The 57,671-nt window shown below is 45.5% G+C and carries 62 protein-coding genes and 3 tRNA genes (2 of these 65 cut by a window edge); 12 read left to right on the top strand and 53 right to left on the bottom strand.

The features are described from left to right. A protein-coding gene (locus ACFQ45_RS11765; RefSeq protein ID WP_377367901.1) for a GntR family transcriptional regulator crosses the window boundary here: on the top strand, positions 1-84 show its 3' portion. It extends 633 nt beyond the left edge of the window; the window shows 84 of its 717 coding nt (coding positions 634-717); its start codon lies off the left edge, out of view; it ends in the stop codon at positions 82-84. A 70-nt stretch (positions 85-154) separates the two neighbouring features. Here ACFQ45_RS11765 and ACFQ45_RS11760 read toward each other — a convergent pair. Both ACFQ45_RS11760 and ACFQ45_RS11755 read right to left on the bottom strand, forming a co-directional pair. After that, a tRNA-Ser gene (locus ACFQ45_RS11760) sits at positions 155-242 on the bottom strand. 71 nt (positions 243-313) lie between these two features. Beyond that, positions 314-880: a nitroreductase family protein gene (locus tag ACFQ45_RS11755; protein ID WP_377367899.1), complete on the bottom strand. Its 567-nt coding sequence runs from the start codon at positions 878-880 to the stop codon at positions 314-316. Positions 881-980: 100 nt separating this feature from the next. Here ACFQ45_RS11755 and ACFQ45_RS11750 point away from each other — a divergent pair, with 100 nt between their 5' ends. Next, positions 981-2,501, top strand: a complete 1,521-nt coding sequence (locus tag ACFQ45_RS11750) for a coiled-coil domain-containing protein (RefSeq protein WP_377367897.1) — start codon at positions 981-983, stop codon at positions 2,499-2,501. Positions 2,502-2,540: 39 nt separating this feature from the next. On the opposite strand, the gene queF is transcribed toward ACFQ45_RS11750, so the two are convergent. The 3 genes from queF to ACFQ45_RS11735 are packed head-to-tail and all read right to left on the bottom strand — an operon-like array spanning position 2,541 to position 5,053. Then, entirely contained in the window at positions 2,541-3,353 is an 813-nt protein-coding gene (gene queF, locus ACFQ45_RS11745) for an NADPH-dependent 7-cyano-7-deazaguanine reductase QueF (protein ID WP_377367895.1), read from the bottom strand. A 10-nt stretch (positions 3,354-3,363) separates the two neighbouring features. Then, positions 3,364-4,137: an ABC transporter permease gene (locus ACFQ45_RS11740; protein WP_377367893.1), complete on the bottom strand. Its 774-nt coding sequence runs from the start codon at positions 4,135-4,137 to the stop codon at positions 3,364-3,366. A 1-nt stretch (position 4,138) separates the two neighbouring features. Further along, a complete protein-coding gene (locus ACFQ45_RS11735; RefSeq protein ID WP_377367891.1) occupies positions 4,139-5,053 on the bottom strand; it encodes an ABC transporter ATP-binding protein in 915 nt (304 codons plus the stop codon). Between the two features lie 54 nt (positions 5,054-5,107). Between ACFQ45_RS11735 and ACFQ45_RS11730 the strand changes: the two genes are divergently transcribed. Continuing rightward, positions 5,108-5,524 carry a PA2817 family protein gene (locus ACFQ45_RS11730; RefSeq protein WP_377367889.1) on the top strand — a complete coding sequence of 139 codons (417 nt, stop codon included), beginning with the start codon at positions 5,108-5,110 and terminating at the stop codon, positions 5,522-5,524. A 53-nt stretch (positions 5,525-5,577) separates the two neighbouring features. Here ACFQ45_RS11730 and fabF read toward each other — a convergent pair whose 3' ends face one another. From fabF to ACFQ45_RS11695, 7 genes are all read right to left on the bottom strand, one after another. After that, positions 5,578-6,816, bottom strand: a complete 1,239-nt coding sequence (gene fabF / locus ACFQ45_RS11725; protein WP_377367887.1) for a beta-ketoacyl-ACP synthase II — start codon at positions 6,814-6,816, stop codon at positions 5,578-5,580. Positions 6,817-6,917: 101 nt separating this feature from the next. Further along, positions 6,918-7,151, bottom strand: coding sequence for an acyl carrier protein (gene acpP / locus ACFQ45_RS11720; RefSeq protein ID WP_055462884.1), 234 nt, complete (start codon positions 7,149-7,151; stop codon positions 6,918-6,920). Between the two features lie 136 nt (positions 7,152-7,287). Next, on the bottom strand, positions 7,288-8,013 hold the full coding sequence (gene fabG / locus ACFQ45_RS11715) for a 3-oxoacyl-ACP reductase FabG (protein ID WP_377367884.1): 726 nt from the start codon (positions 8,011-8,013) through the stop codon (positions 7,288-7,290). Between the two features lie 24 nt (positions 8,014-8,037). After that, a complete protein-coding gene (fabD, locus tag ACFQ45_RS11710) occupies positions 8,038-8,961 on the bottom strand; it encodes an ACP S-malonyltransferase (protein ID WP_377367882.1) in 924 nt (307 codons plus the stop codon). After that, the gene (locus ACFQ45_RS11705; RefSeq protein WP_377367880.1) at positions 8,958-9,908 is read right to left on the bottom strand and encodes a hypothetical protein; all 951 of its coding nucleotides are present in this window, start codon (positions 9,906-9,908) and stop codon (positions 8,958-8,960) included. Before ACFQ45_RS11705 ends, fabD begins: the two co-directional genes overlap by 4 nt. 14 nt (positions 9,909-9,922) lie before the next feature. Then, entirely contained in the window at positions 9,923-10,102 is a 180-nt protein-coding gene (gene rpmF / locus ACFQ45_RS11700) for a 50S ribosomal protein L32 (RefSeq protein ID WP_377367878.1), read from the bottom strand. A 10-nt stretch (positions 10,103-10,112) separates the two neighbouring features. Next, positions 10,113-10,664 carry a YceD family protein gene (locus ACFQ45_RS11695; RefSeq protein WP_377367876.1) on the bottom strand — a complete coding sequence of 184 codons (552 nt, stop codon included), beginning with the start codon at positions 10,662-10,664 and terminating at the stop codon, positions 10,113-10,115. 113 nt (positions 10,665-10,777) lie between these two features. On the opposite strand from ACFQ45_RS11695, the gene ACFQ45_RS11690 reads away from it, so the two are divergent. Beyond that, complete coding sequence (locus tag ACFQ45_RS11690) at positions 10,778-11,368, top strand: Maf family protein (RefSeq protein WP_377367874.1); 591 nt, start codon at positions 10,778-10,780, stop codon at positions 11,366-11,368. A gap of 71 nt (positions 11,369-11,439) precedes the next feature. Here ACFQ45_RS11690 and ACFQ45_RS11685 read toward each other — a convergent pair whose 3' ends face one another. Further along, complete coding sequence (locus ACFQ45_RS11685) at positions 11,440-12,447, bottom strand: S49 family peptidase (protein WP_377367872.1); 1,008 nt, start codon at positions 12,445-12,447, stop codon at positions 11,440-11,442. Between the two features lie 4 nt (positions 12,448-12,451). Next, a complete protein-coding gene (locus tag ACFQ45_RS11680; protein WP_377367870.1) occupies positions 12,452-13,096 on the bottom strand; it encodes an HAD family hydrolase in 645 nt (214 codons plus the stop codon). Positions 13,097-13,164: 68 nt separating this feature from the next. Between ACFQ45_RS11680 and ACFQ45_RS11675 the strand changes: the two genes are divergently transcribed. After that, complete coding sequence (locus ACFQ45_RS11675) at positions 13,165-13,572, top strand: MaoC family dehydratase (RefSeq protein WP_377367868.1); 408 nt, start codon at positions 13,165-13,167, stop codon at positions 13,570-13,572. A gap of 56 nt (positions 13,573-13,628) precedes the next feature. On the opposite strand, the gene rluC is transcribed toward ACFQ45_RS11675, so the two are convergent. After that, on the bottom strand, positions 13,629-14,597 hold the full coding sequence (gene rluC / locus ACFQ45_RS11670) for a 23S rRNA pseudouridine(955/2504/2580) synthase RluC (RefSeq protein WP_377367866.1): 969 nt from the start codon (positions 14,595-14,597) through the stop codon (positions 13,629-13,631). 436 nt (positions 14,598-15,033) lie between these two features. Here rluC and rne point away from each other — a divergent pair, with 436 nt between their 5' ends. Beyond that, a complete protein-coding gene (rne, locus tag ACFQ45_RS11665; protein WP_452600459.1) occupies positions 15,034-18,231 on the top strand; it encodes a ribonuclease E in 3,198 nt (1,065 codons plus the stop codon). Between the two features lie 119 nt (positions 18,232-18,350). Here the strand turns inward: rne and murI are convergent, their stop codons facing one another. The 8 genes from murI to ACFQ45_RS11625 are packed head-to-tail and all read right to left on the bottom strand — an operon-like array spanning position 18,351 to position 24,679. Then, positions 18,351-19,154, bottom strand: coding sequence for a glutamate racemase (gene murI / locus ACFQ45_RS11660; RefSeq protein WP_377367862.1), 804 nt, complete (start codon positions 19,152-19,154; stop codon positions 18,351-18,353). Next, positions 19,144-20,181 (bottom strand): UDP-N-acetylmuramate dehydrogenase, encoded by a 1,038-nt coding sequence (gene murB, locus ACFQ45_RS11655; protein WP_377367860.1) that lies wholly within the window; start codon positions 20,179-20,181, stop codon positions 19,144-19,146. The genes murI and murB overlap by 11 nt, the downstream gene beginning before the upstream one ends. Next, positions 20,178-20,636, bottom strand: coding sequence for a low molecular weight protein-tyrosine-phosphatase (locus ACFQ45_RS11650; RefSeq protein WP_377367858.1), 459 nt, complete (start codon positions 20,634-20,636; stop codon positions 20,178-20,180). The genes murB and ACFQ45_RS11650 overlap by 4 nt, the downstream gene beginning before the upstream one ends. Continuing rightward, entirely contained in the window at positions 20,636-20,830 is a 195-nt protein-coding gene (locus tag ACFQ45_RS11645) for a Trm112 family protein (RefSeq protein WP_377367856.1), read from the bottom strand. The genes ACFQ45_RS11650 and ACFQ45_RS11645 overlap by 1 nt, the downstream gene beginning before the upstream one ends. Further along, complete coding sequence (gene lpxK, locus ACFQ45_RS11640; RefSeq protein ID WP_377367854.1) at positions 20,823-21,848, bottom strand: tetraacyldisaccharide 4'-kinase; 1,026 nt, start codon at positions 21,846-21,848, stop codon at positions 20,823-20,825. Before lpxK ends, ACFQ45_RS11645 begins: the two co-directional genes overlap by 8 nt. Then, positions 21,845-22,267, bottom strand: a complete 423-nt coding sequence (locus ACFQ45_RS11635; protein WP_377367852.1) for an ExbD/TolR family protein — start codon at positions 22,265-22,267, stop codon at positions 21,845-21,847. Before ACFQ45_RS11635 ends, lpxK begins: the two co-directional genes overlap by 4 nt. Positions 22,268-22,279: 12 nt before the next feature. Then, positions 22,280-22,861, bottom strand: a complete 582-nt coding sequence (locus tag ACFQ45_RS11630; protein WP_377367850.1) for a MotA/TolQ/ExbB proton channel family protein — start codon at positions 22,859-22,861, stop codon at positions 22,280-22,282. Positions 22,862-22,918: 57 nt separating this feature from the next. Further along, entirely contained in the window at positions 22,919-24,679 is a 1,761-nt protein-coding gene (locus tag ACFQ45_RS11625; protein WP_377367848.1) for a ComEC/Rec2 family competence protein, read from the bottom strand. Positions 24,680-24,717: 38 nt separating this feature from the next. On the opposite strand from ACFQ45_RS11625, the gene ACFQ45_RS11620 reads away from it, so the two are divergent. Then, positions 24,718-25,224 carry a DUF2062 domain-containing protein gene (locus ACFQ45_RS11620; protein ID WP_377367846.1) on the top strand — a complete coding sequence of 169 codons (507 nt, stop codon included), beginning with the start codon at positions 24,718-24,720 and terminating at the stop codon, positions 25,222-25,224. Positions 25,225-25,254: 30 nt separating this feature from the next. Here ACFQ45_RS11620 and ACFQ45_RS11615 read toward each other — a convergent pair whose 3' ends face one another. The 5 genes from ACFQ45_RS11615 to dapA form a co-directional block, all read right to left on the bottom strand. Continuing rightward, positions 25,255-25,947 (bottom strand): ABC transporter ATP-binding protein, encoded by a 693-nt coding sequence (locus tag ACFQ45_RS11615; RefSeq protein WP_377367844.1) that lies wholly within the window; start codon positions 25,945-25,947, stop codon positions 25,255-25,257. After that, positions 25,940-27,181 (bottom strand): lipoprotein-releasing ABC transporter permease subunit, encoded by a 1,242-nt coding sequence (locus ACFQ45_RS11610; protein ID WP_377367842.1) that lies wholly within the window; start codon positions 27,179-27,181, stop codon positions 25,940-25,942. Before ACFQ45_RS11610 ends, ACFQ45_RS11615 begins: the two co-directional genes overlap by 8 nt. Positions 27,182-27,242: 61 nt before the next feature. Beyond that, entirely contained in the window at positions 27,243-27,959 is a 717-nt protein-coding gene (purC, locus tag ACFQ45_RS11605) for a phosphoribosylaminoimidazolesuccinocarboxamide synthase (RefSeq protein ID WP_377367840.1), read from the bottom strand. Between the two features lie 37 nt (positions 27,960-27,996). After that, positions 27,997-29,088, bottom strand: coding sequence for a hypothetical protein (locus ACFQ45_RS11600; protein WP_377367838.1), 1,092 nt, complete (start codon positions 29,086-29,088; stop codon positions 27,997-27,999). A 3-nt stretch (positions 29,089-29,091) separates the two neighbouring features. Then, on the bottom strand, positions 29,092-29,970 hold the full coding sequence (gene dapA, locus ACFQ45_RS11595; RefSeq protein WP_377367836.1) for a 4-hydroxy-tetrahydrodipicolinate synthase: 879 nt from the start codon (positions 29,968-29,970) through the stop codon (positions 29,092-29,094). Between the two features lie 180 nt (positions 29,971-30,150). On the opposite strand from dapA, the gene bcp reads away from it, so the two are divergent. Further along, on the top strand, positions 30,151-30,597 hold the full coding sequence (gene bcp, locus ACFQ45_RS11590; RefSeq protein WP_377367834.1) for a thioredoxin-dependent thiol peroxidase: 447 nt from the start codon (positions 30,151-30,153) through the stop codon (positions 30,595-30,597). 48 nt (positions 30,598-30,645) lie between these two features. Here bcp and ACFQ45_RS11585 read toward each other — a convergent pair whose 3' ends face one another. Together ACFQ45_RS11585 and ACFQ45_RS11580 are read right to left on the bottom strand one after the other, a co-directional pair. Next, positions 30,646-31,728, bottom strand: a complete 1,083-nt coding sequence (locus ACFQ45_RS11585) for an AI-2E family transporter (protein WP_377367832.1) — start codon at positions 31,726-31,728, stop codon at positions 30,646-30,648. Positions 31,729-31,731: 3 nt separating this feature from the next. Next, positions 31,732-31,977 carry a sulfurtransferase TusA family protein gene (locus tag ACFQ45_RS11580; protein ID WP_377367830.1) on the bottom strand — a complete coding sequence of 82 codons (246 nt, stop codon included), beginning with the start codon at positions 31,975-31,977 and terminating at the stop codon, positions 31,732-31,734. 30 nt (positions 31,978-32,007) lie between these two features. On the opposite strand from ACFQ45_RS11580, the gene ACFQ45_RS11575 reads away from it, so the two are divergent. Then, positions 32,008-33,414, top strand: coding sequence for a M48 family metallopeptidase (locus ACFQ45_RS11575; protein ID WP_377367828.1), 1,407 nt, complete (start codon positions 32,008-32,010; stop codon positions 33,412-33,414). A 46-nt stretch (positions 33,415-33,460) separates the two neighbouring features. Here ACFQ45_RS11575 and nadA read toward each other — a convergent pair whose 3' ends face one another. The 18 genes from nadA to ACFQ45_RS11485 form a co-directional block, all read right to left on the bottom strand. After that, entirely contained in the window at positions 33,461-34,507 is a 1,047-nt protein-coding gene (gene nadA / locus ACFQ45_RS11570) for a quinolinate synthase NadA (protein ID WP_377367826.1), read from the bottom strand. A gap of 36 nt (positions 34,508-34,543) precedes the next feature. Next, positions 34,544-34,619, bottom strand: a tRNA-Lys gene (locus ACFQ45_RS11565). 19 nt (positions 34,620-34,638) lie between these two features. Continuing rightward, positions 34,639-34,714 (bottom strand) — tRNA-Lys (locus tag ACFQ45_RS11560). A 43-nt stretch (positions 34,715-34,757) separates the two neighbouring features. Next, the gene (gene ybgF, locus ACFQ45_RS11555) at positions 34,758-35,519 is read right to left on the bottom strand and encodes a tol-pal system protein YbgF (RefSeq protein ID WP_377367824.1); all 762 of its coding nucleotides are present in this window, start codon (positions 35,517-35,519) and stop codon (positions 34,758-34,760) included. Further along, complete coding sequence (pal, locus tag ACFQ45_RS11550; RefSeq protein WP_377367822.1) at positions 35,519-36,103, bottom strand: peptidoglycan-associated lipoprotein Pal; 585 nt, start codon at positions 36,101-36,103, stop codon at positions 35,519-35,521. Before pal ends, ybgF begins: the two co-directional genes overlap by 1 nt. A gap of 20 nt (positions 36,104-36,123) precedes the next feature. Then, positions 36,124-37,425 (bottom strand): Tol-Pal system beta propeller repeat protein TolB, encoded by a 1,302-nt coding sequence (gene tolB / locus ACFQ45_RS11545; protein ID WP_377367820.1) that lies wholly within the window; start codon positions 37,423-37,425, stop codon positions 36,124-36,126. Continuing rightward, positions 37,425-38,396, bottom strand: coding sequence for a cell envelope integrity protein TolA (gene tolA, locus ACFQ45_RS11540; RefSeq protein ID WP_377367818.1), 972 nt, complete (start codon positions 38,394-38,396; stop codon positions 37,425-37,427). Before tolA ends, tolB begins: the two co-directional genes overlap by 1 nt. A 3-nt stretch (positions 38,397-38,399) precedes the next feature. Beyond that, on the bottom strand, positions 38,400-38,822 hold the full coding sequence (gene tolR / locus ACFQ45_RS11535) for a protein TolR (RefSeq protein ID WP_377367816.1): 423 nt from the start codon (positions 38,820-38,822) through the stop codon (positions 38,400-38,402). Positions 38,823-38,824: 2 nt separating this feature from the next. Next, positions 38,825-39,499 (bottom strand): protein TolQ, encoded by a 675-nt coding sequence (tolQ, locus tag ACFQ45_RS11530; RefSeq protein WP_377367814.1) that lies wholly within the window; start codon positions 39,497-39,499, stop codon positions 38,825-38,827. Positions 39,500-39,509: 10 nt separating this feature from the next. Further along, positions 39,510-40,520: a Holliday junction branch migration DNA helicase RuvB gene (ruvB, locus tag ACFQ45_RS11525; protein ID WP_452600458.1), complete on the bottom strand. Its 1,011-nt coding sequence runs from the start codon at positions 40,518-40,520 to the stop codon at positions 39,510-39,512. Positions 40,521-40,530: 10 nt separating this feature from the next. Continuing rightward, a complete protein-coding gene (ruvA, locus tag ACFQ45_RS11520) occupies positions 40,531-41,130 on the bottom strand; it encodes a Holliday junction branch migration protein RuvA (protein ID WP_377367810.1) in 600 nt (199 codons plus the stop codon). A 1-nt stretch (position 41,131) separates the two neighbouring features. Further along, positions 41,132-41,686, bottom strand: a complete 555-nt coding sequence (gene ruvC / locus ACFQ45_RS11515; protein WP_377367808.1) for a crossover junction endodeoxyribonuclease RuvC — start codon at positions 41,684-41,686, stop codon at positions 41,132-41,134. A 119-nt stretch (positions 41,687-41,805) separates the two neighbouring features. Continuing rightward, the gene (aspS, locus tag ACFQ45_RS11510) at positions 41,806-43,575 is read right to left on the bottom strand and encodes an aspartate--tRNA ligase (protein WP_377367806.1); all 1,770 of its coding nucleotides are present in this window, start codon (positions 43,573-43,575) and stop codon (positions 41,806-41,808) included. 165 nt (positions 43,576-43,740) lie between these two features. Beyond that, positions 43,741-44,226 carry a hypothetical protein gene (locus tag ACFQ45_RS11505; RefSeq protein WP_377367804.1) on the bottom strand — a complete coding sequence of 162 codons (486 nt, stop codon included), beginning with the start codon at positions 44,224-44,226 and terminating at the stop codon, positions 43,741-43,743. Positions 44,227-44,289: 63 nt separating this feature from the next. After that, a complete protein-coding gene (cysN, locus tag ACFQ45_RS11500) occupies positions 44,290-45,903 on the bottom strand; it encodes a sulfate adenylyltransferase subunit CysN (RefSeq protein ID WP_377367802.1) in 1,614 nt (537 codons plus the stop codon). Between the two features lie 17 nt (positions 45,904-45,920). Continuing rightward, entirely contained in the window at positions 45,921-46,916 is a 996-nt protein-coding gene (gene cysD, locus ACFQ45_RS11495; protein ID WP_377367800.1) for a sulfate adenylyltransferase subunit CysD, read from the bottom strand. Between the two features lie 75 nt (positions 46,917-46,991). Beyond that, positions 46,992-48,350: a prephenate-dependent tRNA uridine(34) hydroxylase TrhP gene (gene trhP, locus ACFQ45_RS11490; RefSeq protein ID WP_377367798.1), complete on the bottom strand. Its 1,359-nt coding sequence runs from the start codon at positions 48,348-48,350 to the stop codon at positions 46,992-46,994. A gap of 138 nt (positions 48,351-48,488) precedes the next feature. Then, entirely contained in the window at positions 48,489-49,439 is a 951-nt protein-coding gene (locus tag ACFQ45_RS11485) for a hypothetical protein (RefSeq protein ID WP_377367796.1), read from the bottom strand. A 159-nt stretch (positions 49,440-49,598) separates the two neighbouring features. Here ACFQ45_RS11485 and ACFQ45_RS11480 point away from each other — a divergent pair, with 159 nt between their 5' ends. The 3 genes from ACFQ45_RS11480 to fusA all read left to right on the top strand — a co-directional run bounded on the left by ACFQ45_RS11480 (position 49,599) and on the right by fusA (position 53,419). After that, complete coding sequence (locus tag ACFQ45_RS11480) at positions 49,599-50,183, top strand: superoxide dismutase (protein ID WP_377367794.1); 585 nt, start codon at positions 49,599-49,601, stop codon at positions 50,181-50,183. A gap of 168 nt (positions 50,184-50,351) precedes the next feature. Continuing rightward, entirely contained in the window at positions 50,352-51,017 is a 666-nt protein-coding gene (locus ACFQ45_RS11475; protein WP_377367792.1) for a TIGR04211 family SH3 domain-containing protein, read from the top strand. Positions 51,018-51,328: 311 nt separating this feature from the next. Continuing rightward, entirely contained in the window at positions 51,329-53,419 is a 2,091-nt protein-coding gene (fusA, locus tag ACFQ45_RS11470; protein ID WP_377367790.1) for an elongation factor G, read from the top strand. A gap of 72 nt (positions 53,420-53,491) precedes the next feature. Here fusA and ACFQ45_RS11465 read toward each other — a convergent pair whose 3' ends face one another. The 5 genes from ACFQ45_RS11465 to minC all read right to left on the bottom strand — a co-directional run. Further along, positions 53,492-54,544: an aldo/keto reductase gene (locus ACFQ45_RS11465; RefSeq protein ID WP_377367788.1), complete on the bottom strand. Its 1,053-nt coding sequence runs from the start codon at positions 54,542-54,544 to the stop codon at positions 53,492-53,494. 119 nt (positions 54,545-54,663) lie between these two features. Beyond that, on the bottom strand, positions 54,664-55,830 hold the full coding sequence (locus ACFQ45_RS11460) for a cytochrome-c peroxidase (RefSeq protein WP_377367786.1): 1,167 nt from the start codon (positions 55,828-55,830) through the stop codon (positions 54,664-54,666). A 128-nt stretch (positions 55,831-55,958) separates the two neighbouring features. Continuing rightward, entirely contained in the window at positions 55,959-56,216 is a 258-nt protein-coding gene (gene minE, locus ACFQ45_RS11455) for a cell division topological specificity factor MinE (protein ID WP_377367784.1), read from the bottom strand. A gap of 1 nt (position 56,217) precedes the next feature. Then, positions 56,218-57,027: a septum site-determining protein MinD gene (minD, locus tag ACFQ45_RS11450; RefSeq protein WP_377367782.1), complete on the bottom strand. Its 810-nt coding sequence runs from the start codon at positions 57,025-57,027 to the stop codon at positions 56,218-56,220. 42 nt (positions 57,028-57,069) lie between these two features. Then, positions 57,070-57,671 carry the 3' portion of a septum site-determining protein MinC gene (gene minC / locus ACFQ45_RS11445; RefSeq protein ID WP_377367780.1) on the bottom strand. It continues 124 nt past the right edge of the window, so only the last 602 of its 726 coding nucleotides appear in the window; the start codon falls outside the window, past its right edge; it ends in the stop codon at positions 57,070-57,072.

The following is a 57,671-nucleotide window of genomic DNA, read 5'->3' as shown; positions in this document are numbered from 1 at the left end:
CACCTAATTGAAATCCAGAAAAGCTTAAACATCGCGACAGAAGTAAAGCGTACGCCAGACTTCCACTCAATCTTCAAACAATAAACCGCTTGTTAGAGCTGTTTATAACAAACACAAAAAAGCCGCTACTTTTTCAAGTAGCGGCTTTTTAATATGGCGGTGAGCAAGAGATTCGAACTCTTGATGCCTTTCGACATACACGCTTTCCAGGCGTGCTCCTTCGGCCACTCGGACAGCTCACCAAAACTTTTTGATTGCTTCTCTGCAATTCGTGGCGCGTATATTAGTGGTGAAGTTATTGAATTGCAAGCATTTATTTATCAATAAAAGACAATCTTTCTGTTATGCCTGTATCTTGTACAGGTTGTGGCGTATTTGTAGGGGTTCCTGCATAAATTAAGCCCACAACATGGTGATTGGCTTGTAAACCTAATAATGCTTTTGCCTGATTAGTAAACACGGCAGGGCCAGTACGCCACATTGCACCATATCCCAGGGCATCTAAACCAAGCAATACCTGTTGTGCCGCCGCAGAGGCAGCCATAAGCTGTTCAAACTCTGGGACCTTTGGGTGATCAACAAGCTCAGCGTAAACCAACAATACTGCTGGAGCGCGGTACGCTTTCTTAATAAATGATTCTGCTTTTTCATCAGTTAAGCTATCGACTTCTTTTTTTGCGTGCTGCCAATACAACTCACCCAGTTGGCGACGCCCTTCTCCTTCATACACTCGAAAACGCCATGGCTTCAGAGCACCGTGATCTGCTGCCCTGCTGGCCGCATCCAATACCTCAAACCACTCATCATGGCTTGGCGCTGGCGCCTCAAGCTGATTTTTAGATACACGATTACGCATGAACTGCAAAAAATCTTTACTCATACAATCAATAATTCCGTTAATATCAAAAACATACCCACAACATAACGAAAGTGTTGTTCAATGTAAATTGAAATGAATCTCATTTAAGTGGAGTTTAATCATGGAAAAGTGGACAGTTTGGATACTTTTAGAAGCCACAACCGTATTTATCGCTACATTTCTTTTCCTAATGTGGCGAATCCATGCCTTAAAACGTACTCCCCTAACCTCCAGTAATCAAGAAGAGCAAATCGACAAAAACACGGACTCCCCTAGCACTAACGAAGACGAGCCAGAGACGATAAACCCCTATCGACTGTTTGCAAGCAAACTGGATGCCCAAGCCAATGACACAGCTGACCGACTTGCGATGCTGAGGGACAGCGACGACCTAAGAGCCGTTACCGAATTGAAACTGTGGGGAACACTCGTCAAAGCCGAGAGAGCCATTGTATTAAATGATGCATCCCAAAACCCCCAGATCATTCTTAATCGTTTTATGGCGACCATCATTCAAAGTTTAGAAGTTGTACAAGCCAAAAACCTAAACAAACACGCCATTTCAAAAAACCTAGAAGACCTAGACGCCGAATTCATTCAAGCGAGTGAGATATTGATAAGCAAAGAATCTCTATTAGAGAATCAAAAGGCATTACACGAACAACTACGCGAGAACATTGATCGAGCTGACAAAAAATTAAAGAAACTTGGTGTCAAAACGATTGAGTTAGAGCGCCTAATCCATGAGCTCGAAACACTGAAATCACACATCAAAACTCTTGAACAAAGCAGTGATCAAAGCTTTGAAATTACTGCGCCTTCAAAAGCTGAGATTGAACACCATAATCACCATGCTGCACGTCATCTACATAAATTACAGCGCCTATCAGAGCGCCAGCAAGCGATTATTGATCAATTACAAGCTCAACTCGTAGACAACCAAACCAACCCCACTGAACGGGAAGAAGTTAGCCATTTGGCCTTGAAACGGATGGAGCGAATGGCCGCAGAATCGAACTCTCTTATAGGACAACTGCAAGCAGAGCTTGAAAGTGCAAACCTATCCATTAACTCCCTAAAAGAAGAAATACATTCCAAAGATACTCAGCTCAAAGAGCTTGATGAGAAAATTAAAGCCGCAGAAGGCAATGGCGCTTTAGATGGTTTCCTAGCACTGCATTCTGATAAACAAACCACGCTGGAATCTATCATTGGTAATTTATCGAGCATTAAGAACACTTCACCAGAATCAGACTCCACCCTATCTAAACAAGAAAAAGAGGTCAAAAACCTCGAACACATGCTAAAAGAGTCTGAAACCTGTGTGCAGCTCCTCGCTCAAGAGCTAGACAGCGCAGAAAAAGCAAATGAAAACCTGCGCGAACAAGTCGAAACAAAAATGCGTGAAAAAGCCCTAGAATCTGACGAGCCAAATCCACTCAAAGAGCTTGAAAAACTTCGGGAAAACAACCGAGACCTAGTCTCCAAAGTAAGCAAGATAAAAGAGTCCCTTTTATCTCAGGTGTCAGAAAGCGCAGAAAAAGACCTTAGAAACACCTATAACAAAAAGAGCCTAGAATTAGACCGACTTCAACTTGCTTATTCGGATCTTGAAAGGAAATATTTAGGGACACTTCGCTGACGCGACCTAGGGCCGCGTCGGGAAGATTCTTATCTATAACTATTGTCGAATTAAGCGATCATTACCCAAGACGATATTGTCACTAGAGCGATATGGGTTAATATCCAAGCCTCCGCGACGCACATATCGAGCATATACGACTAAACTCTCTGGACGGCACTGGGTCATAATATCAATAAAGATACGCTCTACACATTGCTCATGAAAGTCAGTGTGTTCACGAAAGGACGCCACATATTTTAGTAGTCCTTCATGACTGATTTTGTCACCACGATAGTCAATGAACAAAGACCCCCAATCAGGCTGATTGGTCACAGGGCAATTTGACTTCAACAAATGACTTACCAAGCGCTCTTCAACCACACCTTCTGACTCACAAACCAACAAAGAAGCGTTAGGGTGGTACTCAGAAACCTCCACATCCAACTCATCAATGCAATAGTCGGGTGTCAAGACCACTAGAGATTCCATCGCGTCAACGCCACGAATAATGACCGTTACAGGAGCACCCGCCGCGCGGGATAAATCCTTTTCTAAAATCCCCTGAACTTCATATTCATCTTGATAACGCATCTGATTCAAAGAGTTTAGATACAGCTTAAAGGATTTTGATTCAATAATATTTGGTGAGTCGCACGGCAGTCGAAATTCCGCCGTAGCAACCACAGGCTTTCCTTTTTTATTGAGCCAAGATAACTCATAGGCATTCCAAATATCTTCTCCGTGAAATGGTAAGCGCTCTGACTCAATTCCCATCTCTTGCCATTTATCCACTCTGGCAATCGGGAATAATAACCCCGGATCATACTCAGAAACATACTCCGTTTTCTGACCTAAGGGCAATGCACCCATATCACACACCTCAACTTCTAATGCCTCTGCCGCGATTCAGCAGAGTAATACCTATAAATGATAACGCCACGATAAAGGCGACAATAATAACCAATGCCCACGTAACATCAATATCAGAAACACCCAAGATGCCATATCGAAACGCATTCACCATATAAAGCACAGGGTTTAGCATGGAGACACCCTGCCAAAGGTCTGGCAACAATGAGATCGAATAGAAAACCCCACCCAAGTATGTCAATGGCGTTAGAATAAATGTCGGCACTATGGAGACGTCATCAAAACTACGAGCAAACAAAGCGTTCACAAAGCCGCCCAAGGCAAACATGATGGCCGTTAACAGCACCACTAAGACCGTTAGAAGCAAGTTATGCAAATGTAACTTGGTAAAAAACAACGACAATATGGTTACCGTAACACCGACACATAATCCTCGAGCCACCCCTCCCAAAACATAGCCCGCCAACACCACCCAGTTTGGTGTAGGTGACACCAGCAATTCTTGAATGCTGTGCTGGAACTTTGCTGAAAAGAATGAAGATGCAACATTGGAGTAAGAGTTAGTGATGACAGACATCATAATCAAACCTGGCACAATGTATTGCATGTAAGTAAAGCCGCCCATTTCTCCAATTCTCGAACCAATAAGGTTACCGAAAATGGCAAAATAAAGGGTCATGGTAATGGCTGGTGGCAAAAGAGTTTGCGGCCAAATGCGCATAAAGCGACGAATTTCACGACGTAAAATAGTATAAAATGCGATCCAGATTTCACCTGAGGACATTTTAGTTTCCTTTGATTAATTTGACGAATAGCTCTTCTAAGCGGTTTGATTTATTACGCATACTGACAACTTTTGCGCCCTGAGCTTGCAAATAATTGAATACATCGTTTAGTGCTTGCCCCTTATTAATGGCAACCTCTAGTACAGATCCATCACCCACTAATTGCAGATCATAATCAGATAGATTCACTTCATTGAGAGGCTCAGCCAAATCTAGAATAAAGGTTTCACTACTTAGTGTTTTAAGCAAAGCTTTAACACTGGTGTTCTCAACAATTTCACCAGAATTAATAATGGCAATGTTACGACACAGCTGTTCAGCTTCTTCCAAGTAATGAGTTGTTAAAATGATAGTAGTACCACCTTCATTCAACCCCTTAATAAACTCCCACATAGAACGGCGTAATTCGATATCAACACCCGCGGTAGGCTCATCAAGTATTAACACTTTCGGCTCATGAATCAGTGCGCGAGCAATCATTAGTCGACGTTTCATACCGCCAGACAACATACGGGATTGAACATCTTTTTTATCCCATAGATCGAGCTGCTTCAGGTATTTCTCAGCACGCTCTTCTGCCACATCTGCAGGTATGCCGTAGAACCCAGCCTGAGTGACCACCACATTAAAAACGGTTTCAAAAACGTTGAAGTTGAATTCCTGTGGTACAACACCAAGGTATTTTTTTGCCCCTGCAAAATCCTTGTCGATATCCACACCAAAGATGCTCACTTTACCGGAGGACTTATTTACCAATGAGCAGAGAATCCCAATGGTAGTTGATTTACCGGCCCCATTAGGCCCCAGTAATGCAAAAAAATCGCCCTGCTCGACATTCAAATCCACACCTTTTAGCGCTTCAAATCCATTGTCATAACGCTTTTTAAGGTCCTTTATCTCGATAGCATATGCCATAATAATCTTCTTACCTTAAATATTAGAAACCCACTGAAAAAGGTTACATTACACGTGAGTTCAAGAATCAATTTCATCAAAGACCTGCTACAAACACTTGATCAGCGAATCAAAGAGCACGACCCTTTCGATCGCGATGTATTAGCTGAAGAGGAGCAAGACTTTATCGATAAGTGGAACACACTGATTGTGTCGGCTGATGCACCGACCTCTGAGTTTCTATTCGACACACAAGAACTCATTGGCAGATTTATTCGCTGTTATCCGAATTTAGTGCCGCTGATGCACAGGGAACTATTATACTTCGTTGGTGGCGAGTGCCTACATTACCTAGGTGATGAGGAGCTAGCACTGTATCAAAGCATCGATGAACAGCTATATGAGTTAGAAAGCGCCGGAGAAACTGCGGATATCGCGAAGCTTATCGAAATAAACAAACCAAGCGTACCGCAAAACGCACCATTGCAATAAGTTTTCTTAGTTAGAGAGCACTATCGTTAAAAAAAGCGGCTTAGCCGCTTTTTTTATACCTTCTTGAACACCAAGGTCCCGTTGGTCCCACCAAAACCGAAAGAGTTGTTTAGAACTAACTCAACTTTTCGCTTTTGAGGCGTCATGGGCACATAGTTCAAATCACACCCTTCACTTGGATCTTCCAAGTTAATCGTTGGAGGTGCCACTTGGTCACGGATTGCCAATACAGAAAATATAGACTCTACCGCTCCAGCAGCTCCTAACAAATGCCCCACCATAGATTTTGTGGAGCTAATGGCCACATCAGATGCCGCCTGCCCCATCAGAGCTTTCACTGCTTCCGTTTCAGCAAGGTCACCAATAGGCGTAGAAGTTCCGTGGGCGTTGATGTAGTCAATATCACTGGCTTCAACAGATGCGTCTTTAAGTGCTGCACTCATAGCAGACAAGGCACCCTCACCCGTTTCAGGAGGCGCGGTCATATGGTAAGCATCGTCGCTCATGCCAAAGCCCGCAAGCTCAGCATAAATAGTCGCTCCACGTGCAACCGCATGTTCGTACTCTTCAAGCACAAGAATGCCTGCACCGTCTCCCATCACAAACCCATCTCTGTCTTTGTCCCATGGACGACTTGCAGTTTTAGGATCATCATTTCGTGTAGATAATGCACGAGCAGCACCAAAACCACCAATACCAAGTGGCGTGATAGCCATTTCTGCACCACCAGCAATCATGACATCCGCATCACCGTATGCAATCATGCGCCCCGCCATACCAATATTATGTGTACCAGTAGTACAAGCGGTCACAATGGAAATATTTGGCCCTTTAAAACCAAAACGAATGGCAACATGCCCCGAAATCATATTAATGATGGCCCCAGGCACAAAAAATGGTGAAATACGCTTCGGGCCAGATTCATTTAATAAAGCGACATTTTTCTCAATCATCGGCAAACCACCAATGCCTGAGCCGATTGCACAACCGATACGATTAAAATCAGTGCTTTCGGAGCTTAATCCTGAATCTTCAATAGCTTGTACGGCCGCAGCAATGCCATATTGAATAAAAACATCCATCTTACGAGCTTCTTTAAAGCTCATATACTGCGTTGCATCGAAGTCTTTTACTTGTGCAGCAAAACGTGTTGAAAACTGAGAAGCATCGAAGTGCTCAATATTAGAAACACCACTTTTTCCCTCTAGGATATTATCCCAAGTGTCTTTTACGTTATTGCCAAGGGGTGTCACCATTCCCATTCCGGTGATTACGACCCGACGACGAGACATATGCGTCCTCCGAAAAACTCCCTGTCATTAGGGGGTAAAATAAGAAAAGCCGCTGTACCTAAAATACGAGCGGCTTTTCGGAAACTCAATACACCAGAGTATTACAAGTTAGCGTTGATGTAATCAATTGCTGCTTGTACAGTGGTGATTTTCTCAGCTTCTTCATCAGGAATCTCAGTGTCGAATTCCTCTTCAAGAGCCATTACAAGCTCAACAGTGTCTAGGGAATCTGCACCTAGGTCATCTACGAAAGATGCCGCTGGCACTACTTCTTCCTCTTTAACACCTAGTTGTTCGCAAACGATTTTTTTAACGCGTTCTTCAATGCTACTCATTAGAAGTTCCTACTCTACTCGTTAATAGCTCATTTTGAGCATATTATGAAATTTGTGACACCCGAAAAAAGGGCGTGATTCTCATCATGAACCGGAGACGTATTTTCGTTGAATTCATTACAAAATTCAACTCAAATTACGCCATATACATACCACCATTGACATGCAATGTTTCGCCGGTGATATAACCCGCTGCATCACTCGTCAAAAATGCGACTGCTGCTGCGATTTCTTCTGGCTCACCTAGACGTGCCGCTGGCACTTTTGACACTAGATTAGCCTTATGTTCTTCAGGAAGATCTTTTGTCATGTCCGTAGCAATAAAGCCCGGTGCCACACAGTTTACTGTGATGCCACGGGAACCGATTTCTGCTGCTAAGGAACGACTAAAGCCCTCCAAACCTGCTTTGGCTGCCGAATAATTCGCCTGCCCAGCATTACCCATGGAACCAACGACAGAGCTAATCGTCACTACACGACCAAACTTAGCCTTTGTCATGCCACGAAGACACGCTTTGGTTACACGGAAAACAGAGGTCAAGTTAGTGTTGATAACTTGGTCCCATTCATCGATCTTCATACGCATCATTAGGTTATCACGGGTAATACCAGCGTTATTAACCAAGATAGTTGGCGCACCAAACTCATCGTTGATCTGCTTGATCACATCATTAACAGAGTCGTCACTGGATACGTCCAATACTAGACCTTTACCGTTGTCACCAAGGTATTCACTAATGCTGGCTGCACCAGACTCACTTGTTGCCGTGCCAACCACTGTCACACCATTTGCAACCAAAGCCTGAGCGATCGCTTTACCGATTCCTCGTGTCGCACCTGTTACTAGCGCAATCTTGCTCATGAATAGTTCTCCAATATTTTATAGTTAGGCAATCGCAGCATCAAAGCTAGCAAGATCACCAATTGCTACCGCATCCAAGCCTTTCACAATACGCTTGTTGAGACCAGTCAATACTTTACCTGGCCCACACTCTACGGTTTTATTAACACCCAGTTCGCTCAGTAAATTAACAGATTGAGTCCACAATACTGGCTCACTTAACTGAGAAACAAGATTTGCTTTAATCTGCGCCGCATCAGACACCGCTTGCGCCGATACGTTCTGTACTAAAGTAATGGTCGGCTCACTAAACTCAATCGCATTGAGTTTTTCAGCCAATTTTTCACCCGCAGGCACCATCAATGAACAGTGAGACGGAACGCTCACCGGCAGCGGCAGTGCACGCTTAGCACCAGCTTCCTTGGCATTAGCCATGGCCAATTCAACTGCCGCCTTTTCACCTGCGATGACAACCTGACCAGGAGAGTTAAAGTTTACCGCGCTTACTACACCCTCGGAAACAGACTCACAAGCCGCAACCACTTGCTCATCAGACAAACCAATAATAGCCGCCATTGCTCCGGCACCCGCAGGTACCGCTTGCTGCATGTATTCACCACGCAACTTAACCAGCTCAACCGCCGCAGCAAAAGGAATAACGCCTGCACAAACCAGTGCTGAATATTCGCCAAGACTGTGACCCGCCACATAAGAAGGCTGCTCACCCCCTTGTTCTGACCATAAGCGCCACAACGCAACACTGCTAGTCAGCAAAGCAGGCTGGGTTTTGTCTGTTTGATTCAATGATTCCGCATCATTTTGCACTAATTCCCACAGGTCATAGCCTAATACATCTGATGCTTCTGCAAATGTTGCCTTGATCACGTCGTATTTCTCAGCCAAGTCTGCAAGCATACCGAGTTGCTGAGAGCCCTGCCCAGGAAAAACAAATGCTACCGAATTACTCATAACACCCCCTGTTGAATTAACTTTTGTTCGATTTTTTTGGATAAATTCGTGCGAGCTATATCAATACCGTACTCAATCGCACCTACCATGGCCTTTTCATCGGAACGACCATGACCTTTCACTAAATTACCTTTAACACCCACTAAGCACGCACCATGTCGATTCTCAGCGCGCACTAACTTTTCTACCGCTGTTGTATCCATGGAATGCTGAGACAACTGAGATAATAGAAAAGCAAACAAACCTTCGGACGCTTTTAAAACAGCGTTGCCGACCATGCCATCACACACAATGACATTTTTACCCCCATCAAATAACTCAAAGCCCTCAGCAAACCCAGAAAAAGCAGGCCAAGAGCGAGCACTTAACATTTGATAGCAATCTTTAATCACCGAACTGCCTTTGGAGGTTTCAACGCCAACATTTAGCAGAGCGACATTGGCCGCATCATCACTGCGAGCCTCTAAATAAGCCGAACCTAATAAAGCAAAACCCGTCAACATATCCGCAGGACAGTGAACATTAGCACCTAAGTCTACCAAACACTTTAACGGAGCGGGTCGCATTTCCCTAATCAAGGCGGGATATAGCTTAGGTCGAAGTAAGCCAACAATGTAACGGGTAAGCGCCACCATAGCGGCCGTGTTGCCAAAGGTCACTACCACATCCACTTGCTCGCCAGCCAAATCCGTCAAGGCACGAAAAATCGTGGCATCACAGCGCTTAAATAAAGCACGATCAACCGACTCAGTGCTAGCAACATGCTCGGAACAAGAAACAGAAGTAAAGCGATTTGACGAAGCCCCTTCAGGCACAGTGAAGTGCTGAGGGTCAAAATAGAAGCGCACCTCAACATCAGCAAAGGCGGCAAGAATCTTTTGCGTTGCCTGAAAAGCAATGCGGGGACCTAAGTCCCCGCCCATAGCGTCTATAGCTACCCTAATCATATTGGGGTATCTATTTACTCACCTTTAGGGGTGACTACTTGACGACCACGGTAAAAACCGTCTGCAGAAACGTGGTGACGACGGTGAAGTTCGCCAGTAGTTTGTTCTACAGAAAGTGCTGCGCTAGTCAAAGCATCGTGTGAACGGCGCTGGCCGCGACGTGAACGAGTCACTTTACTTTTTTGTACTGCCATTTTGGAGCTCCTAATTTTTCTTGGCTTTCAACGAAGCCAATATACTAAATGGATTCGGTTTATTTTCGTCATCCGGTGCGTCATCGGTAGACGATGCATACTTTAGAGCTACTGGGTTGCAACCACTTTCAGCGTGATAGGCAACAATGGGTAGCGCAAGAAGCAATTCCTGCTCAACCATCTCAGCGAGAACGACCTCACCATCGGTCATGACAACGGGATCATAGTCGCCAGGAAGATTTTTCGCATGATCTTCGTCATAGACAAAACCAATTGAAAGATCGACCTCCAGCTCAATTGGCGCAGGTTCTAAGCATCGTTGACACTCAAGTTGAACCGTTGACTTAATTGAACCAGTCGCAATGTAGCGCCTATCTTCATCCACTCTAAAGTCTAGATGAACGAACGCATCCCCCTCATCTGACGCTAAAGCAGCGCACAACTCAGGAAACTGTTTGAGCAGTAAACGCCCCTCTATCGATACCTCTTGGGCAGCGTATTTACGAGGGTCAAAGTATTTGGGTAATGTGTCATTCAACATGGCGGGGAATAATATTGCCAAGTCCCCATGTTGTCAAAGATTACTGAGGCGTAATTGGCATTTTTTACGTAATATTTCACTAGCAAACCACATTTACGGTTTTTTTCACCAAATCAAAGCACTAGACAGGCCATATGACACACAAATTAGTCCTAGCATCCTCATCAACTTACCGTGCCGCCTTACTCAAAAGACTGGGGTTAGAGTTTCAATGCACCGCCCCCAACATTGATGAGACCAGTCTGCACAATGAAGGCATAGACGATTACATTGAAAGACTCTCTGTCGCGAAAGCCAAAGCAGTCGCCGTGACACTGAAGGAGCCATCTATCATCATCGCCTCTGACCAAAGCGCAACGTTTGAAGAAAACATCATCGGCAAACCCCATACCCGACAAAATGCCATAGAGCAGCTAAGTGCATTTAGCGGCAAATCGGTCACATTTAAAACTGGCGTCTGTGTCTTTAACACCCTCACATCTGAATACGAATATGAGCGGGTAGATTACTCCGTTACGTTTAGAGACCTCACCCTTGAGGACATTGCTAATTACGTGGACAAAGACTCCCCTCTTGATTGCGCCGGCAGCTTCAAATCCGAAAAACTCGGCATCGCACTCTTCTCGTCCATGTCTGGTGATGACCCTACAGCACTAGAAGGCTTACCCTTAATCACCACATGTAAACTGTTAAGAAATCAAGGTATCGACCCCCTATCAATTTAAAATAACCACAAATAAAAAAGCGGCGCATAATTAGCGCCGCTTTCGGTTCGGTTGTTCGATTATTTATGCCATCAATACCAACGGGTTAATACACGCTCAAATGAAGCTGATAACTGCACGCCAAACTCTTTGGCTAGCTTTTCCCAAGGCTCCTGATAAGGCGAATAATAATGAGGCGTTAACCCCCTAAACTCTGAGCTCAATAATTGCTGAGCATAGCCAAAACGATCGGCGAGCCCCAAATTCACCGCCTGGGCACCCGTATAAACCATACCGGAAAAGATTTCAGGATCATCCGTCAATCGATCGCCACGCCCTGCTTTCACAGCAGCTATAAATTGGGCATGAGTTTCGTCTAGCACCGCTTGCCAGCTTTCTATTGCATGGTCACTCATAGGTGAAAAAGGATCTAAGAAAGCCTTATTTTCGCCAGCAGTAAAGATACGACGTTTTACACCAATCTTTTCAATCAATTCACTGGCTTCAAAACCTCCTGAAACCACACCGATAGAACCCACTAAACTGGCCTTATCAACAACAATTTGATCTGCCGCAGAAGCAATGTAATACCCACCGGACGCTGCCATATCTTCCACAACCACAATAACAGGAACATCAGGTCGAGCGGCCCGGTAAGACATGATGGCGTCATGCAGAATCCCCGCGTGAACAGGGCTGCCACCTGGACTGTTCATTTCAATGAGTACAGCCTGGGTAGTACTGTTTTCATAGGCATCATCCAGCAAAGCAACAAAGTCATTTGCGTCTACTTCCGCGCCGGCCCCAATAGCACCCTGCATAGGGATAACTGCCACTGAAGGCGCCACATCCACATCATCAAAATCCGCTGTATAAAAATAGGTACCAATAAGCCCAATAAACACAAATAAATAAACAAACCTAAAAAACAGCTTCCAGCGGCGAGCTCGGCGCTTTTCTGTGGTTTGAGATAATAAAACTTCTTTTAGTGCCCCTATCAACTGCTCGTTTTCAGAAGCATCCTTTGATCTGTCTTCCTTAACTTTAGGGGTTGTTGTCGTATCTTCTTGCTTTAGATCTTCATCTTCTGTCCATGCCATGAAATCACCAATCCAACTGTGTTTTAAGTGAAAGTAAATTTGAAACAACCATCAAGGGGTTGTGAGCCACTAAGCGTTCTGGATGATGAGCACCATAATCAACCCCCACAGAGGAAACACCCGCAAGGGAAGCCATTTCCAGATCGTATTCCGTGTCGCCAATCATTAGAGCATGCTCAGGCAAAACCTCTAACTCTGCCAATATTTCTTTGATCATAAGTGGATCGGGTTTAGATAAGGTTTCATCTGCACAACGTGTGGCACCAAAAAAACGTCCTGTATTAGTATGTCCCATTACTCGATCAAGCCCACGGCGGGTTTTACCCGTTGCGACCGCCATTTGCACACCTTGTTCTTTAAGCCATTCCAAAAACTCTATCGCACCCCCATAAGCTTCTGGAGGCGTTTGATCCGATGCAACATAATGACTCTTGTAGAACATCTGTATTTGCTGTTTTGTTTCTTGGGACTCATTCGGCCAGATAACGTCCACAGCCACATCCAGAGACAACCCTATGATATTTTTGACATCATCAGGGGCACGTGGTTCGGCACCCGCCTCTTGACCCGCACGCAACATGGCCTCACAAATACGAGTAAGGGAGTTATAAAGGGTGCCATCCCAATCAAAGATTACCAGCTTTATCATATTGAACTCTTAAGAAATTGTTACGCTGAGTGTACCATACGCAAAATTTTATAAATGAGGACGTAACTGTGAGCTACTCTTTTGAAGAACTTACTTTAGGGCTATCTGCCAGCATTGAGAAAACGGTAACGGAAGACGACGTACATACGTTTGCAGCCGTCACTGGAGACAACAATCCCGTTCACCTTGATGCAGAATTTGCTGCCACAACCAGTTTTGAGAAACCCATTGCCCACGGCATGCTAACTGCGGGATTCATCTCTGCCGCAATCGGCACCAAACTACCAGGACCTGGCTGCATTTATCTAGAGCAGTCGTTGAAATTCCGCGCACCGGTTTACATTGGCGCCACAGTCACAACCACAGTGATCGTGACTGAGTTAAACGAACGTCGCCGCCGAGCCACCATCGAAACCATCTGTACGGTAGAAGGCAAAAAAGTCGTCACTGGCGAAGCAACCATCATGCTTCCATAAACTATCTGCAATATACAAAAAAGGGGCCTAGGCCCCTTTTTAATAATTCAAAAAACTTAATACTTAGTCGGCAAGGCGTCCATCGCCTCTTTCCAGCCCTCTTCTAAAGGGGCTTCAAGAACCAGTTTTTTACCTTCGTGCATTAGCTCCAATTTAGCCGCATGCAAACATAAGCGCTTGAAACCTAGTTGCTTTGCAATTTGATTGGCATCATTTGGTGTGTACTTATCATCTCCAACAATCGGGTACCCAGCAAACTGAGTATGCACCCGGATTTGATGAGTTCGCCCAGTCACTGGCTCACACTCTATCAAGGTGTATCCATCAAAAGGACGCAGCACTTTAAAACGCGTTAAAGACTCCTTGCCATCCGTATGAACCTTTACAACCCGTTCGCCAGATTTGAGTTCGTTTTTAAGTAATGGAGCATTAACCTGTAACTTACGCTTTGGCCAACTACCAACAACAAGCGCTTGGTAAGTTTTCTGCACACCCTCTTTTTCTCTTAACGCCTCATGTAAAGCCCTAAGCACACTACGCTTCTTTGCAATCATTATTAGGCCTGACGTATCTCTATCAAGTCGATGAACAAGCTCAACGAGCTTCTCATCAGGCCTCATTTGCCTAACAACTTCAACCAACCCAAAGCTCAAGCCACTTCCGCCATGGACTGCAAGGCCAGAAGGTTTATCGACCACTAACAACCCTTTGTCTTCAAAAACAATGCGGCGCTCGATTTCCTTTTTTAGGCCATCTGGTACTGTCGGCTTATCCGAAACAGGCGCTAACACAATTGGCGCAATACGTATGACGTCCCCCACCGACAATCGATAATCAGGCTTGATACGCTTCTTATTGGCACGAATCTCGCCCTTACGAAGCAAATTATAGATCTTCCCTTTTGGCACCCCTTTTAACAGAGTCATTAAATAATTATCGACCCGTTGACCATCATGACTTTCATCAATGGTTTCAAATCGTACTTGGGGACGCTCTATAGAAGCTTTATTTTCGCTTACAGCCAAAAGAATGGTTTCCTATGTAATTGAAGCACTTAGATTTTACTGTTATATTCAAATCCGCAGAGGGTAAGAGGCAACAAAACGCCTCGAAGAATCAATTGTAACGAATGAGAAGCCATTACCAAAGCGACACTTTGGATCTTTCTTACCTCTAGCAACAAGATATTTTTTTATAATAAACCGCATGAGCCAGTCAGTCTGTTCATGGGTGTAATAGTTTATCAATGAATGCGCTTTCAAGATCCTCACCATTTATGTTGATCGGTATTTGAAAACACAAGTTCAATACAGAAACGCTCTCCTGTAATTCCAACTTATCGGTTAGGTTTAGAGCTTATATATGTGCTTGATTTTTGTTCGCGCAATCAGAAAAATCTTTATACCTCATGAGGTTAGAACACACTGACTCATATAGAAGAGTCACACTATAATGATTAGAATGCTAATTAACGCAACTCAACAAGAAGAGTTGCGCGTTGCACTGGTAGACGGGCAGCGTCTTTACGATCTTGATATCGAATCAGGTTCTCGCGAACAGAAAAAAGCCAATATCTATAAAGGCAAAATCACTCGCATCGAACCCAGCCTAGAAGCAGCCTTCGTCGACTACGGCGCTGAGCGACACGGCTTCCTCCCTCTTAAAGAAATCTCCAAGACCTACTTCTCTAAAAAAACCAACTCTGACGGCCGCATCAACATCAAAGACGTGTTGACTGAAGGCCAAGAGGTCATTGTTCAAGTTGATAAAGAAGAACGTGGTAACAAGGGTGCCGCCCTAACCACTTTTGTCAGCTTAGCGGGTCGTTACCTTGTATTAATGCCAAACAATCCTCGTGCCGGTGGCATCTCCCGCCGTATTGATGGTGATGACCGCACACAACTTAAAGAAGCTATGTCTGGTCTAGAAGTTCCAGACAACGGCGGTTTAATCGTACGCACAGCAGGTGTCGGTCGTTCCACAGAAGAATTACAGTGGGACCTTGATTACCTGCAAACTCTATGGAGCTCCATTACTAAAGCTGCTGCAGAACGCCCTGCGCCCTTCTTGATTTATCAAGAGAGTAATATCGTTATCCGTGCAATTCGTGATTATCTTCGTGAAGACATTGGCGAAGTACTGATCGATGAAAAGAGTGTCTACCAAGATGCGATGAACTTCGTCATGCAGGTGATGCCACACTTCAAAAACCGCATCAAGCTATACACTGACTCCACACCGTTGTTTAACCGCTTCCAGATCGAAACACAGATCGAAACAGCATTCCAACGTGAAGTTCGCCTACCATCTGGTGGCTCCATCGTTATCGACCCTACGGAAGCATTGGTTTCCATCGACATCAACTCCGCTCGCGCAACAAAAGGCGGTGATATCGAAGAAACTGCACTACAAACAAACCTAGAAGCAGCGGATGAAATCGCACGCCAACTTCGCCTCCGTGACATTGGCGGCCTTGTGGTGATCGACTTCATCGACATGACGCCGGTTCGCAACCAAAAAGAGGTTGAGAACCGCATGAAAAATGCACTCGAAGCTGATCGCGCCCGAGTACAAATCGGCCGCATTTCTCGTTTCGGCTTATTAGAAATGTCTCGTCAGCGCCTGCGCCCTTCTCTTGGAGAAACAAGCGGCATTGTATGTCCACGCTGTAACGGCCAAGGCTTTATCCGAGACGTTGAATCCCTAGCCCTTTCTGTTCTTCGTTTAATCGAAGAAGAATGTGCTAAAGAGCGCACTGCTCAAATCCGCGCAATCTTGCCAGTATCTGTAGCGACCTTCCTACTAAATGAGAAGCGCGCCAACATTGCCAAAATTGAAAAACGCAACGATGTTCAAGTGATCCTAGTGCCTAACCCACACATGGAAACACCTCACTTCCACGTTGAGCGTATTCGCGATGACAACTCTGTGATCTCTCAAGATGACAGCAGCTACACCTTAGTCGAAACACCAGAGCAGCCAGATTACGAGCCTCGCCAAGCCCATGAGCATGCTCGCCCTCAAGCGGCTGTAACAAGCATTGCTCCAGCTTCTCCTGCACCAGCTCCAACGGCGCCTGCAGCCAAAAAAGAGCCAGCTAAAGCAGGACTCTTTAGTCGAATTATCAAAGCATTGTTTGGTTCTTCAGAAGAAACAACCCCAAGCAAAGCTACAGCACAAACTAAGACAAGCTCAGGCAAGTCTGATAAGAAACCTCATTCTGAAACCAAAAAACCGTCTCAGAATAACCGTAATCGTCGTAATGCTAAGCATCAAAACAAAGATAACGAGCAAAATAACGACCAACAAAAGCCTAAGTCCACACGTCAATCTCGTCGTGCGCAAGCTGAAGCAAAGAACACCCCAAGCGAAAACAAAGGCAACAGCCGCAACAATAATCGCAATAAGGACAACCGCGAAGAGCAAAAGGCCAATAAGGACAACACTCCTGCGGTGAAACAACGCCGTTCAGAGCCAGAATTGCAAGAGCGTAAGCGTGAGCGCAACGACAACAAACGTCGTAATGGTAAACTCAAAGAAGAAGTTGAACTGAATCAAGCGCAACAGCAACAAGCTGAAACTCAGGCAAAAGCAGCTGAGGAAGCCAGCAAACAAGCCACGTCAGAGCAATCTAAAGAAGCAAATAATGACGGCGCGCCTGCAGAACGCAAACCACGTCGCTCTCGTCGTTCACGCCGCCCACAAAAAGACGAATCAAATACGTCTCAGGTAGAGGTGAAAGAAGAGAACACAACTCAAGAATCGGAAGGCAAGGTTAACGCCCAGCAACAAAACAGCGAATCATCTGATAAGCCAACCTCTTCTAAACCTGAAGTGAAAGCTGAAAAAACGGATGCACAAGCCAAAGCTGAGCAACCAGCTCAAGAAACTGAGGCCAACAAAGCATCCGAAAATGCTTCAAAAGAGTCTTCTGACAAGCCTGCAAAACCGAAAATGACCGCCAAAGCAGGTATGAGCAAAGCTGAGATCAAAGCAGAAGAACAGACCGAAGCAGTCACTTCTGTAGCTGAAGAACCTAAAGTCGAAGAGCCTAAAGCTGAAGAACCTAAAGCTGAAGAACCTAAAGCTGAAGAACCTAAAGCTGAAGAACCTAAAGCCGAAGAGCCTAAAGTCGAAGAACCTAAAGCTGAAGAACCCAAAGCTGAAGAGCCTAAAGCTGAAGAACCTAAAGCTGAAGAACCTAAAGCTGAAGAACCTAAAGCTGAAGAACCTAAAGCTGAAGAGCCTAAGGCTGAAGAACCTAAGGCTGAAGAACCTAAGGCTGAAGAACCTAAAGCCGAAGAGCCAAAAGCTGAAGCACCTAAGGCTGAAGAACCTAAAGTCGAAGAGCCTAAAGCTGAAGAAACGAAAGCCGAAGAAACTAAGGCTGACGAAAGTAAAGCCACCCAATCAGGCAAGAAGATTCGTCAACCTCGTCAAGTACGCGGTCGCTCAAAAGCTAAGCCTGCAGCAGACGACAAGGCTCCTATCGAACTGCCTCAAGCACTTCTTGAGCAGCAAGAAAAAGCCAAGCAAGAGCTTCAAGCTAAACGAGAACAAGCTGCTCAAGAGCGCCGTAAGCGCCGAAGCGGACGCGTTCAAAATGATCCACGCATCAGTCGCGATGACTCTGCAGCGGAAACTGAATCAGCTGAATAACTATCAGCTCCATAAAAAACCGCCTAATGGCGGTTTTTTTATGGGTAGATTTTTAATCGAGTATTTAGCAAAGAATCTCGACCATCAATCAAAGACCCGCTAGAACACTAGAACTTAACTTAGATGACCTGACTCTTAACCTGAGCGGCCAGCCCTAGCTCCTCCAGCCAGTGAGATAAAGCTTCCAATTGCGCTTGGTTACCATTGCTTTGCACCATCAGACCACTGTTTTCAGCCTGACTTACGAGTAAATTATTCGCCTCATTATAAGACGTCACTCGGACAACCTGAGCCGCAACCCCTACACTAGGCTCTAAAATACTGACCGCTTCACCCAGATACTGCTCAAAATACGCTCTAACCAAAGGGTAATGAGTGCAAGCAAGCACCAAGGTATCAGAACGATGATCTAATACCTGAGCACAAATACGCTGCACCTCAAGATTCACTTCAACTTGAGAAGTTGGCATATGATCAATTAAAAAGGCTAAAGTCGCGCTGGAAAGAATTTCTACGTCAGCATCTTGTCGCCAGGCATTAATTAAGTCATTGAGTCTTGAACTGGCTGCTGTAACAGGGGTAGAGAGCACACTCACGCTTTTCTTACGTGTATAAGAGCAGGCAGGCTTTACCGCAGGCTCAACCCCCACTACAGGGATCTGAATACTGGAACGCAAATGATGAATACTGACCACAGTAGCTGTATTACAGGCCACTACCATGGCATGACAGCCTTGCTGGAGGAAATACTCACCAATTCTGACAAGTCGCTCCGCGATTTCAGGGGCAGTTAAATTACCATAGGGTGCATATTTCTGATCGGCAAAATAAAGAATTTCAGCCGAGGGCATGGCACCGGTAATGGCCTTAAGTATCGTTAAGCCCCCCACACCAGAGTCCATAACCCCCACTTTAATCGTCACGCCTTTCTCCAAGCAATACTGGCTCACGCTCTAAGATCACACCAAAGCACTCATAAATAGAGTGTTTAATATTCTGCTCAAGCAACAACAAGCCGTCAGCCACCACATCAGAATAATTCACCAGCACTAACGCTTGCTTATCATAAACCCCAACACCACCTTGGCGAACCCCCTTCCAACCCGCCTTATCATTCATCCAGCCAGCCGCAAGCTTCCATTGCTCACCAAAAGGAAAAGAAACCAAATCGGGGAATTTCTGCTTTAATGCACTGTGCTTTACATCATTAACGACAGGATTTTTGAAAAAGCTACCCGCATTACCTAGCGAATTCGGGTCTGGGAGCTTTTCACTGCGCACCTTACATACTTGGTTAAAAACATCCCTAATGGAGGAATCACTGGTAAGCACCGCATTTAACCCACCATAGTTCAGGATTAATTTAGGAACACGAGTGAGGTTGAGAGTGACAGAAACAATGACGTAGCGATCCTGCCAATCATGCTTAAAGTGTGACTCACGATAACCAAAACCACACTCAGCCGCCGGCAATTGCTTGATTTCAAGCACTTCTCGATCAAGCACCGTAACCTGTTTAATGACATCTTTAATCTCTACCCCATAAGCACCAATATTCTGCACGGGGGCTGCACCCGCGGTACCAGGAATCAAAGCAAGATTTTCAATGCCACCGTAGCCATTTTCCACAGCCCATTGAACGCACTCGTGCCAAATTTCACCGGCCCCAAACGAGACTTCTACCCTCTCATTTGAAGCACAAACCTCCTCAATACCACTGATACGATTGACGATAACCAAGCCTTGGAGGTTTCCTTGGAGTAAGATATTACTACCACCACCTAAAATCTGAACAGCATATTGCTTAGCTTTTGCCCAAACTAATACAGATTTGAGGTGATCAATGGTGTTCACCTCTACCAGATAGTCGGCGTAGTAATCAAAACCAAATGTGTTATAAGCCTTGAGGCTGATTTTCGCTTTTATGTCGAAAGGTAGATCTTGGCTCATTGGGCGCTCAAGTGTTCAACAAAATCCTTTGATATTTCCAGCAGATGCTCACGCATACGCTGAAACCCTTCATCACCATCATAGTAAGGGTCATCCACTTCCCCGTAATGGCGATCTGCAGCGAAACTGCCAAACATGACCACCTTAGCTGTATGATTCTTAGGGGCAAGCCGTTTCAGATTGGCATAATTCTGAGCATCCATAGCAAGAATCCAATCAAACTCATCGAAATCGGATTTGGTGACTTGTCGGGCACGTTGACTAGAGATATCGATACCAATATCACTTAATGCGCGTTGGGAGCGAGGATCAGGGGCTTTACCAATATGGTAAGCAGCAGTGCCCGCGGATGCCACTGATAAGGTAAGCCCTCGCTGTGAGGCCATAGCTTCAAGAATGCCTTGAGCGGCAGGGGAACGGCATATATTGCCCAAACAGACTGTTAAAACTTTCACTAGTTTTTGCCGTTTTCCAGACGCTCGTCTGCATTCAAGGTGCGAGCTTCTGACTCCAGCAACACAGGGATACCATCTCGAACTGGATAAGCCATACCCCCTACTTTACTAATCAACTCGTCGCCCTCTGGACTCAATGTCAAAGGCGCCTTAGTAACAGGACACACAAGTACGTCTAACAAGGCCTTATTCATAACTTTTCTCACTTAATATGTGTTCGATCTTTTTCGTAAATTCTGTAGTAAATGACTCAGGAAGCTCAAGGTCCACAGTCACATACCACCAATCGTCTAACGACGTTGCAAACGGCTCAATCTTCACCGCATCTTTTTCCGTCATTATTATTTTACGATCCTTAGGAAGGTCGTCTAACTGATATTCATGGTGATCTGGAAAAAACAAGGTTTGCGTTCCGCGGGCTAAGCCACACGCTTCAAGAGAAGAAACAAAACGCTCCGGATTGCCAATCCCTGCCAAAACCAGCCAATCTAGGTCCTTTTGCAAGGCATCTAAAGGCATAGTGTGCCCCTGATTGAGGGATACTAAGGAAGCAATTTCAAGCTTTCCTTCATGGACAACACCTAGTCCATTGTTAGCCCCAGAAATAGCACCAATAGAAAAACAAAAATCCACACTGGCCAGTCGGCTGGACGGCTCACGCAAGGGTCCCACTGGCAAAAGAGCACCATTTCCCAATTGACGCTTAGCATCAATCATGGCAATTTCCACATCACGACCCATTTGGTAATGCTGTAGACCATCATCGCTAATGATCACATCAACCTGACGAGATGACTCCAAAGCTTTCACTGCCTCGACCCGATTAGCACATACGGCAACTGGGCATTGGGCACGGCGGTGAAGCATTAAAGGCTCATCTCCCACCTCTTTTGCGGCAGAATTAGCCGTTACCAATACAACACCCTGACCTTCTCGCTTATGACCTCGGCTAACAATACCTGGCCGCAAGCCCATATTTTTAATATGTTGAGCCAAAGCGATTACCATGGGGGACTTTCCCGTCCCCCCGACAGTAATATTTCCAACGATGACTACCGGGATACTGGCTTGGTAACTGGCCTCTGGATGGCGAAGAAATTTGCGTCGTTTACCATAAATAACAGGAGCAGAAATCAACAATAATGGCGCTAGCGCCCAAGTCCACCCCAGTTTTTTATACCAAGAACGAGTAATGTGTGTCTCTAAACTCACTGAACAGGCTCTTTTTGTGCTGTGTGAGCAAGCTTGGTGATTCCGAGCTGAGCCGCTGCATCATATACCCGCATAACCAGCTCATAAGGCGCATTAGCATCTGCTGTAATAATAAGAGGACGCTCCAACTGGCCTCCAAAGGTTTCCGTTAAACCTTGAACTAATGTGGTCACACGCTCATTAATCAGGGTTTGACCATTAATTGTAAACTGACCATCCTGAGTAATCACAACCTCTACAGGCTGCTGTGACTGCAGTGAAGGGGCATCCGTAGATGCGGTTGGCAGGTCAATGGTTAATTCTGTTGTTTGCTTAAAAGTGGTACTCACCATGAAGAAGATCAGCAATAAAAACACCACATCAATAAGAGGAGTTAAATTGATCTGAACATCTTCTAATTTCTGTCGACGAAATTTCACACTACCACCCCGTTAGTCGTTGCCACCATCAGCATTCAATACATCGATAAGTTTGGTAGATTGTTGTTCCATGTTAACCACCAACTCATCGATGCGACGACTAAAATAACGATGAAAAACTAACGCTGGAATGGCGACAGCTAAGCCTGCTGCGGTAGTCAATAACGCTTCAGAAATACCTCCCGCCAACAGCTGAGTATTTCCTGCACCTTCCTCCATGAGCACATTAAAGACCTTGATCATGCCTACAACGGTACCCAGCAAACCAAGTAATGGTGCTATGGCTGCTATCGTACCCAAAGTACTCATAAAGCGCTCAAGCTCGTGAATAACGTGATTGGCCGCTTCTTGGATACTCTCTTTCATCGCACGACGCCCGTGTTTAGAATTCAGCAAACCTGAGGCAAAAATAAAACTCAATCCAGATTGAGCCTGCATAGTGCGAATATAATCCAAAGTCATTCGATCATCTCGAAGACGGGCCATAACATCGGACAACAGGGCCTTGGGGGCGACCCGTTTACTGCGTAAGGTCCAAAAACGTTCAAGAATAATGGCTAAAGCCAAAATTGAGCATAAGAGAAGTGGCCACATAAAAATGCCGCCTGATTTAAAAAACTCTAACACCGGGACCTCCTGTTCAAACTGAGCTTAATTTAACACACTCTCCAAAGTTTCTGCATGCTCACAACCATCAGTTTTCAAAAGATTTAATACCTGAAAGCAGCTTGCCGCCTGTACGGTATATTTTGCGTCACTATAACGTATCGTAAAACGCTCATTCGTGGGTATTTCAAGAGTTTTAACAGATAAAGCTTGCAGTAATGTGATCGAGTCTTGTCCTTGTGGCACCACCACAAGGCGCCACTGGTCCGAAATAATTTGTTGAGCGGATTCAATTGATTGAATAGCCAACACATTAGGGGCTATCACCATCACCTCCCCTCGCTCCATAATAGCCCGATTTGGCCATAGAGCTGTTAGCGCACCCCGGTCAGTACCGATAACCAAGGACACATCATCCTCTCCAACCCGCCAAAACAACAACACAAATGCGCCAATCAATAACACACCGCCGCGTAGTAAAGGCAGGTAGAACACCCCCAGAAAGGCTACCAACACAACCAGTAATTTCTGTAGACCATCTACTGGTTGTGTAATCTGGATATCAGGGGACCAAGCCAATCCCCCATAACTCCATTGAAACGCACTGACTAGCAAACTATCTAACCATGGATAGACAAAACTCTTCCCCCAAAGACTGTATTCACCATAGGACAACAAGGCCGCCGGAAACCAAACAGCCGCGACAAAGGGAATCATCACAAGATTCGCCAGCACAGTGATACTACTTATGCTGTTTTGCCAACCCCAAGTTAACAGCACAGCAAACAGCGACAGTAAGCACTGAACAATTAAAAACTTACCCTTTTCAGGCGTTCTGCCAGCCAACCAAATTAATAACAGCACAAAACCAAATGACAACCAAAAAGAGGCATCTAAAGCTCTTCCAGGCCACTGCAACAACATCAACCATGCACACATCGCTAATACAAGAGCAGAAGGAAATGCTCTATATGTGGCACGAATCCCCAGAAACACAAACGCCATTAAAGACGCTCTAATCGCCGGCTCCCCTGAGCCACTCCATAAGGTATAGGCGAGACATGCAGGAACAGCCAAGACAAACTCTAACCATCGCCGACCAACAGGAAAACGCTTCCAGCCACTGGGTAAAAACAGCAATCCATACCAAAGCAACTTCACCGCCCAAATGGCTAGGAAACACACGAATCCCACATGCAAACCGGAAACTACAAATAAATGCGTCAACCCCAAGTAGTTGATTAACCACTTGTCACGCTCTGACCAAAAAGTTCTGTCCCCTTTTATTAAAGAGAGACTAAAGGCCCAAGAAGAAAACTGAGAGAAATATTGATTAGATTCAGAAAGACTCGGCGAATGGGTAACAGGCGCAAAAGCTATTGCCCCAACATGTTTACCGTAACCATATTGCCCTGCCCACTGGCCAAATCGATCAGGCAACCTAAGGACAATGGATTGCCCATGACCGTTGACCTCTTCTTTTGCACAAGGCTTTGCGTAAAAGCGTTCTTGCCCTTGGAGAATATATACTCGCTCAAGAGCCAGAGGTTGCTCACTGACATAGCAACGGGCATCAGCATACAAAATCCCGGGCACATCATTTGGCTTTGATGAGACAAACCAATCTCGCCAAACATCAGCATGGGTTAAAGCAATTAAGGAAAAACCGATAAAGGTCAGTGTAGACCAATTACCCATTCGCAATTGGTAGAGACATAGCAAAGCGATGTGCGTAGAATACAGCCACCAGAGCGATGGCGGCGTCAAAATTGCGCCGACTAGCACACAAATATTTATAAGCAGCATAGGACCTCCGTGTCCGTGCGCAGCCTAAGTAGTTGTTTATGCCGAAGCGTTTTCTACAAAAATTTATTCCTCATCCTGAGAAACTTAAGCAAAATAAAGCATTAGCCGTGCTTGGCTCTCAGATCTATGAGGCAGAGTTATGGCACCTGACCAGACGGTCCGTTGCTAAGGCATTTTTAAACGGCTTATTTTGGGCAGCTTTACCCATGCCATTTCAAATGGTGGCCGCGGCCCTGCTTGCCATTCCTCTAAGGGCAAATATCCCCTTATCTATCGCTTTAGTATGGGTCACCAACCCACTGACAATGCCAATCGTCTTCTACGCAAACTACCGCGTAGGTAAATGGATCACCGGTGCCGGCATCGATTCAGACTTCCACCTATCTGTAGAATGGATCTGGATGCAGATGGAACACATTTGGCTACCACTGTATGTTGGCTCTATTGTTTCCGGTCTAGCCCTGGGTTTGGCTTCTTATTGCACAGTGCTTATTCTGTGGCGTATGCACGTCATCAAGCGCTGGAAAGAGCGAAAAAAGCGCTAACATAATCATTAGCGCCCTTTCTCTTTTAACTTACTCGCCTAACGCAATACTATTTAACGTCTTTTGACTCAATCGGTATGCTCGATCCATCCATGTAAGCATTTTCTCATCGTGGGTTACGATCAAGAACGCCATCTGCTTTTCGTGCTTCAACTTAACAATTAATTGTTGAATATCTTTAGACGTTGTTTCATCTAGATTACCTGTAGGCTCATCCATCAGCACGCAGACAGGATCGTTTGCCAAGGCTCTAGCAATTGCCACCCGCTGGCGCTCGCCACCAGACAACTGAGCTGGACGGTGCTGCGCCCTATCTGTTAATCCAACATCCGCCAACAAACCAAGAGCCTTTTGCTGCGCCTTAGCGTTCGACACCCCCGCAATAAGCTGAGGCATCATGACATTCTCAAGCGCGGAAAACTCTGGCAACAAATGATGAAACTGATACACGAAACCAACAGTGGAGTTCCGCAGCTTGGACCGCTTAGCATCCTTCATAGACAGCCAATCTTGACCATCAATTTCGACCTTGCCACTTGAAGATCGATCTAAGCCTGCTAATAAATTTAACAAGGTGGTTTTGCCAGAGCCGGAGCTACCAACTATGGCAACGGCTTCCGAGGTATGCAGCTCGAAATTAATATCGTCAAATACAACAATGTCTTTTTTGCCATCACGATAGGTTTTAGAAAGTCCTCGACTCACTAATACTGGATTACTCATAACGTAGCGCCTCCGCTGGCTCGACTTTGGACGCACGCCACGCTGGATAAAGTGTTGCGAGAACCGTCATTACAAACGCACAGCCCACAATGAACCGAACATCACTCCATTCCAATTGGGACGGCAAGTAACTGATAAAATACACATCACCACTCAAAAACTGTATGCCAAGCAACTGTTCAATCCAGGCAATGACATCACTAACGTTTAACGCAGCCGTCACCCCTAAAACCAAACCAATTAAAGTCCCTAATAATCCGATAAAGATTCCTTGCACGACAAACACCGCCATGACCTGACTAGAGGTTAAGCCCATGGTACGAAGAATGGCAATATCAGTCCGCTTATCCGTCACAACCATCACAAGCGTAGAGACAATATTAAATGCAGCCACGGCCACAATCAGCAGCAGCAATAAGCCAATCATGGTTTTTTCCATCTTGATAGCTTGGAATAAATTACCGTGGGTACGCGTCCAGTCACTGACTTTATTTTGACCTGGAACGGCTCTAGCGATGTCCCAAATCAAATCAGGCGCTTTGAACAGATCATCAAATGAGATGCGTAGGGCTTCCACATCATCTTGATCGTAGCGCTTCAGTCGAGCCGCATCCTGTATGTTTATATAGGCAAAACTACTGTCTAATTCCGCTCCCACTTTAAACGTCCCCACTAGAGTAAAACGCTTTAAAGTTGGAGTAATTCCAGCAATCGAAACATTGGCTTTGGGTAGCAAAGCGGTAACTTTATCCCCCATTCGCACGCCTAGCATGCGGGCCAACTGCTCCCCCAAAACAATACCGAACTCCCCTGAACGAAGATCCTCCAAAGAACCACTCGTCATGTGATTTGAGATAATCGACACCTTGTTTTCCAGATCCGGCTGCACCCCATTTAACAAGGCCCCATGAACTCCTCTTGCGGACTGGAACATCACTTGTGCCTGAATATGAGGCGCCACAGCTTTCACCCCAGGCATCTCTGACACCTGATCGACCGTCTCTCGCCAATCAACCAAGGTAGGATTACCCCACAAGGTCGCATGTGGCACCATCCCTAAAATACGCTCACGTAATTCTCGATCAAACCCGTTCATTACAGATAACACTGTAATTAAAACGGCCACACCTAAAGCTATACCTGCAATCGAAGAAAAACTGATAAAAGAAATGAAATGATTTGCCCGCTTCGCCCTAGCGTAACGTAAGCCTATTTTTACGGGTAGTAGATTCATACTCTCTCTTGTTCCTAAAGCAAAAGAAGGGGCCTAAGCCCCTTCTATAAAACAACTTACATTAGGCATCAAAATCGATGCCAATGCGTCGACCTACATCCTCGTAGGCCTCAATCACTCCACCAAGACCTTGGCGGAAGCGATCTTTGTCTAATTTTTCTTTGGTTTGGGCATCCCAAAGACGACAACCATCGGGGGAGAACTCATCACCAAGGAGCACTTCTCCGTTGAACAAGCCGAATTCTAGCTTGTAGTCCACCAAAGTCATGCCACCTTCTGCAAACAAAGCTTTTAGAACATCATTGACTTTGTAGGTCAGCTCTTTTGCTTTGGCCAGATGCGCAGGATCAGCCCAACCGAACGATTCAACGTGAGATTCGTTGATCATAGGATCACCTAAGGCATCGTTTTTAAGGAATAGTTCAAAGGTTGGTGGATTTAGTTCCAAACCTTCTTCAACACCTAGACGACGACATAAACTGCCTGCTGCGACGTTACGCACAACACACTCAATTGGCATCATGTCTAAACGCTTAACAAGAGACTCGTTGTCGCTTAGCAATGCTTCAAAATGTGTTGGGATACCAGCTTCTTGAAGCTTAGTCATGATAAAAGCGTTGAACTTGTTGTTCACCATGCCTTTACGATCCAATTGCTCCACTTTTTTACCATCAAAAGCAGACGTATCATCACGAAACACGAGAACCATTTTATCAGGGTCATCGGTACGAAATACCGATTTTGCCTTACCTGCATATAGCTCTTGTCGTTTTTCCATTGGAGGGTCTCCGGTTAGTACTGTAAGGGGAAAATTATTACTCGAACATTGAAAGTATTCGATATGAAACCAAACGAGGAAATTCAACAGCCGATGTATCGACTTTCAAGAAGTAACCTTCTTGCTGTTTTATAACCTGATATGGGTATGTACGATGGGTCCATTCCACATCATCTAGGTCACGTCGGTACACGTTGAACAACTTCATCTCTTTTGTTGTGCCATCCTGATCACGCATAGGGACGGTTAAAGGAACCACATCACCAACACGGGGCACTTCATCTGAAGGGATCATGGAAAGACTTTTAACACCAGCGTCATCTTCTACTACATAGAAATCCATTTGGGCTGATACAAAGTTGTCTACGGTAGCAGGGTCAAAATTCTTACCTAAGAAGTAAGCATACTCGCCTCTCTGGTTGACCCAAACTGTCGAGCGCGTCAGATCATCTCGACCTTGATCCGAAAGCAATACACTGTCTTCACTGATCTTTTTAGCAACATGATACCATGAGTTCAGAGCCATAGATGTAGGCGCCTGATCATCATTAAGCTCAGCAACTGTTTGTTCACCATCTTTGTGTACCAGTACCTGAAATGCGACATCAGTACCGTTACCTGTTTCAGAAAAGGATGCTTTATATTGATACTTTTCAGGATATAGACGGGTGATAGAAGACCATGTACGGGCCCAGAACCCCTGCTTCTCAAGCTGAATAGGTTTGCTGATTAAAACATCACCCTCGTCAGTCTCGATGGTTTCAGGCTCTTCCTCGGTCGCTAATGTCGCTAAGTAACTCTTAAATAGCGCCTTAGTTCGATTGATGTCTGTGGGAACCGTCATGGTTGCCTGATCCCCTAGCAAGGAGAATGACACATCAGCTAGAGGTTGATACAAGAATGGAGCCCTAGGTGCTTCAAATTCGCCAGAGGCCTCTAAGTCTGCCACATTAGACTCATTAGGAATAACTAAACGGTCTTTAACTGGCTCTGCACCTTCAGGTACAACTAAAGTCTTTTCATTTGACTCTGCGGTTTGATAGTCCAAACCATGATCTTTCACGACACTGGAACAACCTGCTAACACTAAAGCAGAGCAAACAGTGGTCATTACAAATAATTTATTCATGAGTTAGTCCTTAACTCCAGCGTTTTTTAAAGCATCTAGTACACGGGCATGATATTCAGGGGAAAGTTCTGTTAGCGGCAAACGTATGCTTTGCTCACAAAGCCCCATCTTTGCAGCCGCCCACTTCACTGGAATTGGATTTGGTTCAACAAATAGATCTTTATGCAACGGAGAAATCTTAGCATCAATCTCTCGTGCAGCTTCCGCATCACCCTGCAATGCCAGCTCAGCTACTTTTGCCACTTGTTGTGGCGCAATGTTTGCTGTAACTGAGATATTCCCCTTGCCACCCAATAGCATTAAGCCAAGTGCCGTTGGATCATCACCGGAATACACGGCAAATTCAGCGGGTGTTGACTCGATTAACTCTTTTGCCCGAGCCAAGTCACCTGTGGCGTCTTTGATACCAACAATATTAGGAAGTTCAGCTAAACGGATTACCGTTGCGTTAAGCATGTCACAGGCCGTACGACCAGGAACATTATAAAGAATCTGTGGAATGTCAACGGCCTCAGAAATGGCTTTAAAATGTTGATACAAACCCTCTTGGGTTGGACGATTGTAATAAGGAACCACTAAGAGACATGCATCAGCGCCCGCTTCTTTAGCTCGCTGAGTTAGATCAATCGCTTCGTGGGTGGAGTTTGCCCCTGTGCCAGCGATAACGGGCACACGCCCATTGACCTTTTCTACTACCTGACGAATAACATCCGCATGTTCATCATAAGTTAACGTTGCGGATTCACCGGTTGTACCAACCGCGACGATGCCATGGGTGCCAGCCGAAATATGGAACTCGACAAGCTCATCTAGCTTTTGCTTATCAATAGTTCCGTCCAGCTTCATTGGGGTGATAAGCGCGACTAGGCTTCCAGTGATCATTCTTGAATCTCCACATTCATTTAAGCGTGCATATACTACCGCTCACGCTTACCCTATACAACACGACAACAGCCTTAGAATGGAATATTTAGGTTAGTTTACAGATCCAGTAAACTAACACCTTCGTAAATGAATTAGTCTTACTAAAAGTTGAACAATGACACCTGAATGGAGATCACTATGAGCCTTAAGATTGGCGACCAAGCACCAGACTTTGAGTCAAAAGATCAAAACGGTGAAGCCATAAAATTAAGCGACTACCGAGGCAAAAAAATTGTCTTGTATTTCTACCCAAAGGATTCTACACCCGGCTGTACCGCCCAAGCTTGCAACCTGAGGGATAACATAGATCATCTAACTAACGCTGGATACGTAATCCTTGGCATCAGCCCAGACTCAGAAAAGCGCCATCAAAACTTCATCAACAAATACGAACTTCCATTTACCCTCATCTCAGATGAAGACAAGAGCGTTCACGAATTATATGGCACATGGCAGCTTAAAAAGTTCATGGGCAAAGAGTACATGGGAACGGTACGCACCACTTTTATCATTGATGAAGAAGGTAAAATCCAAGACATCATAACAAAAGTCAAAACCAAAGAGCACGCAGCACAGATACTCTAAAACGAAAAAGCCCAGCTGGACCAAGCTGGGCATTTAGGCAAAATCAAATTACTTATCAGCATTTTGTAATAATGGCGGCTCCACATGAGCCCTAGGCCAAGCGTTGATAATCGCTTTCACCAAGGTGGCAAGCGGAATAGCGAAAAACACACCCCAAAACCCCCAAACCCCACCAAAAAACAACACAGCCACAATGATTGCGACAGGATGCAGGTTTACCGCCTCAGAAAATAACAGTGGCACCAGGACATTACCGTCCAAAGCCTGAACCACCACGTATGCTACAAAGACATACCAAAACTCATTAGAACTACCGAACTGATAAAAAGCCACTAAGACCACAGGAATGGTCACTGCTGCCGCACCAATATATGGGATCAGCACAGACAAACCAACCAGAAGTGCAAGCAACGCGGAGTAGCGCAAATCAAAGAACCAAAATACCAGGAAGGAAACAACCCCCACCACCAACATCTCAATGACTTTGCCACGTATATAGTTAGCGATTTGATCATTCATTTCATGGGAAATATTACGAATCATTTTACGCTCTTTTGGCAACCAAGAAGTCATGTAAGCAATGATGCTTTCTTGATCCTTTAATAAAAAGAACATCACCAAAGGCACCAACACCAGATACAGAGCCAAAGAAAACACGGAAGGAATGCTAGAAAGCGAATACGTTACCAGCCATTGTCCCGCACTCCCCAATTCAGCCGCCAACAAATTGACCACTTCATCAACAGCAGCCTGACTCACATAAGCAGAATGCTCAGCGCTCAAAGATTGGACAAAAACCTGAAAATCCCCAAACATGCGCGGCAAATCGTTAACAAAACGAACAGCTTGCTTCCAGATGATCGGCACCATTATGCCAATAAAAGCACCGCAGGCCGTAACAAAGGCTATAAAAACTACCGTGACACTAAGGTTGTGGGACAAGCCAATGCTTTTAAGAAAATTAATAAGCCCCTGCAACAAAAAAGCCAAAACCACGGCAATAAACACAGGTGCTAAAACGCCCCCCCATAGAGCAACGACACCCAACACAAACACCAACAAAAGGATAAAAATCACAACTTCTTCGTTGGACAAGTAACGCTTTAAAAGGTTATCTACAACACGAAACATTTATCATTCACCCTTTCTTACCACAAAATAGAACCCGGAATCATCGGTTTCCCCCGTATCTACCAAGCTCATCCCAACCATTTCAAGGTAATGGGGAATATCTTTCTTTGAGCCCTCATCTGTCGCGAAGACACACACACATTCGCCAACAGTCATTTTAGCAAGAGCAAGTTTCATTTTGAGGAGCGGCATAGGACAACGCTCTTCTCTTGCATCAACGATTACGTCATACTCATTTACATCAGACATAGTTTATTCCGATAGTTTACCCAGGTCAGTATGAGACATTTTTTTTTGAAAATCAGCAAGCTACTCATAGGGATAATATTTTTCAGCTCTCCCCTAACCGTAGCCAACACCTTACCCGATTTCGCCAACAATCAAGATGAAAGAGCCCTATCTAATCCTGGATATATTCTAGGTCAATACTGGTTTAGACAACTGAGCGGCAGCTCTGGACTCATAGAATTCCCCCCTGCTTACCAATACTTGCAGGATGCCATGTCCCGGCTAGTTCCCAACACCGACTTATACAACAAAACCATAGACATCGGTTTGCTAAACAGTTCCCAAAGCAACGCTTTTGTTATCCCTGGGAACCACCTTTTTATTTACTCAGACATTATGCGCATTATCACTGATGAAGCGGCATTTTTAGGATTACTTGCTCATGAGATCGCCCACCTTGAACTAAATCACTATGAGCGAACCCTTGAATCCCAGCGCAATGAACAAAACAAAACCCTCATGATGTTACTGGCGGGGATTGCTGCGGCATCCGCCGGCAATGGTGAAGCCACCTCTGCACTTTGGCTAGGTGGAATCGCCAACCAGCAGGAAAACTATCTAAGACACTCACGAGCACAAGAACAAGAAGCCGATAGACGCGGCAGAGAGCTGCTTCTAGCATCAGGGCTCCCTGTTTATGGAATGGCTCACTTATTGGGCGCATTGCAGCGCCAATCTCTAGGCTCCAATCGCATTGAATTTTTATCGACCCATCCGCTTCCGCAAACACGGGTTAGCGATACGCTAACCGCCGATCCAGAGGACTCCATAGTATTTGAGCCCTCTTCAAATGAATTTCAATATTTTCGCGCAACCCTTATTGCGTATCGGGCGGCCATTGAAGGCAATCAATACTCTAATTTCATTGCTCGTCATGTCACCAACAGAGATCAGCAACACTTTGCCAACGCCTTAGCCGCACTGCTTATTCACCACATCAAGGACGCTGAATCTCATATCAATCAAGTCAACGAGGTCACTCAATTTACTAAATATCTTGAAGGCTTAATTTCATTGGCTAAGAATGACTTAAGCGGACTCAAACAAACAGTTAATGAAAGGCTTCTTTTATCACCTAATGACAGGACCTTTCAGTACCTTTTATCCCAAGCAAATCAAACTGACCAATACCTAAGGACCAGAGATGACGCTCTAGGTTATGAGAAGCGCATGACCTACCGCAACAACATTGCCGTCGCACGTAAGCAAAACAACCATGAGGCAGCACTCTATTACCAAGGATTACTCGACTTCAGCCGCGGCTGGGAATTAGCAGCACTAAATCTTATTAACAGGGCTCTTAGGACTGCAGAACCCCCTCTAAAACAAGAAATCGAGCGAAGCAAACAGCACCTTGAGCGAATTAGAGAGGCACAGAAACAGCAGGATATTAGATAATAAAAAAGCAGCCAGAGGCTGCTTTTTTTTGTAGATCCGAGGGTTGTTAGGACTTTTTAAAATCCAACATTCGCTGCAAAGGCTTCAATGCATCCACACGAACACTTTCATCCACATGAATCTCATCGGTCCCATCGCGCAAAGCATTTCTTAGAAGCTCAAGGGAATTCAACGCCATCCAAGGACAATGAGCACAACTACGGCAAGTGGCCCCAGAACCAGCTGTAGGCGCCTCCACAAAACGCTTACCAGGAGAGGCCTGTTTCATCTTGTAAAAAATGCCGCGATCTGTGGCAACAATGAAAGTCTCATTCTCAAGGGTTTGTGATGCTTTTAGCAACTGAGAAGTTGAACCCACCACATCCGCTATTTCTACCACTGACTGTGGAGATTCAGGATGAACAAGAACAGCGGCATCTGGGTAGATGGCTTTAAGATCTAGGATCCCTTTTGCTTTAAACTCTTCATGAACAATGCAAGCACCGTCCCAAAGAAGTACATCCGCACCCGTTTGAGTCTGAACATATCGCCCTAAATGCTGATCAGGAGCCCAGATGATTTTTTCGCCCTGATCTGATAAATGCTGAACAACATCCAATGCAATGGCTGACGTCACAACCCAATCCGCTCTAGCTTTTACCGCTGCGGACGTATTAGCGTACACAACCACGGTTCGATCCGGGTGCGCATCGCAAAATTTTGCAAATTCATCCGCAGGGCAACCGATATCCAAAGAACAGGTTGCCTCAAGCGTTGGCATAAGGACAGTTTTCTCTGGGCTTAAAATTTTGGAGGTTTCCCCCATAAACTTAACGCCAGCCACAACCAGTGTCTCAGCTGGGTGCTCTGCACCAAAGCGCGCCATCTCAAGGGAGTCAGCTATGACACCACCCGTTTCTTCCGCCAATTCTTGTATGGCATCCTCGGTGTAATAGTGCGCCACCAATACGGCATTTTTGGCTTTAAGTAAGGCTTTGATTTCGTCACGTAGGGCTTGGTTATCCACCACAGGCTTTTTAAGTGACTCTTCGGCTTCGGATAAGTATTTTTGAACGGTATCTCGTAGCGCTACTTTATCGACTAATTCTGACATTGAGTAACCCCTTGGACTGGGCTGTTACAGATGTGATGGTGGGTCGTACTGGATTCGAACCAGTGACCAATTGATTAAAAGTCAACTGCTCTACCAACTGAGCTAACGACCCATCACAAGAAAAGAAGAGTTGGTGGGTCGTACTGGATTCGAACCAGTGACCAATTGATTAAAAGTCAACTGCTCTACCAACTGAGCTAACGACCCAACGGGCGCGTATACTACAGCAGCTGACGCAGAAAACAAGTAATTATTTCATATTATTCAAATAATTAGTGGAAAGCTTCGCAGCATTAGAATCACCATATTGGTTAATCACTTGCTGCAGGTATTCTTTAGCTAACGCTTGGTTACCCATTTGATCGTTAACAATGCCCAGTTTATAAACCGCATCCGGCACTTTCGCATGACCAGCAAACTCGTCTACAACTTTTTTAAATTCTACTAAAGCAATACCTTGATCACCCAATACTAGAGCCAACTCACCCAACCAATAATGGCCATTACCGGTAAGCTGATTATTAGGGTAATCCATCACAAACTTATTGAAAGCATCTCGAGCTGACTCGAAGTTTCTGTTTTTAATAAGCTCATAAGCAGCCTGATAGGCCTGTTTCGCCTCATCACTGGCTGGTGATAATTCTGCAGGGCGAACCGCTGCAGTGGGAAGTGCTGAAGTAACACCAGCAGAAGACACAGATGTGCTAGACTGAGGTACAGGCGCACTCGTCTCAGGGACCGCTTGGCGCTGTGTAATAGCATTAGAAATACGTCTATCAAGATCAATATAGCGATCTTTCTGTAGCGCTTTCATTTTATTTATTTCATGTTGTTGCTCTTCAACTTTCCCACGAAGTTGTGATACTTCGTATTGTAAATTCTCAAGCTGATATAACAGATCCGCAGCAACACTTGCAGAAATTCCGCGATTTTCTTGATCCGCAGCCATTGCGATTGGTGCTGACAATGTCAGCACCAATGCAACGGAGCTCATCGTGAGTCGATTACTCATTACTCGTAACGAACCTCAACACGACGGTTTAGCTGCCAAGAATCATCATCATGGCCGAAAGAAACTGGCACTTCTTCACCAAAGCTCACAGTTTCGATCTGAGAAGCAGCAACACCTTGAATAGTTAGGTAGCGTAACACTGCTTTCGCACGACGCTCACCCAATGCCATGTTGTACTCGCGAGTACCACGCTCATCTGCGTGACCTTCTAGCACAATGCGCGCATCTGGGTTGTTAATTAGAAATTCAGCGTGCTTAGCAAGCGCTTCGCGAGCAGCTGGTCGTACAATTGACTTATCGAAGTCAAAGTAGAACACAGTTGCAACACCTTCTAGAGGATCTACGTCTTGCATGTCAGCAGCCATGGCTGCGTCATCTTCAACGATTACGCTAGATACACCACCGTTTTCGCCTGCACCGTAAGTAGCATCGTCAGATTCAGCCATAGTGTCGGCTGCTTCAGTACCAGTGCCTTCCTCTGCCATTGCAGCGTTATCAGATTCTGTAGCAGTTGTACTACAGCCAGCCAACCAAGCTGCTGACAGACCCACTACAGCGAACTTACCCAGTTTACTTACACTCATTGTTAGCTCCTTAAAGTGTGCTATTTAAAATACGGAGACCAAGCAGGCTCACGTACATCTCCGTCTGCCGATGGTAACCTATATTTAACAAGCCCATCAACGGAAACAACTGCCAAAATTCCTTTTCTATTCTCAGTAGTTGCGTACATTACCATGCTGCCATTTGGCGCAATACTTGGTGATTCATCAAGATAGGTTTCGGTTAAAACTTGCACCCGTCCAGTTTTCATATCCTGAAGTGCGATATGATAGTTACCGTCATTTTTCTGTACGGTCACTAAATAACGTCCGTCAGGCGTGATACGTGCGCGGGTATTTAATTCCCCTTCAAACGTTACTCGCTCAACGTCCTTGCTATTTACGTCTAGTCGATAAATCTGTGGATTGCCACCTCGATCAGACGTAAAAATAATACCCTTGCCATCGGGCTCCCAGCTTGGCTCCGTATCAATCGAGTAATGATTAGTCATACGTTCAAGCTTTTTGGTAGCGATATCAAGTGTGTAAATTTCTGGATTATTATCTTTGGACAATACCAGTGCTAATTTTTTACCATCCGGTGACCATGCCGGAGCACCATTTAACCCTCTAAACTGAGCCAATTGCTGCTGGCGACCTGTGGCAAGCTCTTGAATAAAGATATTAGGACGGCGATTTCTAAACATCACATAGGCGATGTAGCGCCCATCAGCACTCCAAGATGGGGATAAGATAGGCTCTTTTGACGACGCAACCACCTGAGGTCGATAACCATCCGCATCAGCAACCTGCAATTTGAATGTTGGAGCAGCTTTGTCACCTTCTGCAGTCACATACAAAATTCGAGTACTGAAAGCACCGCGAATACCTGTCAACTGCTCATAAACCTTATCACTTATGTAGTGAGCCGCATCACGAAAATTACTAGGTCGAACATCCAGGGCTTCTTTATTACCTACACGCTTTTGAGTTAAAACATTCACCAACTCATAGGCAACCCGATAAGTACCCCCTTCATTTGGGGTAACACTACCAACAATGACATAATCTGCCTTGAGTAAACGCCAATCCCGATAGGAGATGTCTTGGGAAGATGAAGGCAGACTCAGCATATTTTGACGCGGTATGGATTCAAACACACCACTTCGCTTTAAATCACTTTCCACGATCCCAGCAATATCTTCGGACAATGGGGTTGAACCAGTATAGCCAAATGGCACTACCGCGATAGGAAGAAGCTGATCAGCACCACTGGTGATCTCAATAACCAACTGGGCCCGCGCAGGCAAAGAAAACGCCATCACACAAGCCAAAATAACTGAAAATAAAACTTTGGTTTTCATCAATTTCTCAAATCTTGGGGGTTAAACAACAACTCAATCTGCCTGAAGTTACGTTCAAAGATCGCGTAATCAATATCCGCTAATTCTTCAACACGCCCCATTCGGCTGACCGCATCCTTAGCACGCTGGTCAAACAACGCATCACCACTTCCCTCTACCACATCAACACTTGCCACTTCACCATTTGGTAAAAAACCAATACGTAACTTAGTGGTCATGCCATTACGTGCGCTTGGGGGGCGAATCCAACCCGAAGCAATTCTATCCATAATCAAACTACTGATTGATTGAACGGCTTGACCTTCTTCAATGGCCCTTTGCCTTGCTTCTTCTTCCGCTATAGCCTTCTGAACTTCGGCTTCCGCCTGCTTACGTCGCGCTTCTTCAACAGCCTTACGCTCCGCTTCTCGCTGGCGAGCCAACTCTTCCGCCCGCTCTTGCTCTCGACGCTTGCGCTCTGCTTCCGCTTTACGCTGACGCTCAGCTTCTGCTTGCTTCTTACGCTCCGCCTCTTGTTCAGCTTTACGTTGCTCAGCAAGCTTACGCTCTTGTTCGGCCTTACGCGCACGCTCTTGTTCCGCTTCTTTGCGCTTAATGGCCGCCTGACGATCTGCTTCTGCCTTGCGCTCAGCTGCCTCTTTTCGCTCTTGGGCTGCTCTTGCTGCTTGACGCTGTTTTTCAATCGCCTGACGCTCAGCTTGCTGTCTAGCCGCCTCTTGGGCTTTACGTTTTGCCTCTTCAGCAGCTTTTGCAGCAGCGATCTCAGACTGACGTTTTTCAGCTTCTCGCTTACCTATGATGGTATCAGCCACATCCACTACCGTGGCATTAACAATAGGCGGACGCTTCGGGGCTGGCGGCGTATTATCGCCAAATGCCATAGCGACAACACCGGCCCCTAAAACGACCACATGAAGACCAACCGCCAGAACAACAGGTAGCGAATAACTTTCCTTATCAGTCCACTTCATGAACTATTCGGGCTCCGTTACTAAACCTACGTTGGGCGCCCCTGCCCCCTGTAGAGCCACCATCAAACCTACGACATCACCGTAGGGCACATTTTTGTCACCTCGAACCAAAATTGGTAACCGTGGATTCTGGGCTAGCACCTTTGTCACTTGGGACTTTAATTGTTCTAGGGAGACGGAAGACTGCTCACCCCCTAAATCAACATAATAATTCCCATCCTTATCTACGGAAGCAATCAGCACATCGGATTCATCGTTTTGCATCGGCGCCGCATTAGCATTGGGCAATTCCACATCCACCCCTTGGGTGAGCATGGGAGCAGTAATCATAAAGATAACCAGCAACACCAACATAACATCGATATAAGGGACGACGTTTATTTCTGCAACGGGCTTACGGCGCTTGATACGATTTCTCAAAGCCATAATTAATTTCCTTCGCGAGCATGCACTTTGCGGTGCAAGACACTGCTGAATTCGTTAGCAAAGTTTTCATAGCTAGAAGCAAGGGATTCCGCGTTAGCAGAAAAGCGGTTATAAGCCACAACTGCTGGAATGGCTGCCGCCAAACCAATGGCCGTAGCAATAAGTGCTTCGGCAATACCTGGAGCGACGGTTGCTAAGGTAGCCTGTTGCACTTCTGCTAAACCAATAAAGGAATGCATAATCCCCCACACAGTACCAAACAAGCCAACGTAAGGACTGATAGAGCCTACAGTTGCCAAGAAAGGCAAATGCGCATCTAACTTTTCTTCTTCACGATATAAGGCAACACGCATAGCACGCTCTACACCTTCCATCACCGCATCGGGATCAACTCCCTGATGCTGACGTAGACGAGTAAACTCTTTGATACCCGCAGTAAAGATATTCTCCATCCCCTCTACTTTACGACCTTCCGTCGTAAGCATCCGGTATAATTTACTTAGGTCAATCCCTGACCAGAACTGATCTTCAAACTGACGTCTTACGGTTTTCGCCTTTTTAAGAACACGAATCCGCTGAAAAATAACAATCCAAGAAAATACTGAAGCCAACAACAAAGTTAGCATTACAAGTTGCACGACAATACTCGCGCTGGCAATCAAGCCCCATATGGACATTTGTATTCCTCTATTCTAAATCTTGAGGGAGTTGATAATTAAAGTGTTCATAGGCACGCTTAGTCACTTGACGTCCCCGTGGCGTACGAATCACAAAACCTTGCTGAATCAAAAAGGGCTCGATCACATCTTCGATGGTATCTTTGTCTTCGCCCACCGCTGCGGCAATACTGTCTAACCCTACAGGCCTGCCATCGAACTTTTCTATCATAGTCAATAACATACGTCGATCCAAGTGGTCAAACCCTTGGTTATCTACACTTAACATATCTAGTGCGCGCTGGGCAACTTTCTGACCGACAATGCTATCACCACCCACTTGAGCCACATCACGGACACGGCGCAACAATCGATTGGCAATCCGCGGCGTACCTCTAGAACGACGAGCCACTTCGAAGCAACCCTCATCATCTAGATCGATGCCAAGCTTTTGTGAAGAACGACGTACGATTGTAGTGAGAGATTGGACATCATAAAACTCCAAACGTTGCACTATTCCGAAACGATCGCGTAAAGGTGACGTAAGTAAGCCCGCACGGGTCGTCGCACCCACTAAAGTGAAGGGAGGAATCTCTATTTTTATGGATCTAGCTGCCGGCCCTTCTCCGATCATAATATCGATCTGATAGTCTTCCATGGCAGGATAAAGCACCTCCTCAATGGCTGGACTTAAGCGATGAATTTCATCAATAAAAAGCACATCACCTTCTTCTAGATTCGTCAGCAGAGCCGCCAAATCTCCTGCTCTTTCCAAGACCGGGCCAGAAGTGGTTTTTATCTCCGCCCCCATTTCATTTGCAATGATGTTAGCAAGGGTTGTTTTACCCAAGCCTGGAGGACCAAATATTAAGGAATGATCTAAAGGCTCCCCCCGCTGCCGAGCCGCTTGAATAAAAATATCCATCTGCTCTTTAACAACAGGCTGTCCAATATACTCCTGCAACGATTGGGGGCGTATCGCCCGATCAACCTGTCCTTCAGTACCCTTAATTTGAGGAGAGATTATACGGTCATGCTCTATCATATTTGTTTTATCTCAACGTACTCTTTAATGCCGCTTTAATTAGAGACTCACTGTCGGAGTCATCTTTAGGCAACTTAGCAATCACCCGTGCGGCTTCTTGTGGCTTATAGCCTAACGCCACCAAGGCTGACTCTGCTTCCTGCCTAGGATCTGTTGTCACCTGCTGCACCACAGCCTTCGTAGTAAACAAGTCTTGTTTTGCCGCGGCACCAAGTTTATCACGTAACTCCACAACCAAACGCTCGGCAGTCTTCTTACCCACACCCGGTATTTTAGTTAATGAGGTGATTTGGGACTCCTGGACAGCTTCAATGAGCTCAGACGGAGACATACTAGATAATATGGCCAAAGCCATTTTAGGCCCCACACCATTGACCTTAATAAGGATGCGAAACAATGCTCGTTCATCCTTTGTGACGAAGCCATACAAGGATTGAGCATCTTCCTTAACTTGAAAGTGCGTATGCAAGGTGACCTGCTGACCAATGGGAGGCAATTCATAAATAGTACTCATGGAGGCCGTCACCTCGTAGCCTATACCAGCCACATCGACCAACAATTCAGGAGGGGACTTCTCAACCAGCACCCCAACAATTCGACCTATCATTTTAAGCTTTCCTTAAATCAGATTGCTGCCAACGCTTTGACGTTCGTCCGGCGCGTTTACCAACACCATATTCCAAACCATCCGAAGTCCGGGTATTTGAATGACATAGGGCAATAGCTAAGGCATCCGCCGCATCAGCCTGGGGCGTTGATTCCAAAGACATTAGCAATTGAACCATTGCCTGAACCTGTGACTTATCAGCATTACCATTACCCACGACAGACTGCTTCACGCGCCGTGCGGCATATTCAAAAACAGGCAAATCAGCCATAGCCGCCGCCACGATCGCTGCGCCACGGGCTTGCCCAAGCTTTAACGCAGAATTGGCATTTTTTGCCAAGAACACTTCTTCAATGGCAAATTCCTTTGGTGAAAACTCCTCAATCACTTGGGAGACACACTCAAAAATGCGCTTTAAACGGATGGGCAAATTTTCATCAGGAAGACGAATGCAGCCACTGCTCACATAACGTGCCTTGCCATTTATTACATCAATAACACCAAACCCCGTCACCCGAGAACCTGGGTCAATCGCCAATATACGTGTAGAAGCCACAGCCTAACCACTTAACCATTAAGATACTGTATATTTCACCAGCCCCAGTAATGCAATGCAATCCTAGATACAAAAAAGGGCCACATATGCGGCCCTTTTTTTTATAAACTTACGCTAAATCACTCAACAACTGGCTTACGAACACGAATGCTCAGCTCTTTAAGTTGTTTATCGCTGACTTCGCCAGGCGCTTGAGTCAACAGACAAGTAGCACTTTGCGTTTTAGGGAAGGCAATCACATCACGAATCGATGCAGACCCCGTCATTAGCATAACCAAGCGATCCAAGCCAAATGCCAAACCACCATGTGGCGGCGCACCAAACTTCAACGCATCCAGCAAGAAACCAAATTTCTCTTCTTGCTCTTCTTCAGAGATATTCAGCAATTTAAACACTGCTTGCTGCATTTCTGCTTGGTGAATACGGATAGAGCCACCACCTAGCTCGGTTCCATTTAGAACCATGTCATAGGCCTGAGAAAGAGCTGTCAGCGGGTTTGCCTGAAGCTCTTCTGGAGAACAAGACGGCGCAGTGAATGGGTGATGGATAGCTGTAATGCCACCGTCAGATGTTTCTTCAAACATTGGGAAGTCAACTACCCAAAGCGGCGCCCACTCACAGGTATATAGGTCAAGATCAGCACCTAGCTTACAACGCAACGCACCTAGCGCTTCGTTAACAACACTAGTTTGGTCAGCACCAAAGAAGATTAAATCACCATCTTGCGCTTCCACACGATCAAGCAAAGCTTGACGCACTTCTACAGGCAAGAATTTAACAATTGGAGACTGTAACCCTTCTTCCAGATCAGACTTATTGTTTACTTTAATATAAGCCAGACCTTTCGCACCGTAGATACCTACAAACTTAGTGTACTCGTCAATCTGCTTACGAGTTAAGGCATTGCCACCTGGCACCTTCAATGCTGCAACACGACCTTTAGGATCAGACGCAGGACCAGAGAAGACTTTAAAGTCAACTTCTGTCATTAAGTCAGACACTGTCTCAATAGTCAGTGGAATACGCAAATCTGGCTTATCAGAACCGTATTTTTCCATTGCTTCAGAGAAAGGCATGCGCGGGAAGGTACCCAAATCCACATCTTTCAACTCTTTAAACAAATTCGTAATCATACCCTCGGTTAGGGTCATGATGTCTTCTTGACCTAGGAAAGAGGTCTCCAAGTCAATCTGAGTGAATTCAGGCTGACGATCTGCACGCAAGTCTTCGTCACGGAAACATTTTGCAATTTGGTAGTAACGATCAAAGCCAGACACCATCAACAACTGCTTAAACAACTGTGGCGATTGAGGCAAGGCAAAGAAGCTACCTTGGTGAGTACGGCTAGGCACCAAGTAGTCACGTGCACCCTCTGGGGTTGCGCGGGTCAAAATAGGCGTTTCAATGTCTAAGAAACCATTTTCGTCTAGGTAACGACGCAATACAGACGTTACTTTTGAACGGAAACGTAGTTTCTGTTGAATTTCTGGACGACGCAAATCGATGAAACGATTCTTCAGACGAATGTCTTCACCTACTGTTTGGTGGTCGTCTAGCTGGAATGGAGGCGTTGCCGCTCGGTTTAGGATTTCTAGCTCGTGACCCAAAACCTCAATCTCACCTGTGGTCATATTTGGGTTAACTGTCCCTTCTGGACGAGCACGAACAACACCCTTAATCTGAACCACAAATTCACTACGGCAGCTGTCTGCTAGGGCAAAGCTGTCGGCACGATCTGGATCAAATACCACTTGAGTCAAACCTTCACGATCGCGAAGATCCAAGAAAATAACACCACCATGGTCGCGGCGACGGTGTACCCAGCCGCTAAGAGTGACTTCTTCTGAAATGTTTTTTGCTGTTAACTCGCCGCAATAATGGCTGCGCATAATTTGTATCCTATTACCGTCTCATCTTGAGCGTTAATGTTGTTCTGAGTTCTCGTTGCCGAGCCTTTAAGCTCACTTTTTAGACAACCAAAACCTCTTAAGTCTTTCAAAGGCCAAGCATTATATGCCAAGCGTCAAGGACTCTCTAGGGTGTGACCTAAATTTCTAATCTTGGGGCAGGAATATTCGGGTAATTTCGACAATTTGATCGACTCCACGACTTTTCATCTGCAGCTCATCACCCTCTTCTTTATGAAGCAACGACTGACCGAGAGGTGTTTGCGGCGTGACCAGCAATACATATTGATCATCACAAATGAACTCTCCTCCACCACAACGGGCAGAGAGAATTACGATTCGACTCCAACCGTCATCACGCTCTAGCTGCATTACAGAACCGACAACAACTTCTTGTGTCTTTGCAAAAGACAGTTTGTGAAAATAGGCAAGGTCCGCTTCACACTCAGCCACCCGCACCGATTGCCCATGGGCAAGGTATGAATTCTCCAAACCAAAGGTATCCCACTTGGTCTCCGCTACACTCTCACGGTCGGTAGCAGCACTTCGGGCTTGGTCTGCTGCGTCTTTAGACACCCTTACCCGTTTCACGCCATATTCAATTAAAGCCTGATGCAGATTCTTTAAAAACATTTTCTTCACAAACAAAAAAGCCACTGAAATTCAGTGGCTTTTTATACACGATTTAACGCTTATTTACAGGCGAACTGTCGACAAAATTTGTTCGGCAACATCTTCTACATTACCTTCTGTCAGTTCAATATCAGCGATACCTGCATCCGCCACCACAACTACAACACCTGTCTGTTTCAGTAACTCGGCTTCGCCAACTGTCGCATCAAGCTTGGCCAAGGCCACGACACCGCGACGCAACAATGAACGCTCAAGTTGCTGCGCATCTACCTTAGAACCAGTAGCCAAAGCCACTACTGCAGGTTTCTGACCCAAACGCCCTGCACGCTCTTCAGCCGTAACAACCGTATCCGCATCAAGATCACCAACCGTCTCTTCTACCATACCAGCACCAACAGTGACGTTTGATAGACGATCAATCACAATCAGCGCACCCGTTAATGGGCTCGACTGGTAGTTATCAAATGCCACTGGCGCGTCAAAGCTAATGACACAGTCCGCAATAACGTTAAGCTCAACTTGATCAACTTCGGTCTTTTCAAGCGTGTTAACGTCAACACGATAGTTAACGTGATGCACTTTACCTGGAACCGTTTGCGTGCCCAGCTTAAAGTTATAAAGCTTACCTGGCACCAACGGCTGTTCAGACATCCAAACAACAGACGCTCGTAAGTTAGCACTGATCTCAGGCTCTTCACCTGGGTGCACAATCATATCGCCACGGCTGATATCGATTTCATCTTCCAGGGTAATGGTGACCGCTTGGCCTTTTTTAGCCACTTCAAGGTTGCCGTCATAAGTAACGATCTCAGCTACTTTAGACTTCTTACCTGAAGGCAATGCCACGATCTCATCACCAGGCTTCACCTGACCCGCTGCGATAGTGCCAGCGAAACCACGGAAGTCTAGGTTCGGACGGTTAACGTATTGCACAGGGAAGCGGAACGCATCGCTCTTCACGTCACGATTAATCTGTACCGATTCCAGAATCTCCATCAGAGGGCCACCCTGATACCAAGGCGTTTGCTCTGAAGCATTTACTACGTTGTCGCCTTTGAGGGCAGACATAGGTACAAAATGAACATCCTCAGGCTTACGGTTACCCAACTGCTCAATAAATTCTAGGTAGTCTGATCGAATCTCGTTGAATTTGTCTTCTGAGAAATCCACCAAATCCATTTTATTAACAGCAACCACTACATGCTTAATCCCTAACAAAGAGGCAATGTAGCTGTGTCGACGTGTCTGGGTTTGTACACCGTAGCGAGCATCAATCAAGATGATCGCAAGATCACAAGACGATGCACCGGTAGCCATGTTACGAGTGTATTGCTCGTGCCCAGGAGTATCCGCAATGATGAACTTACGCTTCTCAGTTGAGAAGTAACGGTAAGCCACATCAATCGTAATGCCCTGCTCACGCTCTGCTTGAAGACCATCAACAAGTAACGCCAAGTCAACTTCTTCACCTTGGGTGCCAGACTTTTTACTGTCTCGTTTTACGGCATCTAAATGATCTTCATAAATCAACTTAGAGTCATGTAATAAACGACCGATTAATGTACTTTTACCATCATCTACGTTGCCACAAGTAAGAAGGCGAAGCAGATCTTTTTCTTCATGCTGTTTTAGGTAGCCAAGGATATCTTGACTGATCAATTCTGATTGATGAGACATTCTTAAAACTCCTAGCCCTAGAAATAACCTTGCTTCTTCTTCTCTTCCATCGAACCCGCAGAATCGTGGTCGATGACACGGCCTTGACGCTCTGAACTTTTAGTCAAAAGCATCTCTTGAATGATTTCAGGTAAAGTGTCCGCTTCGGACTCAACCGCACCTGTCAGTGGGTAACATCCAAGGGTACGGAAACGCACTGATTTCATTTCAGGCACTTCACCTTCTTTCAAAGGCATACGCTCATCATCCACCATGATTTGAACGCCATCACGCTCAACCACAGGACGTTTAGCAGCAAAGTAAAGAGGAACAATTGGAATGCTCTCTAGGTAGATGTATTGCCAGATATCCAACTCAGTCCAGTTAGAAAGAGGGAATACGCGAATACTTTCGCCTTTATTCACTTTACCGTTGTAAATATTCCACAATTCTGGACGTTGATTTTTTGGGTCCCAGCGATGTTGCTTATCACGGAAAGAGTAAACACGCTCTTTCGCGCGGGATTTTTCTTCGTCACGACGGGCGCCACCAAAGGCTGCATCGAAGCCGTATTTATCAAGCGCCTGTTTCAAGCCTTGGGTTTTCATCACATCGGTGTGCACAGCACTACCGTGAGTGAATGGACCAATACCTTGTGCAAGGCCGTCAGGATTCTGGTGCACTAATAGATCAAGACCAAGATTCGCGACCAGCTCATCACGGAACTTAATCATTTCCTTGAACTTCCAACCAGTGTCCACATGTAGTAGCGGAAATGGTGGCTTACCTGGGTAGAAGGCCTTCATAGCAAGATGCAGCATCACCGCTGAATCTTTACCAATAGAATACAACATCACCGGGTTATCAAACTCGGCGGCCACTTCACGAATAATGTGAATACTCTCAGCTTCTAGCTGTTTAAGGTGAGTCAGTCTTGCCTCTGTAACTGTCATAGTATCTCGTCTCGAAAATTTTAAGGCTTCGGCATTTCGCTTACTATAACATGCCGGAAAGTTATAAAAACCATAGCACATAGACTTTCATGGCATATGGATATTAAAAAAGGCTCATAACGAGCCTTCTTAAATAGAATTCATTTTTAACCCAATTCAATGACCATTAGGTAAGTTGCGCATCACCAACCCCAACGCCAACTGCTCTGGCTGAACAGGCAAAGGAATTCTCACCTTATGACCAGATCCCGGTGCTACCGCCATCGTCTGCCCTTTCAAGTTCTCCATCACCTCAATCTGATATAGCATGCTGCCTTTAGGAGTAATCAACTCAATAGAGTCCCCCACTTTGAAGCGGTTTTTCACCTCTATTGTTAGCCATCCGTTGTGCCAATCCAGCATCTCTCCCACAAATTGCTGACGATCTGAAATAGAGTTTCCGTATTGGTAGTTTTGGTACTGATCGTGCACATGACGGCGGTAAAAGCCCTCTGTATAACCCCGGTTAGCCAGACCTTCCAACTTATCCATCAATGACATATCAAATGGCTGACCATGAATCGCATCATCAATGGCCTGACGATAAAGCTGAGCAGTACGGGCTGCATAAAAATGGGACTTGGTGCGCCCCTCAATTTTTAATGAATGCACACCCAATTCGATCAACTTTTCAACATGCTGAATCGCACGAAGGTCACGGCTGTTCATGATGTAGGTACCATGTTCATCCTCAAAGGCGGGCATAAACTCACCTTCACGACCTTGTTCACGAAGCAACACTACATCATCAAAAGGCTTACCCTCACCTAACGTTGGTGCAATAAAGTCTGACGGATCAAAGCTTTGCACACCTTTAAGATGACTACCGTCTGCAGGGACAATGTCTCCATTCTCATCCTGCACTGCTGATTTCACATCGTATTGCCAACGACAAGAATTGGTACATGTGCCTTGGTTTGGGTCCCTACGATTAAAATACCCAGACAACAAACAGCGCCCTGAGTAAGCAATGCACAAAGACCCATGAACGAAAGTCTCGATCTCCATTTCTGGCACCATCTGACGAATTTCACCCACTTCATCTAAGGACAACTCCCGAGACAAAATCACGCGCTCTAGGCCAAAGTTATGCCAAAACTTAACCGTCGCCCAATTCACCGCATTTGCTTGCACTGAAAGATGGATTGGCATATCCGGCCATTTCTCTTTAATCAGCATCATCAACCCAGGATCAGACATAATAAGGGCATCCGGCCCCATCTCCACGACAGGCTCCATATCTTTTATAAAGGTTTTAATCTTTGCATTGTGAGGAGCAATATTGGTCGCAACATAGAGCTTCTTACCCATGCCATGAGCCTCCTCAATTCCTTGAGCAAGGTTTGCCATGGTGAAGTCATTGTTGCGCACACGTAAGCTGTAGCGGGGTTGGCCTGCGTATACCGCATCCGCTCCGTATGCATAGGCATAACGCATGTTTTTTAACGTGCCCGCAGGAGAAAGCAATTCAGTCATAATCAATCTTTATACAAGTTAGAAATGCCGCGCATTCTATCCAACTCTCAAAAGGTATCCGAAGCCCAAAAACAAGAAAGGCTGAACAAGTCAGCCTTTCTTTGATACACATCATAATTTTAGAGCGCTAAGGACGTGTTACTCATCCAAGCTCAAAGTTTGTTGCAATGAAATCTGACGCACTTGCGCTTTCAAACTATTAATTTCACGCAACACTTGGGGGCGAAATTCATCGATAGATTTAATCGCCTCATCATAACTATTCAATTGCGCCTCCATTTCTGGTGTAAAGGATGGCGAATCGCTAGCAGATGCCACTAGGCGGCGCTGCTCTTCCAAAGAATTAGCAAGAGAATCTAAGCGGGAAGAGATTTCATCTAGCTGTAAACGCATGGCTTCGATACTCCCCTGCTGGGCAGATAAAGCACTGGCATTTTGCTCCCCTTTGGCCACCAACTCACTGACGCTTTCATCCTGAGCCGTCTGCTTCACCTCAACTGCGGCAACCGAGTCGATTAAACGGTTATAACCATTCTCCACTTCATTAAAAGCATCTGCTTGAACTGCCACACGCTTAGATTGGGTAGACACTGTTTCACGCAAATCGCCCAAGCGCCCATCAAGCTTTTCTAAAGCCTCGGTATTGGCACTGATGTTGCCGCGATTTCGGTCATACGCCACACCCCATAACTTACGAATTTCGCTGTCATGGTTCTTAAGCACCTCTTCGACAGTGGCTCCTAACTTATCGGAGGAAACATCGGCGGCTAACAGCTGATGATCGAGATCCTGGATCTGACTCTTAGCGCCAGTTAATTCATTACGCAGCTTTTGATTATCCAACCAAAGCCAATAACCCCCAGCGCCGGCTGCCGCAAGTATCAGCAGCAATAGGAAATACACACCAAACAAGCTTTGTTTTTTTGCTCGCACACTGGTGGCCTGTGTACCAGGGGTTGGTTTCGCAGGGGGCGGATTAAGTCGGCGTTTTTTAGCTTGAGCCGTCGGATTTACGGAGGAAGGTCGATCACTGATCTCATCTTGATCTAGTGTAAGACTTGGGATTTCTACGTCGTCATCTTTTCGCATGGTAACCAGGTCGTCGAGTACATTTTTGAATAACTATGAAATAAATAACCACACAAACAGAATGAATATAATCTTCAAACGTTCGATGCTAGTATATAATCACCATTAACTGCTTGATCACAAGCACTTTTCGTTACACATAAAGCAAGGAGAAAAGAAATGGCTTTTGAATTACCAGCTCTACCTTACGCTAAAGATGCACTTGAGCCGCATATGTCTACTGAAACTCTAGAGTTTCACTACGGAAAGCACCACAACACTTACGTGACTAAATTGAACGGTCTAGTACCTGGTTCAGAGTACGAAGGTAAGACTCTAGAAGAAATCATCGCTGCTGCTCCAGCTGGCCCAGTTTTCAACAACGCTGCGCAAATCTGGAACCACACTTTCTTTTGGAACAGCTTAACCCCTAACGGTGGTGGCGAGCCAACTGGCGCGCTAGCTGACGCGATCAACGCTAAATGGGGTTCTTTCGCTAAATTCCAGGAAGAGTTCAACGACAAAGCGGTTAACAACTTCGGCTCTAGCTGGACTTGGTTGGTTAAAACTGAATCTGGCGACCTAGAAATCGTTAACACTAGTAACGCAGGCACACCATTAACAGCAGGCCAGACACCTCTAATCACTGTTGACTTGTGGGAACACGCTTACTACATCGATTACCGCAACGTACGTCCTGATTACCTTAAAGGCTTCTGGGCACTTGCTAACTGGGAATTTGCGGCAGCCAACTTCTCAGCATAATAAAGGCTATTAAGAGCCAGTCACAAAAGCGCGATTTTAATCGCGCTTTTTTTGTTTTACTCTTTACTGACACAATCGCGCCCTAGCACAGACCAACTGCATGTTGCTCTTATTGGTCTGTGGCGGTATTGTGGCGCTACAAGTAATTGATTGTTAAAGGGTCTTAACGTGCTGAAACACCTTCTTTTTGGATTAACCGCTTCTTTTAGTATTGTACTTTCCGCGCAAGCAGAAACTGTCTATGTTTCTGATATTCAATTTGTGGCGATTCGTGAAGGCATGGATAATTCCACAAGGGCCACTGAACGAGGTATTCGCAGCGGCACACCTCTAACAGTTCTAGATCGCAGCGAAGGCTATGTAAAAGTCCGTTCACCTGAAGGCAATGAGGGCTGGCTGCCAGATTACTTTGTTAGTGAAGACCGTGTAAGCCGCGACCAATTGGTATATTTACAGAACCAACTTACTGCAGCGCAAGAACAACGCGCAGCCGCTGCAGAAGACCTACAAGAAGTGCGCAATTCAAACACTGAACTTGCCAATTCTGTTAGCCAGTTAACAGAACAACGTGAAAGCTTGGAACAACAATTAGAAGACGTATCGGAACTCGCACAGCGTGCAGAAGAAATTGTCTCTGCAAACGAGTCCTCTGATTACAAAATTGAATCTCTGCAACAGCAAGTTGATGCCCTAGTCGCTCAAAATGATCGTCTAACCTCCTCTACGGAGCAGCGCTGGTTTATGATTGGTGCCGGCACCTTATTAATAGGCGGCTTATTTGGCTTCTTATTTCCTATGACACGTCGTAAGAAAACACCATCCAGCTCTTGGTAATAGATGCTATAAAGCGAGCTCCGGCTCGCTTTTTTGCTAATCCTATCGACTTTTTCACTTTGAACAGCAAATACACTGATTCACCAAGTGACCCCCAAACCAGTGCCCTCTCTCACTTTACGGCAGTATTCCTAACGGATAATGGCAAACCAACTAAAATAATTACGTAAATAGCCTAGCCGTAGCCCATGCGCCTCTTTTATTGCTGTGCCTTCTTATAATAGAATAGCCGCCAATACCTGACTACTTCGCTGAAAAGTCTCGTATACTAATACGCGAAAAATTCATCCTACACTAATTAGAGCAATGTAATGGCTGACTTATCTCTATACAGAAACATCGGTATCTTTGCCCACGTTGACGCGGGTAAAACGACCACAACTGAACGTATCTTGAAACTTACTGGTAAGATCCACAAAACTGGTGAGGTTCATGACGGCGAATCTACTACTGACTTCATGGAGCAGGAAGCGGAGCGTGGTATCACTATCCAATCTGCTGCCGTAACATGTGAGTGGAAAAAGCACCGCTTGAACGTTATCGATACTCCTGGACACGTTGACTTCACAGTAGAAGTATACCGTTCCTTGAAAGTACTTGACGGCGGTATCGGTGTATTCTGTGGTTCTGGTGGTGTTGAGCCACAATCAGAAACCAACTGGCGCTACGCTAACGAGTCAGAAGTTGCTCGTGTTATCTTCGTTAACAAACTTGACCGCCTTGGTGCGAACTTCTACCGCGTTGTAGATCAAGTTAAAAACGTTCTAGCTGCTAACCCACTTGTTATGACTCTTCCAATTGGTGAAGAAGATGACTTCGTAGGTGTTGTAGACGTTCTTTCTAAGAAAGCGTACGTTTGGGACGACACTGGTCTTCCAGAAAACTACGAAATCAAAGACGTTCCAGCAGACATGGTAGACAAAGTTGAAGAATACCATGAAGCCCTAATCGAAACGGCTCTTGAGCAAGACGAAGATCTAATGATGGCTTACCTTGAAGAAGGTGAAGTGCCATCTATCGACGAAATTAAACGTTGTATCCGTAAAGGTACACGTGATCTTGCATTCTTCCCAACTTACTGTGGTTCTGCATTTAAGAACAAAGGTGTTCAACTAGTACTAGACGCTGTTGTTGACTACCTACCAAACCCAACAGAAGTTGACCCACAAGATCTTACTGATCCTGAAACTGGTGAGCCGACTGGTAAAGTTGCAACAGTCTCTGCAGACGAGCCACTACGCGCACTTGCATTCAAGATCATGGACGACCGCTTTGGCGCGTTGACGTTCATTCGTATCTACTCTGGCCGCCTTAAGAAAGGTGACACGATTCTTAACTCTGCTACAGGTAAAACTGAGCGTATCGGCCGTATGGTTGAAATGCAGGCAGACGATCGTAACGAAATCACTGAAGCGCAAGCTGGTGACATCATTGCCATCATTGGTATGAAGAACGTTCAAACAGGTCACACTCTTTGTGATCCTAAGAACGAATGTACTCTTGAAGCAATGATCTTCCCAGAGCCAGTAATCTCTATCGCTGTACAGCCTAAAGATAAGTCTGGTATGGAAAAAATGGGTATCGCAATCGGTAAAATGGTTGCAGAAGACCCTTCTTTCCAAGTTGAAACTGATGAAGATTCTGGCGAAACCATCCTTAAAGGTATGGGTGAGCTTCACCTTGACATCAAAGTTGACATTCTTAAGCGTACATACGGCGTAGACCTAATCGTAGGTCAGCCTCAGGTTGCTTACCGTGAAACTATCACGAAAGAAATCGAAGATAGCTACACGCACAAGAAACAATCTGGTGGTTCTGGTCAGTTCGGTAAGATCGATTACCGCATCAAACCAGGTGAGCCAAACTCTGGCTTCACGTTCACATCTTCTGTTGTGGGCGGTAACGTACCGAAAGAATTCTGGCCTGCAGTTGAGAAAGGCTTCAAGTCTATGATGGACGAAGGTGTCCTAGCAGGCTTCCCTGTTCTTGACGTTGAAGTTGAATTGTTTGACGGTAGCTACCACGCAGTTGACTCCTCTGCAGTAGCCTTCGAAATCGCTGCAAAAGGCGCTTTCCGTCAGTCTATTCCAAAAGCTGGCGCACAACTTCTTGAGCCTATCATGAAAGTTGACGTGTTCACTCCAGAAGACAATGTTGGTGATGTAATCGGTGACTTGAACCGTCGTCGCGGCATGATCAAAGACCAAGAAGCTGGCCTAACTGGCGTTCGTATCAAAGGTGAAGTACCACTATCTGAAATGTTCGGATACATTGGTCACCTACGTACAATCACTTCTGGCCGTGGTCAATTCTCTATGGAATTCGCTCACTACGCTCCATGTCCTGCAAACGTTGCTGAAACAGTAATCGAAGCAGCTAAAGCTAAGAAAGAAGAAAAATAATCTTCTTTCTAGAAGTGCATAACAAAAACCCGGCTTAGGCCGGGTTTTTTTATGTCTTATGGTGACCATTATTTAGAATGGTACAGGATATTGCCTAAATACCTCTGCCACATCCTTCAACACTTCATCCGACAATGATAGCTCAAAAGCATCTACATCTTCCTGAAGCTGCGACAAAGTCGTCGCACCGATAATTGTAGAAGTCACACCATCCACTTGATCACACCAAGCTAGCGCTAATTCTACTGCACTCATACCATGCTTAGCCGCCACGTCCATATAAGCTTTTACAGCCGCGTTTGCTTGCTCAGTATCACGGAACAAACCTTGGCGCTGAGAATATGTCCAACGACTTCCCTCAGGACGTGCGCCATCAAGGTATTTACCACTTAGAGAGCCAGCCGCTAGTGGTGACCATGGCAAATAAGCCACATCCTCATGCACACAGTTTTCGATCAAATAAGGCCAATCTTTTGCGTGCAACAAGCTGAACTCATTCTGAATCGATGCAACACGAGGCAAATCATGTTGTTCACTCAAGCGAATGTATTCATTAATTCCCCAAGTCGTATCATCTGATAGACCAAAATGACGGATCTTACCCGCTTTGACACACTCCTCAATGGCCTGAAGGATTTCTAACATCTTCGCAGAATGGGCATCACGATCCACATCTGAGAATGTAATCTTGCCAGGCCAATGCTTCGCAAAATGAGGCGACGTGCGATTTGGCCAGTGCAACTGGTACAGGTCAATATAGTCCGTCTGCAAGCGAGCCAGAGACGCATCAACGGATGAAATAATAGCCTCACCATCAATTTCGCCACCATTACGGATATGTTTTACACCACCACCTGCGATCTTTGAAGCTAAGACATACTCTTCGCGACGATTTGGATTACGACGGTTCCAATCACCGATAATGGTTTCAGTCTTACCATAGGATTCCGGCGTAGGCGGTACTGAGTACATTTCCGCCGTATCAATAAAGTTAATACCTTGATCTAAAGCGTACGCCATTTGTTCATCAGCGTCTTTTTGATCATTTTGAGTCCCCCATGTCATGGTGCCAAGGCACACACGGGACACATCTAGACCAGTTCGACCTAACTTACTGTACTTCATGAATTCACATTCCTATTTACAGTTAATATTCGACTTTAGAAATGTAAAGAATACCGAGAAACAAAGCCAGCCCAAGGGGAGGAAAGAATGTGAAGGGCTGGCTGAAGGGAGAGAAATACCTACTCTTGTAGGTATTCGTATTGCTGATCTGTTAACGTTTTCAAGAAAGCGACCAGAGCATCTACTCGACGATCATCCAAAGCGGGTGACTGCTCTAAGGTCGCAAAATCAATGTTTTCGGAAACTTCTGGTTCCGCCCAAGGGGCGCCAGTTTCAGGATTCAATTTACGTGTTGGGTTATTGTACTTATCGTAGAACAACACCACGGTACGCAAATCCTTAAACACACCGTTATGCATATAAGGGCCAGTGACCGCCACATTTCTCAGGGTTGGCACACGGAACTTACCGCGCTCAATATCGTCATTGATATTCGGATGAGCCCTTAAACCCAGATCCGCACCAGCTAAATGCTTCAAGTTAGGATTTGGGGGCACTCCGATATTACGGTACTCGTAATTTGTAAAAGTTTCCCGCTCAAAGAAAGGCGAAGGATTCAACTGATGGCAAGCATTACAATTCGTAAACTGCTCAGAGAAAAACAAGGTACGCCCCAACTCCTCCTGAGGTGTAAATGTTGCTTCCCCACGCATGACACGATCATACTTCGAGTTAAACGGCATGAATAATTCAGTGCTTTCGAAATGGGCAATGGCATCCGTAATAGCACTAAATGCTTTAGCCTTATCTTCAAACAAGCCATCACCATAAATCTGCTCAAATGAGGCAACATAGTCATCACGCTCAAGCACACGATCTACAACTGAGTCCTCTGAGGGCATTTGCATTTCAACAGGATTTACAAAAGGACCTGCCGCTTGATCAGCCAATGAAGACGCTCGGCCATCTAAAAACTGCCCGCCTCGATATTCTCCAGAAGACATGCGATGAAAACGCGGCGTTAAAGCAGAATACATCGCTGTAGGCGTATTTCTATCTCCCATGGAGACATCATCACTACCGATTGACACAGCCCCTTCAGCGCCAGTCAAACGCCTATCTGTAAATGCTTGGCCAATGTCATGGCAAGTGGCACAAGATTGATTACGGTTTTTAGAAAGATTCACATCAAAAAACAGCTGACTCCCAAGCATCGCCTTAGGATTGTCCAAAGGAATTGGCAAGTCGTTTTTGGGGGTCTCAGGGGGATTTTGAGGCTCAGACTGTGATGAGCAACCCACAACAAAAGAGGTTAGCAAAGTAAAAAATATAGCAGTGTATTTCATAGGAAAACTCATTACATTTAAGCCCCTATGATACATCGGAAGGCAAATGGGGTTAAGTGCAATTCCAACCAAAGCAAACTGGAATTCAGCCTGATCAATATTCCATGATATTAATCAGGCTTTTGCCCCTAGTTTTTCTCAGGCAAGGTTACATTCAACTCCAGCACAGAGCAGTCATCTGTATTTTCAAGCTGAATCTGAACATCATCTGATTCCACTTGTACGTATTTACGGATCACATCAATGATCTCTTGCTGCATTTGCGGCAAATAATCAGGCTGGTGACGACGACTGCGCTCATGGGCAACGATGATTTGCAGACGATCTTTCGCAACCGATGCAGAGCTTGGTTCACTCTTACTCTTAAAGTAATCAAAAATACCCACTCTAGCCCCCTAGTAACCGTTTGAAGAATCCTTTCTTTTGCAAGTCGATAAAGCGAAGAGGACGCTCTTCACCTAGCAATCGATCCACTGCATCACCATAAGCCAATCCTGCCTCAGCTTGGCTATCAAGAATCACTGGCGTACCTTGGTTAGATGCCTTTAACACAGCTTCAGACTCAGGGATAACACCCAATAGAGGAATTGCCAAAATCTCCTCCACGTCCTCTACACTTAGCATCTCACCCTCTGAAACTCGCTCAGGGTTGTAACGAGTGAGCAGCAAATGCTCTTCAATCGGTGACTCACCACGTTCTGCACGGCGACTTTTGCTCTGTAGAATACCTAAAATACGATCAGAATCTCGCACTGAAGATACTTCAGGGTTGGTCACAACAATCGCCACATCAGCAAAGTAGAGAGCCATCTGAGCACCACGCTCGATACCTGCCGGAGAGTCACACACAATGTAATCAAACTCTTGGGACAACTCATCCAATACAGCCTGAACACCTTCCGGCGTCAATGCATCTTTATCTCGGGTCTGAGAAGCCGGCAGAATAAACAAATTTTTCGTACGTTTATCCTTAATAAGAGTCTGGGACAAGGTCGCTTCCTTGTTGATAACGTTTACGAAGTCGTATACCACGCGACGTTCACACCCCATAATCAAATCAAGATTACGCAAGCCCACATCAAAATCGATGATGACTGTTTTGTGCCCCTTTAGAGCCAACCCGGTACCAATTGCGGCACTGGAAGTGGTCTTACCTACCCCGCCTTTACCAGAGGTTACGACGATAATCTTAGCCAACTATTTATCCCCCAAACTGAATCTCATAAGCTCATGCTATGGTTACAACGGTACGACTTCTAACGTATCGTCCACTAATAGCACTTGCGCTGTCTCTTTCCAAATAATATTTTGTAGTGCGTCGCTCAACATGAAATTTCCTGCAACAGAGACCAGTTCAGCTTCCATACTACGACAAAAAATACGCGCGTCAGTATTACCTTTAATACCTGCCAGGGCTCGGCCACGCAACGCCCCGTAAATGTGAATATTGCCTTCCGCTAACACCTCTGCCCCTGGGCTGACCTGGGATACAATGATCAGATCACCTGGAGCGTAAATCTGCTGCCCAGAGCGAATCGGCTTCGTCACCAAGGTGGCAGGCTGAGCAATTTCCCTTTCTTCCACAACCGTTTTGATCACCACATGTGGGTCTGAAGCGGGAGCACTGTCCTCATTTTTAATGTTAATCTTGCGGTTTCCACCACTTGGCAACATGGGAAGCAATACATCAGAGCGCCAAGGGGGAACACCATTGTCAGGAGCTCTCCACCCCATAACCGCTAAACCTAGCAGCCGACAGTTATCAATTAATGATTCAAAAGCATCAAAAGACACCTTCTCACAGTGACTGAAGTCAACAATCAATGGCGCCTGATTAAAAA

The sequence above is a fragment of the Rhodanobacter aciditrophus genome (assembly GCF_042679525.1).
GTDB lineage: Bacteria > Pseudomonadota > Gammaproteobacteria > Pseudomonadales > Marinomonadaceae > Marinomonas > Marinomonas aciditrophus.
The sequence above is the reverse complement of the archived record's forward strand: the minus strand, read 5'-3'. Positions and strand labels throughout refer to the sequence as shown.

What these genes read in the sequence shown, in the direction of transcription:
- ACFQ45_RS11505 (WP_377367804.1), bottom strand. Translation starts at nt 44,226, where the DNA reads ATGTTTTTAAAGAATCTGCATCAGGCTTTAATTGAATATGGCGTGAAA.
- cysD (WP_377367800.1), bottom strand. Translation starts at nt 46,916, where the DNA reads ATGTGCTATGGTTTTTATAACTTTCCGGCATGTTATAGTAAGCGAAAT.
- murB (WP_377367860.1), bottom strand. Translation starts at nt 20,181, where the DNA reads ATGAGCCAAGATCTACCTTTCGACATAAAAGCGAAAATCAGCCTCAAG.
- tolQ (WP_377367814.1), bottom strand. Translation starts at nt 39,499, where the DNA reads ATGTCCATATGGGGCTTGATTGCCAGCGCGAGTATTGTCGTGCAACTT.
- ACFQ45_RS11755 (WP_377367899.1), bottom strand. Translation starts at nt 880, where the DNA reads ATGAGTAAAGATTTTTTGCAGTTCATGCGTAATCGTGTATCTAAAAAT.
- purC (WP_377367840.1), bottom strand. Translation starts at nt 27,959, where the DNA reads ATGGAAAAACGACAAGAGCTATATGCAGGTAAGGCAAAATCGGTATTT.
- ACFQ45_RS11690 (WP_377367874.1), top strand. Translation starts at nt 10,778, where the DNA reads ATGACACACAAATTAGTCCTAGCATCCTCATCAACTTACCGTGCCGCC.
- trhP (WP_377367798.1), bottom strand. Translation starts at nt 48,350, where the DNA reads ATGACTGAATTGCTTTCTCCTGCGGGCACGTTAAAAAACATGCGTTAT.
- ACFQ45_RS11485 (WP_377367796.1), bottom strand. Translation starts at nt 49,439, where the DNA reads ATGCGAAAAGATGACGACGTAGAAATCCCAAGTCTTACACTAGATCAA.
- ACFQ45_RS11630 (WP_377367850.1), bottom strand. Translation starts at nt 22,861, where the DNA reads ATGTGGCCACTTCTCTTATGCTCAATTTTGGCTTTAGCCATTATTCTT.
- ACFQ45_RS11610 (WP_377367842.1), bottom strand. Translation starts at nt 27,181, where the DNA reads ATGAATCTACTACCCGTAAAAATAGGCTTACGTTACGCTAGGGCGAAG.
- ACFQ45_RS11575 (WP_377367828.1), top strand. Translation starts at nt 32,008, where the DNA reads ATGAGACATTTTTTTTTGAAAATCAGCAAGCTACTCATAGGGATAATA.
- ACFQ45_RS11600 (WP_377367838.1), bottom strand. Translation starts at nt 29,088, where the DNA reads ATGAATAAATTATTTGTAATGACCACTGTTTGCTCTGCTTTAGTGTTA.
- bcp (WP_377367834.1), top strand. Translation starts at nt 30,151, where the DNA reads ATGAGCCTTAAGATTGGCGACCAAGCACCAGACTTTGAGTCAAAAGAT.
- fabD (WP_377367882.1), bottom strand. Translation starts at nt 8,961, where the DNA reads ATGAGTAATTCGGTAGCATTTGTTTTTCCTGGGCAGGGCTCTCAGCAA.
- acpP (WP_055462884.1), bottom strand. Translation starts at nt 7,151, where the DNA reads ATGAGTAGCATTGAAGAACGCGTTAAAAAAATCGTTTGCGAACAACTA.
- ACFQ45_RS11750 (WP_377367897.1), top strand. Translation starts at nt 981, where the DNA reads ATGGAAAAGTGGACAGTTTGGATACTTTTAGAAGCCACAACCGTATTT.
- queF (WP_377367895.1), bottom strand. Translation starts at nt 3,353, where the DNA reads ATGGGTGCATTGCCCTTAGGTCAGAAAACGGAGTATGTTTCTGAGTAT.
- ACFQ45_RS11615 (WP_377367844.1), bottom strand. Translation starts at nt 25,947, where the DNA reads ATGAGTAATCCAGTATTAGTGAGTCGAGGACTTTCTAAAACCTATCGT.
- ACFQ45_RS11740 (WP_377367893.1), bottom strand. Translation starts at nt 4,137, where the DNA reads ATGTCCTCAGGTGAAATCTGGATCGCATTTTATACTATTTTACGTCGT.
- aspS (WP_377367806.1), bottom strand. Translation starts at nt 43,575, where the DNA reads ATGCGCAGCCATTATTGCGGCGAGTTAACAGCAAAAAACATTTCAGAA.
- nadA (WP_377367826.1), bottom strand. Translation starts at nt 34,507, where the DNA reads ATGTCAGAATTAGTCGATAAAGTAGCGCTACGAGATACCGTTCAAAAA.
- ACFQ45_RS11705 (WP_377367880.1), bottom strand. Translation starts at nt 9,908, where the DNA reads ATGATTAGGGTAGCTATAGACGCTATGGGCGGGGACTTAGGTCCCCGC.
- ACFQ45_RS11735 (WP_377367891.1), bottom strand. Translation starts at nt 5,053, where the DNA reads ATGGCATATGCTATCGAGATAAAGGACCTTAAAAAGCGTTATGACAAT.
- pal (WP_377367822.1), bottom strand. Translation starts at nt 36,103, where the DNA reads ATGAGTGTAAGTAAACTGGGTAAGTTCGCTGTAGTGGGTCTGTCAGCA.
- ACFQ45_RS11685 (WP_377367872.1), bottom strand. Translation starts at nt 12,447, where the DNA reads ATGGCATGGACAGAAGATGAAGATCTAAAGCAAGAAGATACGACAACA.
- ACFQ45_RS11480 (WP_377367794.1), top strand. Translation starts at nt 49,599, where the DNA reads ATGGCTTTTGAATTACCAGCTCTACCTTACGCTAAAGATGCACTTGAG.
- ACFQ45_RS11460 (WP_377367786.1), bottom strand. Translation starts at nt 55,830, where the DNA reads ATGAAATACACTGCTATATTTTTTACTTTGCTAACCTCTTTTGTTGTG.
- rne (WP_452600459.1), top strand. Translation starts at nt 15,034, where the DNA reads ATGCTAATTAACGCAACTCAACAAGAAGAGTTGCGCGTTGCACTGGTA.
- ybgF (WP_377367824.1), bottom strand. Translation starts at nt 35,519, where the DNA reads ATGAGTAATCGACTCACGATGAGCTCCGTTGCATTGGTGCTGACATTG.
- fusA (WP_377367790.1), top strand. Translation starts at nt 51,329, where the DNA reads ATGGCTGACTTATCTCTATACAGAAACATCGGTATCTTTGCCCACGTT.
- ACFQ45_RS11620 (WP_377367846.1), top strand. Translation starts at nt 24,718, where the DNA reads ATGCCGAAGCGTTTTCTACAAAAATTTATTCCTCATCCTGAGAAACTT.
- ACFQ45_RS11680 (WP_377367870.1), bottom strand. Translation starts at nt 13,096, where the DNA reads ATGATAAAGCTGGTAATCTTTGATTGGGATGGCACCCTTTATAACTCC.
- dapA (WP_377367836.1), bottom strand. Translation starts at nt 29,970, where the DNA reads ATGATCACTGGAAGCCTAGTCGCGCTTATCACCCCAATGAAGCTGGAC.
- cysN (WP_377367802.1), bottom strand. Translation starts at nt 45,903, where the DNA reads ATGTCTCATCAATCAGAATTGATCAGTCAAGATATCCTTGGCTACCTA.
- rpmF (WP_377367878.1), bottom strand. Translation starts at nt 10,102, where the DNA reads ATGGCAGTACAAAAAAGTAAAGTGACTCGTTCACGTCGCGGCCAGCGC.
- ACFQ45_RS11580 (WP_377367830.1), bottom strand. Translation starts at nt 31,977, where the DNA reads ATGTCTGATGTAAATGAGTATGACGTAATCGTTGATGCAAGAGAAGAG.
- tolR (WP_377367816.1), bottom strand. Translation starts at nt 38,822, where the DNA reads ATGGCTTTGAGAAATCGTATCAAGCGCCGTAAGCCCGTTGCAGAAATA.
- tolA (WP_377367818.1), bottom strand. Translation starts at nt 38,396, where the DNA reads ATGAAGTGGACTGATAAGGAAAGTTATTCGCTACCTGTTGTTCTGGCG.
- fabG (WP_377367884.1), bottom strand. Translation starts at nt 8,013, where the DNA reads ATGAGCAAGATTGCGCTAGTAACAGGTGCGACACGAGGAATCGGTAAA.
- ACFQ45_RS11585 (WP_377367832.1), bottom strand. Translation starts at nt 31,728, where the DNA reads ATGTTTCGTGTTGTAGATAACCTTTTAAAGCGTTACTTGTCCAACGAA.
- ACFQ45_RS11465 (WP_377367788.1), bottom strand. Translation starts at nt 54,544, where the DNA reads ATGAAGTACAGTAAGTTAGGTCGAACTGGTCTAGATGTGTCCCGTGTG.
- ACFQ45_RS11625 (WP_377367848.1), bottom strand. Translation starts at nt 24,679, where the DNA reads ATGCTGCTTATAAATATTTGTGTGCTAGTCGGCGCAATTTTGACGCCG.
- fabF (WP_377367887.1), bottom strand. Translation starts at nt 6,816, where the DNA reads ATGTCTCGTCGTCGGGTCGTAATCACCGGAATGGGAATGGTGACACCC.
- ACFQ45_RS11645 (WP_377367856.1), bottom strand. Translation starts at nt 20,830, where the DNA reads ATGAATAAGGCCTTGTTAGACGTACTTGTGTGTCCTGTTACTAAGGCG.
- tolB (WP_377367820.1), bottom strand. Translation starts at nt 37,425, where the DNA reads ATGAAAACCAAAGTTTTATTTTCAGTTATTTTGGCTTGTGTGATGGCG.
- ruvA (WP_377367810.1), bottom strand. Translation starts at nt 41,130, where the DNA reads ATGATAGGTCGAATTGTTGGGGTGCTGGTTGAGAAGTCCCCTCCTGAA.